Origin of the sequence: Chitinophaga sp. Ak27 (assembly GCF_012726295.1) — a bacterium.
Classification (GTDB): Bacteria; Bacteroidota; Bacteroidia; order Chitinophagales; family Chitinophagaceae; genus Chitinophaga.
This window is the reverse complement of sequence record NZ_JABAOB010000001.1, coordinates 1,384,115-1,441,785: the sequence shown is the minus strand read 5'-3', so window position 1 is coordinate 1,441,785 and position 57,671 is coordinate 1,384,115. Positions and strand designations below refer to the sequence as shown.

Annotated in this window: 58 protein-coding genes (2 of these 58 running past the window's edge); 45 read left to right on the top strand and 13 right to left on the bottom strand. The window is 41.8% G+C overall.

Going from position 1 to position 57,671, the window contains the following annotated elements; all coding sequences use genetic code 11:
- Positions 1-903: the 3' portion of an HlyD family secretion protein gene (locus tag HGH90_RS05645; RefSeq protein WP_168767606.1), read on the top strand. The gene continues 144 nt to the left of window position 1, outside the view; only the last 903 of its 1,047 coding nucleotides appear in the window; its start codon lies beyond the left edge, outside the window; the stop codon is at positions 901-903.
- Between the two features lie 2 nt (positions 904-905).
- Positions 906-2,495, top strand: coding sequence for an MFS transporter (locus HGH90_RS05640; RefSeq protein WP_169190609.1), 1,590 nt, complete (start codon positions 906-908; stop codon positions 2,493-2,495).
- A gap of 438 nt (positions 2,496-2,933) precedes the next feature.
- Here the strand turns inward: HGH90_RS05640 and HGH90_RS05635 are convergent, their stop codons facing one another.
- The 7 genes from HGH90_RS05635 to HGH90_RS05605 form a co-directional block, all read right to left on the bottom strand.
- The gene (locus HGH90_RS05635; protein WP_169190608.1) at positions 2,934-4,421 is read right to left on the bottom strand and encodes a hypothetical protein; all 1,488 of its coding nucleotides are present in this window, start codon (positions 4,419-4,421) and stop codon (positions 2,934-2,936) included.
- Between the two features lie 5 nt (positions 4,422-4,426).
- Positions 4,427-6,094: a RagB/SusD family nutrient uptake outer membrane protein gene (locus tag HGH90_RS05630; RefSeq protein WP_248276984.1), complete on the bottom strand. Its 1,668-nt coding sequence runs from the start codon at positions 6,092-6,094 to the stop codon at positions 4,427-4,429.
- Between the two features lie 290 nt (positions 6,095-6,384).
- Positions 6,385-8,259 (bottom strand): O-antigen ligase family protein, encoded by a 1,875-nt coding sequence (locus HGH90_RS05625; RefSeq protein ID WP_169190606.1) that lies wholly within the window; start codon positions 8,257-8,259, stop codon positions 6,385-6,387.
- Positions 8,259-9,428: a TlpA disulfide reductase family protein gene (locus HGH90_RS05620; RefSeq protein ID WP_169190605.1), complete on the bottom strand. Its 1,170-nt coding sequence runs from the start codon at positions 9,426-9,428 to the stop codon at positions 8,259-8,261. The genes HGH90_RS05625 and HGH90_RS05620 overlap by 1 nt, the downstream gene beginning before the upstream one ends.
- A 59-nt stretch (positions 9,429-9,487) precedes the next feature.
- Positions 9,488-9,949, bottom strand: a complete 462-nt coding sequence (locus tag HGH90_RS05615) for a DUF1573 domain-containing protein (protein WP_169190604.1) — start codon at positions 9,947-9,949, stop codon at positions 9,488-9,490.
- 78 nt (positions 9,950-10,027) lie between these two features.
- The gene (locus HGH90_RS05610) at positions 10,028-10,525 is read right to left on the bottom strand and encodes a hypothetical protein (RefSeq protein WP_169190603.1); all 498 of its coding nucleotides are present in this window, start codon (positions 10,523-10,525) and stop codon (positions 10,028-10,030) included.
- Positions 10,526-10,557: 32 nt separating this feature from the next.
- Positions 10,558-11,052 carry a hypothetical protein gene (locus HGH90_RS05605; protein WP_169190602.1) on the bottom strand — a complete coding sequence of 165 codons (495 nt, stop codon included), beginning with the start codon at positions 11,050-11,052 and terminating at the stop codon, positions 10,558-10,560.
- 794 nt (positions 11,053-11,846) lie between these two features.
- Here HGH90_RS05605 and HGH90_RS05600 point away from each other — a divergent pair.
- Positions 11,847-12,416, top strand: coding sequence for a hypothetical protein (locus HGH90_RS05600; RefSeq protein WP_169190601.1), 570 nt, complete (start codon positions 11,847-11,849; stop codon positions 12,414-12,416).
- Between the two features lie 746 nt (positions 12,417-13,162).
- Here the strand turns inward: HGH90_RS05600 and HGH90_RS05595 are convergent.
- Complete coding sequence (locus HGH90_RS05595; RefSeq protein ID WP_169190600.1) at positions 13,163-14,929, bottom strand: hypothetical protein; 1,767 nt, start codon at positions 14,927-14,929, stop codon at positions 13,163-13,165.
- Positions 14,893-16,917 carry a hypothetical protein gene (locus HGH90_RS05590; RefSeq protein ID WP_169190599.1) on the bottom strand — a complete coding sequence of 675 codons (2,025 nt, stop codon included), beginning with the start codon at positions 16,915-16,917 and terminating at the stop codon, positions 14,893-14,895. Before HGH90_RS05590 ends, HGH90_RS05595 begins: the two co-directional genes overlap by 37 nt.
- A gap of 568 nt (positions 16,918-17,485) precedes the next feature.
- Between HGH90_RS05590 and HGH90_RS05585 the strand changes: the two genes are divergently transcribed.
- The 41 genes from HGH90_RS05585 (at position 17,486) to HGH90_RS05385 (ending at position 52,248) form a co-directional block, all read left to right on the top strand.
- On the top strand, positions 17,486-18,217 hold the full coding sequence (locus tag HGH90_RS05585; RefSeq protein WP_169190598.1) for a phosphoadenosine phosphosulfate reductase family protein: 732 nt from the start codon (positions 17,486-17,488) through the stop codon (positions 18,215-18,217).
- A gap of 200 nt (positions 18,218-18,417) precedes the next feature.
- On the top strand, positions 18,418-19,239 hold the full coding sequence (locus HGH90_RS05580; protein WP_211172580.1) for a DNA cytosine methyltransferase: 822 nt from the start codon (positions 18,418-18,420) through the stop codon (positions 19,237-19,239).
- Positions 19,236-19,799, top strand: a complete 564-nt coding sequence (locus HGH90_RS05575; protein ID WP_169190597.1) for a hypothetical protein — start codon at positions 19,236-19,238, stop codon at positions 19,797-19,799. Before HGH90_RS05580 ends, HGH90_RS05575 begins: the two co-directional genes overlap by 4 nt.
- A 54-nt stretch (positions 19,800-19,853) precedes the next feature.
- Positions 19,854-20,099, top strand: a complete 246-nt coding sequence (locus tag HGH90_RS05570; RefSeq protein ID WP_169190596.1) for a hypothetical protein — start codon at positions 19,854-19,856, stop codon at positions 20,097-20,099.
- A gap of 2 nt (positions 20,100-20,101) precedes the next feature.
- Positions 20,102-20,392: a hypothetical protein gene (locus HGH90_RS05565; protein ID WP_169190595.1), complete on the top strand. Its 291-nt coding sequence runs from the start codon at positions 20,102-20,104 to the stop codon at positions 20,390-20,392.
- Between the two features lie 6 nt (positions 20,393-20,398).
- Positions 20,399-20,842 carry a hypothetical protein gene (locus HGH90_RS05560; protein ID WP_169190594.1) on the top strand — a complete coding sequence of 148 codons (444 nt, stop codon included), beginning with the start codon at positions 20,399-20,401 and terminating at the stop codon, positions 20,840-20,842.
- Between the two features lie 32 nt (positions 20,843-20,874).
- On the top strand, positions 20,875-21,294 hold the full coding sequence (locus HGH90_RS05555; protein ID WP_169190593.1) for a hypothetical protein: 420 nt from the start codon (positions 20,875-20,877) through the stop codon (positions 21,292-21,294).
- Positions 21,295-21,497: 203 nt separating this feature from the next.
- Positions 21,498-21,902, top strand: coding sequence for a plasmid mobilization protein (locus HGH90_RS05550; protein ID WP_169190592.1), 405 nt, complete (start codon positions 21,498-21,500; stop codon positions 21,900-21,902).
- Positions 21,887-23,395 (top strand): relaxase/mobilization nuclease domain-containing protein, encoded by a 1,509-nt coding sequence (locus HGH90_RS05545; protein WP_169190591.1) that lies wholly within the window; start codon positions 21,887-21,889, stop codon positions 23,393-23,395. Before HGH90_RS05550 ends, HGH90_RS05545 begins: the two co-directional genes overlap by 16 nt.
- A gap of 25 nt (positions 23,396-23,420) precedes the next feature.
- Positions 23,421-25,400 (top strand): conjugal transfer protein MobC, encoded by a 1,980-nt coding sequence (gene mobC, locus HGH90_RS05540; RefSeq protein WP_169190590.1) that lies wholly within the window; start codon positions 23,421-23,423, stop codon positions 25,398-25,400.
- Positions 25,401-25,680: 280 nt separating this feature from the next.
- The gene (locus HGH90_RS05535; RefSeq protein ID WP_169190589.1) at positions 25,681-26,256 is read left to right on the top strand and encodes a GNAT family N-acetyltransferase; all 576 of its coding nucleotides are present in this window, start codon (positions 25,681-25,683) and stop codon (positions 26,254-26,256) included.
- Entirely contained in the window at positions 26,250-28,418 is a 2,169-nt protein-coding gene (locus HGH90_RS05530) for an ATP-binding protein (RefSeq protein WP_169190588.1), read from the top strand. The genes HGH90_RS05535 and HGH90_RS05530 overlap by 7 nt, the downstream gene beginning before the upstream one ends.
- A gap of 174 nt (positions 28,419-28,592) precedes the next feature.
- The gene (locus HGH90_RS05525) at positions 28,593-28,850 is read left to right on the top strand and encodes a histidine kinase dimerization/phospho-acceptor domain-containing protein (RefSeq protein ID WP_169190587.1); all 258 of its coding nucleotides are present in this window, start codon (positions 28,593-28,595) and stop codon (positions 28,848-28,850) included.
- A gap of 209 nt (positions 28,851-29,059) precedes the next feature.
- Entirely contained in the window at positions 29,060-29,905 is an 846-nt protein-coding gene (locus HGH90_RS05520) for an RteC domain-containing protein (RefSeq protein ID WP_169190586.1), read from the top strand.
- A 94-nt stretch (positions 29,906-29,999) separates the two neighbouring features.
- Positions 30,000-30,491 carry a hypothetical protein gene (locus HGH90_RS05515; RefSeq protein ID WP_169190585.1) on the top strand — a complete coding sequence of 164 codons (492 nt, stop codon included), beginning with the start codon at positions 30,000-30,002 and terminating at the stop codon, positions 30,489-30,491.
- Between the two features lie 127 nt (positions 30,492-30,618).
- Positions 30,619-30,900 (top strand): DUF4134 domain-containing protein, encoded by a 282-nt coding sequence (locus tag HGH90_RS05510; protein WP_211172589.1) that lies wholly within the window; start codon positions 30,619-30,621, stop codon positions 30,898-30,900.
- An 85-nt stretch (positions 30,901-30,985) separates the two neighbouring features.
- Positions 30,986-31,312, top strand: a complete 327-nt coding sequence (locus HGH90_RS05505; protein WP_169190583.1) for a DUF4133 domain-containing protein — start codon at positions 30,986-30,988, stop codon at positions 31,310-31,312.
- Positions 31,312-33,825 (top strand): TraG family conjugative transposon ATPase, encoded by a 2,514-nt coding sequence (locus HGH90_RS05500; RefSeq protein WP_169190582.1) that lies wholly within the window; start codon positions 31,312-31,314, stop codon positions 33,823-33,825. The genes HGH90_RS05505 and HGH90_RS05500 overlap by 1 nt, the downstream gene beginning before the upstream one ends.
- A gap of 44 nt (positions 33,826-33,869) precedes the next feature.
- Positions 33,870-34,268: a hypothetical protein gene (locus HGH90_RS05495; RefSeq protein WP_169190581.1), complete on the top strand. Its 399-nt coding sequence runs from the start codon at positions 33,870-33,872 to the stop codon at positions 34,266-34,268.
- Between the two features lie 207 nt (positions 34,269-34,475).
- Positions 34,476-35,147, top strand: coding sequence for a conjugal transfer protein TraI (locus HGH90_RS05490; protein WP_169190580.1), 672 nt, complete (start codon positions 34,476-34,478; stop codon positions 35,145-35,147).
- A 6-nt stretch (positions 35,148-35,153) separates the two neighbouring features.
- Entirely contained in the window at positions 35,154-35,801 is a 648-nt protein-coding gene (locus HGH90_RS05485; protein ID WP_169190579.1) for a hypothetical protein, read from the top strand.
- Between the two features lie 27 nt (positions 35,802-35,828).
- The gene (locus HGH90_RS05480; RefSeq protein ID WP_169190578.1) at positions 35,829-36,464 is read left to right on the top strand and encodes a TerB family tellurite resistance protein; all 636 of its coding nucleotides are present in this window, start codon (positions 35,829-35,831) and stop codon (positions 36,462-36,464) included.
- Between the two features lie 14 nt (positions 36,465-36,478).
- A complete protein-coding gene (traJ, locus tag HGH90_RS05475) occupies positions 36,479-37,546 on the top strand; it encodes a conjugative transposon protein TraJ (protein ID WP_169190577.1) in 1,068 nt (355 codons plus the stop codon).
- 39 nt (positions 37,547-37,585) lie between these two features.
- Positions 37,586-38,206, top strand: coding sequence for a conjugative transposon protein TraK (gene traK / locus HGH90_RS05470; protein WP_169190576.1), 621 nt, complete (start codon positions 37,586-37,588; stop codon positions 38,204-38,206).
- A 4-nt stretch (positions 38,207-38,210) separates the two neighbouring features.
- Positions 38,211-38,663, top strand: a complete 453-nt coding sequence (locus HGH90_RS05465) for a hypothetical protein (RefSeq protein WP_169190575.1) — start codon at positions 38,211-38,213, stop codon at positions 38,661-38,663.
- 9 nt (positions 38,664-38,672) lie between these two features.
- On the top strand, positions 38,673-39,923 hold the full coding sequence (gene traM, locus HGH90_RS05460) for a conjugative transposon protein TraM (protein WP_169190574.1): 1,251 nt from the start codon (positions 38,673-38,675) through the stop codon (positions 39,921-39,923).
- Positions 39,924-39,941: 18 nt separating this feature from the next.
- Complete coding sequence (traN, locus tag HGH90_RS05455; RefSeq protein WP_169190573.1) at positions 39,942-40,745, top strand: conjugative transposon protein TraN; 804 nt, start codon at positions 39,942-39,944, stop codon at positions 40,743-40,745.
- A 33-nt stretch (positions 40,746-40,778) separates the two neighbouring features.
- Positions 40,779-41,402 carry a hypothetical protein gene (locus tag HGH90_RS05450; RefSeq protein ID WP_169190572.1) on the top strand — a complete coding sequence of 208 codons (624 nt, stop codon included), beginning with the start codon at positions 40,779-40,781 and terminating at the stop codon, positions 41,400-41,402.
- Positions 41,403-41,414: 12 nt separating this feature from the next.
- Positions 41,415-42,716, top strand: coding sequence for a hypothetical protein (locus tag HGH90_RS05445; RefSeq protein ID WP_169190571.1), 1,302 nt, complete (start codon positions 41,415-41,417; stop codon positions 42,714-42,716).
- Positions 42,685-43,332 (top strand): hypothetical protein, encoded by a 648-nt coding sequence (locus HGH90_RS05440; RefSeq protein WP_169190570.1) that lies wholly within the window; start codon positions 42,685-42,687, stop codon positions 43,330-43,332. The genes HGH90_RS05445 and HGH90_RS05440 overlap by 32 nt, the downstream gene beginning before the upstream one ends.
- Before the next feature lie 11 nt (positions 43,333-43,343).
- Positions 43,344-43,844, top strand: coding sequence for a hypothetical protein (locus HGH90_RS05435; protein ID WP_169190569.1), 501 nt, complete (start codon positions 43,344-43,346; stop codon positions 43,842-43,844).
- 439 nt (positions 43,845-44,283) lie between these two features.
- Positions 44,284-44,496, top strand: a complete 213-nt coding sequence (locus HGH90_RS05430; RefSeq protein ID WP_169190568.1) for a hypothetical protein — start codon at positions 44,284-44,286, stop codon at positions 44,494-44,496.
- Positions 44,497-44,507: 11 nt separating this feature from the next.
- Positions 44,508-44,984, top strand: a complete 477-nt coding sequence (locus HGH90_RS05425) for a J domain-containing protein (protein ID WP_169190567.1) — start codon at positions 44,508-44,510, stop codon at positions 44,982-44,984.
- Positions 44,985-45,023: 39 nt separating this feature from the next.
- On the top strand, positions 45,024-45,455 hold the full coding sequence (locus tag HGH90_RS05420) for a DUF6908 domain-containing protein (protein ID WP_410493671.1): 432 nt from the start codon (positions 45,024-45,026) through the stop codon (positions 45,453-45,455).
- A 56-nt stretch (positions 45,456-45,511) separates the two neighbouring features.
- Complete coding sequence (locus tag HGH90_RS05415; protein WP_169190565.1) at positions 45,512-45,751, top strand: hypothetical protein; 240 nt, start codon at positions 45,512-45,514, stop codon at positions 45,749-45,751.
- Positions 45,752-45,755: 4 nt separating this feature from the next.
- Positions 45,756-46,064 (top strand): J domain-containing protein, encoded by a 309-nt coding sequence (locus HGH90_RS05410; RefSeq protein WP_169190564.1) that lies wholly within the window; start codon positions 45,756-45,758, stop codon positions 46,062-46,064.
- A gap of 242 nt (positions 46,065-46,306) precedes the next feature.
- Entirely contained in the window at positions 46,307-47,089 is a 783-nt protein-coding gene (locus HGH90_RS05405; protein WP_169190563.1) for a DUF3560 domain-containing protein, read from the top strand.
- A gap of 480 nt (positions 47,090-47,569) precedes the next feature.
- Positions 47,570-47,821: a hypothetical protein gene (locus HGH90_RS05400; RefSeq protein ID WP_169190562.1), complete on the top strand. Its 252-nt coding sequence runs from the start codon at positions 47,570-47,572 to the stop codon at positions 47,819-47,821.
- 703 nt (positions 47,822-48,524) lie between these two features.
- The gene (locus HGH90_RS05395) at positions 48,525-49,784 is read left to right on the top strand and encodes a hypothetical protein (protein ID WP_169190561.1); all 1,260 of its coding nucleotides are present in this window, start codon (positions 48,525-48,527) and stop codon (positions 49,782-49,784) included.
- Positions 49,785-49,913: 129 nt separating this feature from the next.
- A complete protein-coding gene (locus HGH90_RS05390; protein ID WP_169190560.1) occupies positions 49,914-50,414 on the top strand; it encodes a hypothetical protein in 501 nt (166 codons plus the stop codon).
- Positions 50,415-50,793: 379 nt separating this feature from the next.
- Positions 50,794-52,248: a patatin-like phospholipase family protein gene (locus HGH90_RS05385; RefSeq protein WP_169190559.1), complete on the top strand. Its 1,455-nt coding sequence runs from the start codon at positions 50,794-50,796 to the stop codon at positions 52,246-52,248.
- A gap of 362 nt (positions 52,249-52,610) precedes the next feature.
- Here HGH90_RS05385 and HGH90_RS05380 read toward each other — a convergent pair whose 3' ends face one another.
- The 3 genes from HGH90_RS05380 to HGH90_RS05370 form a co-directional block, all read right to left on the bottom strand.
- Complete coding sequence (locus HGH90_RS05380) at positions 52,611-52,811, bottom strand: DUF433 domain-containing protein (RefSeq protein WP_169190558.1); 201 nt, start codon at positions 52,809-52,811, stop codon at positions 52,611-52,613.
- 662 nt (positions 52,812-53,473) lie between these two features.
- A complete protein-coding gene (locus HGH90_RS05375) occupies positions 53,474-54,571 on the bottom strand; it encodes a hypothetical protein (protein ID WP_169190557.1) in 1,098 nt (365 codons plus the stop codon).
- Positions 54,519-55,343, bottom strand: coding sequence for an RNA polymerase sigma factor (locus HGH90_RS05370; protein WP_169190556.1), 825 nt, complete (start codon positions 55,341-55,343; stop codon positions 54,519-54,521). Before HGH90_RS05370 ends, HGH90_RS05375 begins: the two co-directional genes overlap by 53 nt.
- A 194-nt stretch (positions 55,344-55,537) precedes the next feature.
- Here HGH90_RS05370 and HGH90_RS05365 point away from each other — a divergent pair, with 194 nt between their 5' ends.
- Positions 55,538-55,960, top strand: a complete 423-nt coding sequence (locus tag HGH90_RS05365; protein WP_169190555.1) for a helix-turn-helix transcriptional regulator — start codon at positions 55,538-55,540, stop codon at positions 55,958-55,960.
- Between the two features lie 966 nt (positions 55,961-56,926).
- Here HGH90_RS05365 and HGH90_RS32080 read toward each other — a convergent pair.
- Positions 56,927-57,671, bottom strand: partial view of a hypothetical protein gene (locus HGH90_RS32080; protein WP_169190554.1) — the 3' portion only. It continues 2,723 nt past the right edge of the window; the window shows 745 of its 3,468 coding nt (coding positions 2,724-3,468); the start codon falls outside the window, past its right edge; the stop codon is at positions 56,927-56,929.

The following is a 57,671-nucleotide window of genomic DNA, read 5'->3' as shown; positions in this document are numbered from 1 at the left end:
GCGTATTTATCACCAGTAAATGCAAAAGTGGGCGGCTATATCAGCAAAATTTATTACAAGGACAATCAGCAAGTTCAAAAAGGCGACACGCTTGTGGTTATTGAGATTGATGAATACAGACTAAAAATAAATGCCGCATCAGCAGAACTAATGAGTTCGCATGCCAAAATGCCTATTTTGGCTGCTAACGAAGAAACACAAATTAAGAGCGTCGAAGTACTAAAAGCACAGCTCTCTGGTGCAAAAGCAAGATTAAACCAGCAGCAAAGGGAATTTGACCGTTATAGCAGTCTACTGGCAGATGAATCTACCACCCAGCAAAAATTCGAGAACGTCGGTACAGCTTTGGCTATTACCCAATCTGATTATGATCAGACAAAGGCTTCCCTGGCGGTTGCGGAATCCAAACTAAACGATCTTAGAGCGCAGCGTAATGTAATAAAGGCCGAAATCGAAATCAAGGAAGCGTTACTCGAGCGGCAGGAACTGGACGTTAAATATACCGTTATCACCGCACCTTTTAATGGGCAGATAGGTAAAAAGAATATTCAGGAAGGACAATTGATACAGCCAGGGCAAACACTGGCATTTTTAGTGAACAAATCTGAAGAAAAATGGGTGATTGCCAACTTCAAGGAAACACAGATTGGTAGTTTCAAGATTGGCCAGGCAGTATCAATAGAAGTAGATGCTTTCCCAAATGAGAAATTCAGCGGAGCCATTGAATCATTATCCCCAACCACAGGCTCCCGTTATTCATTACTTCCGCCGGACAATGCTACCGGTAACTTTGTGAAGATTATACAACGTATTCCTGTTAGAATCAAGCTCACCGACAAGCCGGAAAAATTAGCTAATCTCTCTGCTGGAATGAATGCCAATGTTTACGTTTTAAAAGATTAATCATGCAAGCACATGAAATTACGATTTTCAAATCATGGGTATCCGAATGGATGGCAAGATCCGTGATATTCGCCATTCTCATGACTTGCCTGTTTAGTTTCGCCTTTTACGGCAGTCCCGTTGCGGCAATGGGTTTTTATGGCATACAGCCTACTGATGTTCAATATGCCATGATAGTTGTTTATGGCTCAACCGTAGCTTTTTTGGCCCTGGATTTTCGCATTGTAAAGTATTTTGCTCCAAGGAAGTACCTGATCATGGCACTTGCCATCAATGCAACATGTTCCATTATTTGCTTTCATTTCAAAAATTGGGCACTATTTGTCATTTGCCAGTTTGTGCAAGGGATTACCTGTGCGTTGATGTCAGGCATCGTCTTGCAACTTACTTTTCCAAGATTACAGTCCACACGTGCTAGGGTGATTGCATATAGTCTCCTTTACGGAAGTATCCAAATCTCCGTTCAGTTTTATTCAATTTATGCTAGTATAGTACTTCATTTTTATGACTTTAACTGCCTATTTTATGGTCTCAATATAACGCTCATCATCTTGACATTTATTGTGTTACTGACCATGAATAGCAAATCCCGATTTACAAAGAAGATACCACTTTACCAGGTGGATTGGTTGGGATACCTGTTTTATGTATCTTTTATTTTGATATTAGGATACATTTTGATCTACGGGCGGCAGTTGGGCTGGTTTGACTGTCCGTTAATTGTTCTTCTCAGCTTTACCAGTTTAATCATCTTTATACTATTTGTTATTAGAGAGTTGAAACTTAAACGACCGCTGATCAACTTAGAGATTTTTAAGGTAAAGAATTTCGTCGTCGGTCTACTGCTGCTTTTTACGTTTTACATTTTCAAAGGAAGTACCGGACTTGCTTACGGTTATCTTGAAGTCATTTTAGGCAATGATCCACTCAGTACTATTCCGATATGGATCGCAGTAATTATGGGGACCGTTCTGAGTATGTTTGTTACCTCCCGATTTGTCCTAATGGGATACAACCTGATAAGAATTATCATAGTAGGTTTTGGTTTTATGGCGCTCTACTATGCTTATATGATACTTTTCATCTCTGTACAAGGGGAAACAATTGACTTCATGCTGCCCATGTTTATCTATGGTGCTGCAACAGGAGTATTGTTTGTTCCAATTGTTTTGTTCACCACCTCCGCAGCACCGCCAAAGATTGCGGTAAATGCGTCACTTATCGGAGTTTTTGCGAGATTTACTGGCTTTACAGCCAGCCTGATGCTTAATACAGAACTTCAATTATTTTTCAAATCTGCAGTCAGGGAGAAGGTTCGGGAAACATTGGCAGAAATTAACCCGCAATTGCCTGTTATTTTAAAGGATATCCAAAACAAATATATGAATGCTGGCAGCGATATCTATACCGCAAAAGGAGTCTCAGGAGAGTATTTGAATCGACTGGTGGGGCAACAAATAATGGCGCGTACTACCCGGGATTATTATGATTGGATGTTTGTTGGAGTAGTATGTGTCATAACGCTGTTATTATTGGTCCCGCAGATTCAGCGTGTGGTACTTAGATTAAAGAAAGGAAATATGCCGTATTAGATAGGATTGATCGCCGAAATCTTCGGCCTGCCTAAAAACAAAAATGGACAAACCTAAGTTTGTCCATTTTGTGCCCCCTGGTGGAAGATTATCGAACTAGTTCATGTTGATAATGAAACTTTTATCTAATCTTTTCAATTCATAATTATCATGAAGAATGTAATGGGACTATTACACAGATTTCAGCTGACTGGCTGAGAGTATAATCCAATAAAATCACATTATGGAATAGTTGCGATTTGATCTTTTCAAAACTAATTTCACGAATTTCATTTCTTCCATTCTTGCTACTTTGCTACAAGGTTTTGACTTTTTGTCTTGGTGTGGCTTTCTCCCATTGAACACATCCGCTTTCGCTGGACGCACATAGTTCGGTAAGTTTCAAGGGGTTAATTTTTCTGTCCTTACGACGTGTACCCTTTGATATACAAGATGATTTCACAGCCATACCTGCTGATTATCAATGTATCTAAAAGGGCGTGCCAATCTTTCATTTCTACCTTTTTCTACAAGTCGGTAAATTCCTCCGGATGGCACTTTCTCCACTGGAAGCACAGAATCCCGTACAGAAACGATGTCGGATACCTTTTGCCACTCACCATCATTATCAATAAAATAGAGCGTGTATTCTTTACCTATCTTCACCCATGACTCTGAACCGGTATTGAGTTTAGAAAGTTTCATCTCCAAAAGAACACGTTTATCAGCAGAAAAGTAGATCTGCCGTCCTGCCATATCCAATAAAAAAGGACGTCCGGTTAGTCGAAAACCATCACCATCTGGTAATGCAACATGATACAAAATGTTTTTTCCCATTTGCTTTATACGCACCTCTGTACCTTGCAGAATGTTGCCCCAGTAAACTGGAGTCCATCCGCCAACGTTAAAAGCACATATATAGGCAATTTTCTTCTCGGTTCTTTGGGGAAGGATAAAGTTGATATCGGCAACATCAGTATGAACGGCAGTAACATCCAACCAGTGATCGTGCGCTATGCCGGGTAGCAAAAAGGAATCATTGCCCATATAAGGCCGAATAGAGTCTCTCCAGGTATTTGTAGGAATAAAACTAATCCGAAAAACTTTTGCAGCATGCTTTAACTCATGCCCCGGAATAGCATTTATCCTTCCAGTTGAGTCCAATGCTGCGACCTCCGCATGTCCGCCATTCTTTGATCCCCAAAAAGGAACATAATCCAATGCCGCCGGAATACCGAAGCTACGCAACATGTAAACAGCCGTATAAGCGCCAAAGTAGCAATCACCTTTTCTAAGACATTTCATCATATCGAAAGACATTGATCCGTAATGTTCCAAAGGGATATTGTCAAAGGCGTACCAATTTTCTGCCATGGACAATAACTTCAATGTGACAGTCATCAGGTTTTCGTTATTACTATGTTGCTCTAGTTTATAAGCAGCCAATACCTCTTTCAATAGTCGTTCCTGCTCTCTAAAAAAAAACGTGCGCCAATTCTGGGATTCTTCCTGATAGATTTTATAAGCAAGCAAATAATTATGAAGTATATTTTTGTCCACGTTATGATTCCATGCCCATGTTTTCATATAGAAGTTATAACTATCTATATGAGTTTCTAACAGACTATCAGAGAAGATGCTACTATCTGGCAGAAGTTCTTTACGGATAGACAGACCATTTTTGATCAGAAACGAAGGCAGATCTATGGTATCTAAACTAACTTTAACAGTCTCATTTGCTACTTCATCGTAAAAAACATTTCTCACCGATGTTTGTTGCTTAAGCTGTTCTTTAAAAAACAATGCAGCCTCCAGTCTAAAAGAGTCTTCAGGGCTTTCTGAATACTTTCGAATTAATGTATTGATGTCCGCATGTTGAGTCCTATTACTGCAGGAAGCGGTTGAAATAATGAAAAACAGTAGGAAAATATTGTACTTTACCCGCATGATTTTTATTTTCGTTTTAAAAATGCTGAAGGTAATGGAAGTAGAAGTTGGTTAGTAACAAGACTCCTTTTCCTATTTACCGGATGAGGCACATTGGTAATACCAAATTTCTTCCCGTTTGCTGAAATATTGATTGCATCAACTGGCTTCTTCAGCTCCTGTAGAGAAATCTGGTTATTAAGTTTTGCCCATCGTAACAATGACCAATACCGATCATTCTCAAAGAATAGTTCTACACGTCGCTCGTTTTTATAACCTTCCCATGTAAGCGATAGGGGAAGGTGGTTAGGAATGGGCGGTAGTCCTCCATGCAGCGTATGGGTTATATTTATCACGGCTATTGCCGAATCTCTGTTACCACTAAGTAATAGAGCTTCTGCATAATTCAGCAATACTTCTCCCAGGCGCAAAACAGGAAGAACATGATCAGTCGCATCAGTATACCAAACTTTCTTTGTTTCGTACAACGTTTTCCGTACATAGTAACCTGTGGGAGATAACTGGTTACCGTCTTTCCGCGCATAAGTACTTAGATTTCCACTATCTCTTGTAAAAACCACGCTGTTAAAATAACTGGACGAGTCATATACGATACTTGCATAAAACCTCTTATCACGTTGTGCATACAAAATCGAAGAGACATAATCTTGTCCTGGTCTGTATTGCTTATATAGATTGGTCTCATTCCACTTTTTTGCTCTCCCATCATTATCAATGACCAGGTAAGCATCTGTTAAATTTTGAGTTGGATACCTTTTCGACCATCCGTCAAATGCATCCCTTAATGATGGGCCATAACCCGATTTCATTTTCCCATCAGACTGATTCACAACTAAATCCTGCATCAGCGTATGCTGAAATTTTGTATAGGCCTTTGGCTTATATACTTCTAAGATAACTTCCTTACTGGCCCGGCCTTTGCTAAAATCGTTGAAGAGACTTTTATAGTCGGGATCTATCTTATATTCCTTCTGTCGTAGAATGACTTTAGCTGACTGCATTACCAAAGTTAAGTATCGCTGCCTTTCTTCTGGAACATATGCAGCCGCTTGTAAGGATACTCGCGTTATCATGGCCAGTGCAGCCACTTTAGATGCCCTTTCAGTGCTACAAACATCCGGTAATAGCGTCGCACAACGCTGAAAATTATTAATAATAAAGCGGTAGGTTTCGGACAAAGAAGAATAATTCAGCCCCGAGCTAAAAAAGTCATTCCCAGTTGCCAGGGAATCAACGTTCAAAGCACCGAATCGCTGTACCCAATAGTAATAAACCATGTTTTTCAGGAACGATAGCTCCGCCTCCCAACGAACACGGTTGCTGTCATTTATCTTAGTATTTTCTTTTATGATCGTCACCAGGTGATTACATAGTTCTATTTTACCCGATTGATTCCATTCATCAGCATAGGCGTTATCACTCCCTACGACAGCTATTGGATTATACAGATTGTCTGTCCGTTCATCTGTTGTACAGGCATCATAATAGAGTGGGAACATTATTTTATCATAAGTATCCTCAATCAGGCTCTCTATCAATGCACTATCGCTTACCAGCAATGCGAGATGGTTCTTTCCAAAAACATTCGCAGACGAAGTATCCGGTGCGTTGCAGGCGGTAAACTTAATATAGCATAAACCCAAAATTAACGTGATAAAGTATCGTAACGTCATTGCCAAAATTCAAGGGGTGATAAAAGATGTGTACCTTACCAAATCAAGGCCTTACTAGCCATTACCAGAGAAATACAATGGTTCTTTTGCGTGCCATAAGGTGTTAATTTTCATAATTGAACGGTTTAATAAATCCACACTAAGTAATCCATTTGCGTTCCTTAATTTTCCACTCTCAACTTTTCAAACAAGTTCTAAGTACCAAGTGTAAACCAGTATATCCACACAACCTACTTTCAGTTTTTGTTGTATCCTGATAAACCGGAACAGTGATTTTTGAAACCCGTTTCCTATTCTCTAAAAGTCATTTTTTCTTTCAACTGTCTTTGAATAATTATCACTTCCTGCAACAACGCAGTTGTTTTCAGATTAGCTATTTTTAGTTTGCTCCTTAAAATAGCGGAACAATATTTATCGGCTTCAGACAATCTATTAGTAGCTAATAACAATTTCAATAAGTTCACTTTTGCCTGTAGCCTACTCGGCACCATATTTATCGCATATCTGAATGATTTTTCAGCTTCCTGATATTCCCCTGTATCTTGATAACAAACACCGAGATAGTTAAACAGACTCACATCTGAATATGACTCTGAAGACAATATAAACAGCTGCTTTGCCCTTTCGTACTCACCTGCCTGCATTAGCACACAAGCAAAGTTATAAAGAAACATTGCATCTTTATGCAACACAGAGTTATCCAGTTTTTCATATTCAGGTATAAGCAACCGCGTATCGTCACGCAAAGACAATTTGTAGTTTTTCTCCCACACAGTCAATATATAAATGTAAAAAGACATATATAAAATCAAACAGCCATTCAGAATGACCGCTATCACTCTACCACTATTGTTACAGAATTTACCAGGACTCAGTCGTATGGATGTTGTCGGGGAAAGTTCAGCACAACAGGCAATCGCATAACAGATTAATATCAGAAAGGGAGTATAAAAAAAGGGATAGGAAAATAAAGCACTAAAGAGGATAATAAACAAGGTAAGCCTTACTATATGTCCCAATAGACAATGCTGTTGTAGAACGCGGAATCTGAAACACAGGATAATAAGAACAACAAAAAGCGTCAAGCCGGCAAGGCCTTGCTCTATCGCAATAAGCATATATTCATTTAAGGGATGATGGAGCACGCCTGCATTACTGATTTCGGCCAATGAAGAGGGATGGCTCTCAAAATGACTAGCCTGTGCTGCCATGTAAACAAGGCTAAATTGATTATTACCATACCCTGTTACTATATGCTCCGGAATCAGCGATAAACTTATCTTCCAGATAAACATCCGTCCGTTGGTGGAAGCAGATTTCAGCAGCAACAGTAAAGGACAACAAGCAATACAAATTACTAGCATTTTCCATTTCCATTTTACAATTACCCTATCTCCCGCCTGCGGACTTGCCGTTCCCATATTTGCAGGAATCAAAATAAAAGCAGCGGAAAAAAAAGCAGCAGCCCATGCAGTTCTGGAAAATAGGATCAGCAGCAAAATCAGAGAAGCTGCAGAAAGTACTACCAGGGTGTACGTCACCGTTTTAGACAAACCCAAACCGGCCAATTGTTTCCTATTAACCACTAGGTAAAGCGATAACACCTGAATGATGGCAACTAAACAAGCATAAGGTGAAGGATTATCAAATGTACCTATCACCTTAAAGAATTCACGGGAAGAAGTTAATACATTAAAATATTGTAGATAGCCATGCAGAACAGTAATCCCAGCAAAAAAAATAAGCATCAGGCTTATACACTTGTAATCACTTAATGAATATTTAACCCTACTTGTGAAACGAAAGAAATAATAAAATAAAGTCAGTAGAATGGGTTTATCAATAGACGCAAAGTCCAGGGCGCTACAATTCCGTAGCAGGATATTCAACCACATGTAAACGAGATAGGCTGTAACCGCTATATCTATCAAGGAAACCCGGCCACCAATAGGGCCGTCATCCCAGAAAAAGATAAAATTTAATATAACTCCAACCAATAACAGGCTAATCAGGCAAGCATCTGTTAATTGCCGGTCAATCACTGACGTACCACCATTAAAAAAAAGTGCGACACAAAAAAAAACAAGAAAGGAATAGGGCCCTGTAATATACCTTCTCCCTTTGTACAATGGATAGTAAAAATAACGAATCAGAGTAATGAGCATTATTTGATTTGACTGATAATGGCTTTAATTTTTTTATCGGAATCCTTCGAATAGCCCGCATCGGCATAAGCAATTCGTCCGTTTCTATCAATAATGTAAATGGTAGGATACCCTGAAGCATGATACATATTGGCCACAGGTAAAGCGTCCATTAAAATAGGATAGTTTATCCTTCCATTCGCAAAAGCTTGTACTTTACTGTGGTTACTGTCATATACATTCAAACCGAGCACTGCTATATCTCTGCTTTTGTACAAGCTATCTATTTCATTTAGTACCGGCGTCATTTTCAAACAAGGGAAACACGACATATACCAAAAATCTAGGACGACAATTTTCCCCTTTAAACTAGCTAAGTCAACTGTCTTTCCCTGAAGATCTGCCAACTGCCAGGAAGGAGCCAATTCACCTACATTGAGTAATGATACGTCTGCTGCTTTTGTTTTAACAATAACTTTATATTGTTGTTGTTGCTGCTCGCTGATAAAAAAATAGGTACTATCACACTCAGATAACGTAACGTTATCAAATGTGTATTCCATATACTGCTTAAACTTATCCATTTCTGCATAGCTGATAGTACGTCTGGGCAATAGAGTATTCCTATCCAGCGAAATGGCATATGTCGATTTTTTTATAATGTCCATAGGCTTAAAGGAAGTATTGATATCAATAGCATACCTGCTTTCCACAATTTCAGCGCGAAGCACATTTGAATTCATATCGGCATTCCTGAAAGGTTGTAACAGATGTCTGTCTTTAATAAGATCCGGAATAATAAAAACAATAGAGTTCCCAGTAAAATTCGTATATCCATCTTTCTTTACATCATAAGCATTGATCGTTTTCTTTTCCTCATCCATCCACATGATTTGCTTCCCGTTATAGATCACATTCTGACCATTATTCTGATGAATATTAACCCAATAACCTAACGAATCTCCTTCTTTTTTGATCAGACTACACTGGCCTTCCAATGTAACAGTGTCATTATCCATAAAATACAATTTCTTCGCCCTAAAAGTAAAGCTAATACCTTTAATGGATTGGTAAAAACTATCAATTCTAGTGGCCCATTTTAGCTCAAATTGTCGCTGTCCCTTCCCAACGGAAACGATTACTAAGCAAAAGAAGACAACAGATAAGGTACCTTTGCTTTTACAGTTCATTTAAAAAAATTTAAATGGTCCTGCAAAAATATCTACTTTTACAGGACCTTAATTTACTATTAGTTAACAAGGTTATTTGTTTCAAATTTTAAATACAGGTCACTTCTTTGCGGATTCGTATTTGAGATTACCCTGAGTATTTTCGTGGCGGTCTTTTCAGACTTATCCACTTTTACATGCGCAGTAATAATCCCGCTATCTCCAGGCTGAATAGGTATCCTAGGAAAGTCAACGACAGTGCAACCACACGAAGGTTTTACGTCTTTGATCAACAGCGGTTTGCTCCCTGCATTTTTAAACCTGAAAGCATGAATGATCTCCTTCTTCGCTCCAATGTTTCCCATGTCAAAAAGTGTCTGATTGAAACTAAAAACCGGATAATTAAGACTATCCTGCTTTACATTATTAGTAGTTCGTTCTTCGGGTATTTCTATTACCTTGAGAGTGGAATCACTGTTGAACTTACAAGAGCCCATTAAAAAGCAAACAAGAATAGAGAGATATATAAGATAGTGTTTCATAAAATATTTACGGATTATTGTTAATCGTCTGTACCCCTTCCATTTCTCGGCTGCCAGAGAGATGAATCCATTTACAATTTACTCAACCACCAGAACACACCCCGCTCCGCTTGTACTACCACAGTAGCAATGCCAGATACCATCTGATCCCTTCTCCAAAACGCAGCCTGAACAGCTACTGTCCGCCGCTGTGCATTTGAATGATTCTTGTGGCGAGACAAGATATAACGCATTATTCTTCAGCTCCAGCTTTGTCATAGATACCTCATGCCCACCCTTGACAAGCACTTTCAGTCGCAAATAATAGTCGTTACCACTATGAACAATAGAACGATCTCTTAATTCAAAATCGCCTGTTCTTGTTGTCGTAACGATACGAAACTTTCTGCTGACCATCTCTTGTTTCATTTGACTTTTGGAAATTACTCCTTCTACACTACCACCACTCAATCTTCCAATGAGAAGGCCATTGGTATGCTCAGGCTCAATATTATTACCTTTACTACAACTCATCATCCCCATTGATAGTAAGATAAACAGTGTCAAAATAGTTGCTGTACATTTAATGATTTTCATAAAATACCTTATTTGATAAATAAAAAATAAAATCATTCAGAACTCAACACGCAGGAACTATCACCTTTGTCATTCCTGCATTCGCAACTAAGCTCAAGAGTTGTAAATATAACTGCACAGGAAGTACACTTTCCTGCACAGGAATAAGTTTCATTGGAAGACAGCAAATTTTTACCAGCATCCACTTTTAATTTGTTGTAAATTAGAAACTCATCCCCTTTGGTTGTTTTAATAGACAGAGCCAGATAGTAGGACGTATTATACTTTAGAATTTCTCTTCTCTCTATCGTATAATCCTGATGCTTTGCCCTATTCGCGATAAAAGTAAGGCAGGACTTATCTAACTGTGCACTAATGTGGCTAATATCAGCAACATTTAGTACCTGCTTATCAGAGACCCTGCCAATAGCATTGCTATTGCTGAGTAAACTATCCGGAGCATTGCCCTGTTTGGTGCAAGCAACGGCAGCCATACAGAAAAACAAAATAAAAAGCCGGAATACAGACTTCGTGGACATAATTTTCATTGAGTGTTTATTATTGATTGATGAATAAATTCATGGTAAATTGCCAGATAACTTAATAGACTATACGAAAATAGGGGCAAACCACAGGCGTACCGATATTGTTCGCCACTCCGATACGCATGTAATAAACAAACGGGTATGACGCCATTCTATACATTCATTTCAGAATGCAGAGAATTATTTCTTTTGAGAACCGGGTTATTTTGCTCCAACCAATGCCTTACCGGCAACTCCCTATTCGTATATTATTCACTGGATTTGAACAAGAAATAGGTTCATGTGCTAAAGGGTTTCAATTCAACGGCAAAAGCTAAAGAAATCTTAAGTTCAAAAGCCTTATAGCGGTTAATCCTTAAAGAGATAAATTGTGACTGCTTATAACGCAGGACATAGAATATCATAGTTCATCTGCATACATCTTCAGTTATTTATTTGGAATTTGGGTGTATATCTAATCTCTCAGTTAACAATCATTATAAAACGAAAGTCTATAATTAAAACAACTAAGACTAATGCTTTCTTGACTTTATTCACATTTATATTTGCCTGTTGCTTACAAGATAATTTAGTACTAGATAATCTTTAAATTGAATATCGTTAATAGGTCGATGGATCAGACCGAAAGATATCCAGACTTTCTTTTCAATTAAATTAAAGAGCAATGCGCATGCTTTTTGTTCTGTTGGAAAGGTCAATTTACAATTCCTATTTCTTAACTTCAAGTAGAAATTTTATCTTAACCCTTTACTATTTTAATTTGATCGATCACACAGGTTTCGGGAAAATTAGTACCTATGAATAAAGATATACTTCTTAATGCTTTCCCTCGAATTCTGAAAAGCGATGTTGCAACCATTCTGCAAATATTGCCCAAACACACTCAATACTTTGGTAGTTCCAAACAGCTTCCGATACAGACATTTAAATTGGATGAAGATGAATTGTTCATTCCGTCCCGGATCTATTATGATGAGCCGGATTCGATAATTGTTGGCAGGCTGACGGATGTTCAAAGGGCAATATTGAATTGCATTTACATCAGACACCATGATGGCTTTATAAGGCAAAAGAGTTTAGAAGCACTAGGTGAAAGAACTGAATACTGGACAATACCCTACTCTTTACAACTCCTCGGTGAATATGTTTATGAAATTTTAGAAGTACTGGATAAGCTTATCACAGAGAGGAATATTGAAAATTTTAGTCGATTAACGAAAGAAAATCCCAAATTTTGGCAGCAAACAGAAAGTAGAATAATTAGCTATTGGCATGCATACTATAGATGGCCAAAGTTCCCTAGATTGCAGGACTACCTTGGGACGCAAATTGCGGACAGAATCAGGAATGCTGGTTTTCTCGAATAGAAATAAACCGCTTTTTATATCTACCTATCCGGATGAATTTTTCTTTTCACGAGCATCTACTTTAACAATTGGCAGACTGGTTTATGCATGCTGCTGCTGAAAAAAGAAAAATCGGCGCCAATTTTCTCTGCCCCTCAATTAAGTATGTAAATCTGGTCGTAAAAAATAGTCACAGATAGCTATAAAAGCTGATTGAAGTATAGCTCTAATCGTGGGTTGCCAGCTATGTTTTAGTAAAACCAAAACGAACGCTTCCTCATGCTATCGCATTCAAAGAATAATAGATTGCCTTTATTAACCCCTTAATTGTGTAGACAGTGTCGACACAATTAAGAGGCATACGCCCCACTTACTTTAAGGATTCGATTGTAAATGCGATCACCAATTTGTCAGAAGAGTAAGGTTCTATGGGATGGAGCATTATTGGTTCGATTTTTCCTGAAAAACTCACTTTTGACGGAAGCCATTATCGAACCGCCCGCCTCAACGAAGCTGTGATGCTAATATACGCGCTGGACGCGGGTTTAGGTAAAAATAAAAATGGACAAACCAAGAGTAATCTCGATTTGTCCATTTTGTGCCCAGAACTGGAATCTCAACCAGTTGGGTTTCAATATGTTGTAGTCAAAGTGTGTCAACCGTGTGTCAACGCAAAACGACCGTTTAAATACTACATATTCGAAGAACTATCTCCCTGTCGAGATTAAAAGTACGAAATAATTCAATTGTTTTCAAATTCGGTACACTCACGTTACTGTTAGGTGTTCGTTACTTATCACTGATTTATCAACACCAAAATAATGTGGAGGTGCCGCAATGAATTTTCGCCATTCATCCGGCGGGATATCATTGTGAAAATATATATATGAGAGTGACCGCAAAAACGCTAACCCAGCCCCATCTGTTTTATAGGAGATTGGATTATTGGGTTTGGCTTCCAGCATCTTTTTAAAATCAAAGAACTGTTCTGGTAACGCAATGCTTGAGTCGACCGCCGTCAATTCACTGATATTTCCTTCAAAAAGTCCTATCTCCACCTCATCCGGCATTGTCCAGTTTGGATAAGCCGTTTGCAGGTCGATGCCTTGCATGTCGCTGCGGCAAGTGTTATAACTTGGCTCATCATTAAAAATAACTAAGAACTCCAACAAAACCTGTAACAACATAGAGCCTTTATCATTATAATCGCTTGGCCTCTCGCCAGTTCCCACGTATTCAAGAAGGGCAGTAATATTATCAGAAAACTCCGGGCGTCGACCTCTAAATGAGTGTATTAAACCAATCCGATTATATATATCAATGATGTACCCCCGTAACCAATTGGCTTCATGCGCTGTTAGCTCCTTGCTGTTCATAAAAAACAGGGTTACCAATACTATCGGTCGCGAATGTCTATCCAAAAGGGGCGTTTTGCATCCAATATTATTATCGATAACTGCCCTGATAACTCCTTTCTGAAAATGCTGCAGGCCGTACATCTGCTGAGCCTCCAACTCATAGTTGAAATCCGGACCAGCTTGCTGAAGCTGATAGTAATAAATTAACCAACCTAAATAATCCATGCTTCTCAACGGATACCCTACTTCTTCAAAAGGTCCCCCTCTCTCTGCAAATAGCCCATCCTTCTGACGGGCCACCGGAAGTGTTTTCGTGATGTATGTCTCTAAGAGGTCCCGCTGAATTATTAGCAAGGATTTAAAAATTCCAATAACTGGCTTTTTTCTCACCAACTGTTGGCGTAATATCCAGCCCCAAGCTTTAAGGACAGTATAGGCAACCCCGTCGAGAGCATGCAATAAGTTATTAACCTGCCTGGCATTATCCCAAAGAATAACACAGACCAGATTTAATGTGGAAAAAAGTTTGTAAAACTGACGTTGGCCAGGCTTCAAATCACCAGTAAGAAGTTTATCGATCAGCATTTTATAGTCACGAAGATCATATTCGGGCTGATCTATAAGCGCAAGTGTCTTTTTAAAAAGTTGGAGATGCTGGTCATCTGTTAATAGGTATTCACCGAAAAGATAGGCACTGAACAGGTCCGTTAGCTCATGGATACTCCACCTTTCGAACTGTTTTTTTCCATCACCGAAAAGTTTAGTTATGATGCCATTGTATTCATGCTCTGCCGATGGCTTCAACGCACCGTTATGCACAAAAATTACCTTAATTGGCAAATTCTCTAACGCAGGGATACCATAATCTTTAAAATCTACCACAGTAGCCGACAACAACGATTGATATAAACCATCTGGTTTTATCAGTGATTGCTCGGTAATGTCTTTATCGGAATGCCCCTTTACTTCAATATAGAATGCTTTTTTAACTCCATCCAGATCTACTCCATAGGCAACAATATCTTTACCAAATTGCTTTTGACCCTTTGCTTCGCGCGGGGTTCTCACAATTTTCCACCCTCGACTGATGAGAAGTAGAGGAAGCAAGCGATCCAGCTCCCCATCTTCCTTTAAGGTTTCTAAATATTCCCTGACGATGATATTATTTCTTTCCATGCCTTAAAATCTTCTGACCAATTTTTTTTATAAAACAAAAACATTTCCGCCTGATCACCAATAGGATCGATAAAGATATAAGACGGCAATGAAAATGAAGCCCCTACCATACTCAAAGGCATAATTTTCATATCGTGAGTAATAACGCCCCCGCCGCGACCGATGGTAGTTTGCTTTATGAACGAGGAAATACCTCCGTGCTTCCTTTGGGCCTCACTCATTGACCTCGAGCTTTTCTTTGCATAAAATTCTGCAAAGGGGCGAATTAAGTTCGCATAACCGACGTGAGGATTGAATTCAAAAATTCGCTGTTTTTGATCGATCCGCTTAGCATCCTCAGTGAATACACTATTAAGTCTTTCAACAATTTCAGTTGATAAAGGGTGATTAGATATCATTGGCTGCAGCTTATTGATTGCCTCCGGACCATAGCTGATAGCGATATGGTCCAGCTTACAGAGGGCTAGCTCAACGACAATGGGGGATTTTGAAAATAAAAATGGTACTAAAACTTTCAAATTCTCGTCCATAAACATTGGATATACAGTGGCGCTTACAATGAACTTATACTGTTGCAACGGGTTCAGTTCTTCAAGGGGCACAGGGAAAATGTGTTCTGATTGTTCATGGAGCATATGAGATAACATGCGTCCACCCGCCTTTCTATATCTACCCTCGTCATCTATGAGTAATTCCACCATGCCACGCCAGAACCTCACTGGATACTTTACGGTAAAAAGCTCGCATATTCCCTTAAACTGGGTTAATTTAAAGAAGTGGTTTTCATCCCCTAAGTAGGTGCGGATGAAAGCGAAAAAGCCATCAAGATCATCTATGTGAAAATAATAGTCACTTATTAGAGAGTTAAACTCGATAGGATAAGGGTCTACTGCAATTAACCTTTTAATCAGAGCTTCACCTATTCCTTTTTGCTTCAAATTTTTCCTAAGGGCATAAAATACAGCCCTTGTCTGCTCGAAATCTCCTTCGACACCTTCTAATAGTAGATATTCGTATAATTCGGCTTTAAGTTGTTCCGACAAACTTTCGGTGTTTTCCAGGAGGTTAACACCGAGTTGATAGGATAACGCCCTCTGGGGCTTTTTCAGCTCCACATTCTTCATTGTTTCCCAGATCTGGGTAGTAAAACTCAGGGTATAAGATAAATGGCTGTTCAAAATTATTATGCCTACATTGACAGTCCGTTGATCCTGTAAGTATCCAATTAGATCATCATTGTTGATCTCTCCCTTTCTACTTAGATAAAAAAGTCCAGCCTCGGCAATTTTGCCTATTGGGGAATCGCCAAGGTTAATCTCAAAAATTTTTCTGGCAAGTGCAAAGTCAATCTGGCTATCCAAAACTTTCTCTAACGCAGAGAAAATCGCTAACCAGCGGCTATCAAATGAGGAGTGATGGGGATGGCCGATATTTCCAGCGAACTTTGTAACAGTCTCCCAAAACTTTACAAACGAATAATCCCACAAGTCTACGTTTTCAAGAAAACATACGTTTAAAAGGCTATATGATGGATCATCTGTTTTAAGGTCGTTCAGTTGCTCTACTGGATCGAAATTTCCTTGCTTATATACTGCAAGGAAAAGAAATTGTCTAAATCTCTCCAGCGTAGCCCCGTTCCTAATCGCTCCATCGACCTCGAATAACAGTCTGATTTTTTGAACATACTCCATCAGATCGGACAGCGTGCCATCTAAGGCATATGTAACAGGTGTCTGTTGCCATAATGCATAGAAGTTTATTGGAGCATCACTTAACCCACAGTCAAAACCGCTTTGGATAAACCCATCGTTAGCTATTCGTCCCTCAGCAATGGATATAGGATATTTAGATTTAATGCGCTCACTTTTGAAACGCCAGGTTTTTTCGGCCAATACATCAGTAATTACTGTCTTCAGCTCCTGCATTGCCGGAGAGTTTTCTTCGTATTCCTCTTTCAGTGCTGAAAGATCAAAAGGTGCAAACCTCATCGAGACTACTCTTTTATTTGCAATTTAATAAAAAAAAACTTATATAGCTATTCTCTTCTCTCCATTCGCCAATACCGGCATCGTTGGGTTATCCACTTTGACCTCACCTCCGTCCAGGGTCAGGTTGCTACCTCTTGTAATCAATAAATCTTACACCTGTATTTTCTGGTGTAAGAAATCGCATGATTGTTACACCACCTTTGCTTTCATAAAACAATGGAGCATGTCAAAACAACGCAGTTTACCATCTCGCCCCAATCTTACCGCAGTTACCGTGTACTTCGTAATGATGGGGCTTACTCCCCTACATGCGGAGTGTTTCTTTCTGTACTATCAGAAAAGAAACTGGATGCTGCGCGGGCGGGAGCCTGTACGTAATTGGAAAGTGCTAGCCTTCAACTGGGTAAAATCTTTTGAGAAAGCCCGGCCGCTCCTAAAAAAATCCATCCGCTGTTATCGGTGAGGTCGCCCCCAAGCCAATGTCAGAAAGATCTTATTCCTGTGGGAATGGCTAAGAAAACTCCATTGGCGGTAGCCAATGATAGTGCAAAACGTAAACAAAGTGTGTATGAAAAAGAAGATGCTGATTAGTTTTTCTGGTGGTCGGACGAGTGCTTTTATGACGCGATGGTTACTTACCAACAAACAAGACGAATATGATATGATAGTGGTTTTTGCCAACACCGGTAAGGAGCGGGAAGAAACACTTTCTTTTGTACAGGAATGTGACAGCCGTTTCCAATTTCATCTGGTTTGGATAGAGAGCCAGCCAATATATGAGCCGGGTAAAGGGGTTTCAGCGCGTGTAGTTGATTTTGCGACGGCCTCCAGGAATGGGGAACCCTTCGAGGCATTCATAAAAAAGCATGGTATCCCGAATATGGGAGCACCTAAATGTTCCCGTGAGCTGAAAGCATATGCCATCCGTGCGTATGCGCGGTCGATTGGCTGGAAAAAATATTCGACCGCCATCGGCATCCGTACCGACGAACGCAGACGTATCAACTGGAAGGAAGCAGAGCGCCAGCGAATAGTTTATCCATTGGTAAACATGATTCCGACCACGAGCCAGGATATTAATATTTTCTGGTCTAAGCAAGAATTTGATCTCCGGCTTTCCAGCTACGAAGGTACTTGTGATTTATGCTGGAAGAAAAGCAAACGGAAGCTGCTCACCATCTTACAGGACAATCCGCATCTAGCGGCGTGGTGGGCAGCGAAGGAGAAAAAGTATGAAAATCTTGTACCACAAGGTAGCCTGTGTAATCCCGTATCAAACCACCGCTGCGTTTTACCGTGACGAATTAATTGAACAATCACAACAGCCCTTCCGGTGTGCCCCTTATGAAAGCCGGGAAGAAATTTCCTGCTCGCAGATACAGCTATTTCAAAACGAACTTGATAAAGAAGATGCTGGCTGCGTCAACGCCTGCGAAGGTTGGTCATGATAGTGATCCTATAAATAAGTACGCATTAGTGAAATGAAAAGTGAAGTTGTTTATGCGACATGGAAGTTTATTCAGCGGCATCGGTGGCTTTGACCTTGCTGCCAGATGGGTAAGTTGGGAAAATGTTTTTCAGGTCGAAATTGACCCTTTTTGTCGGCAGGTACTTGCTGTTCAGTTTCCTGAAACCAACCGATTTAAAGACGTTACACAATTTAATACAACACAGTATGACGGAACAATTGATGTTATTTCTGCCGGCTTTCCCTGTCAGCCTTTCAGCCTTGCCGGAAAAAGAAAAGGCGATTCAGATGACCGTTACCTCTGGCCTCATATGCTCCGAATTATTAACCAGATCCGACCCACTTGGGTTGTTGGTGAAAATGTTGCTGGTATCACCAGCCTGGTACACGCAGAAAGCCCTACTGGAATGGCGCACCAAAGAGCTCTTTGGGTGGAAGATCAAATCCACTACAGCCGACAACGATATATCATCGATACCATCTGCCAGGATTTTGAACACGTGGGATATTCCGTCATCCCGATTATCATTCCAGCTTGCGCCGTGGGTGCCTGGCACCGACGAGATCGCGTTTGGTTTTTGGCCTACACCAATGGCGGGCGACGTTCGGGGGACCAGCACCCGTTGGGCCATAAGGAAGCGGACTTATTTGCGCAACTACATACATGGTTCCCGGTTGGCCATATATCCGAAGTCGAGGGATTATTCTTATCCCAACCCGGATTTATACGGGTATTTGATGGGGTATCCCTCCCTCTGGTTAGAAAACAAATAAAAGCATTTGGCAATGCCATTGTTCCCCAGGTCGCCTACCAAATTTTTAAGTGTATCCAACAAATAAATCTTGAATTATGAAAGTAGAGCTTAAAAATATTAAGATGCGTGTTCCTCAATATGAGGACAGCATTCAATTTCACGCCGACCTATTTATCAATAGCAAACGTGCAGGCGCCGCCAGTAATGATGGAAATGGAGGCTCCTGTTCCTATGAAGGTTATTCCCCCGAAGGTAAAAAATTGATTCAGGATGCCGAAGCATACTTTAAAAGCCTTCCACCTATTAATCTTGCTGATCCGGGCGAAGATCTATTATTGATTGAACAAAGCCTGGAACATCGTATATCCGAGCTATCATACGATTTATACAACAAAAAGGAACTCAGTCGTATGCTGTTGCGAGGCTTTGTGTTTGGTCAAAATGGTGTTCGCCAGTGGCTGGAGTTTAAAAAGCCGATCTCCCATTTTATGAAAAGTCAAGGGGGTGAGGACTTTCTCAAAAGAACCCTCGAAGCAGAAGTTATTCCGCTTATGAAAGAAGGAGATGCGTTATTCAATACCAACCTCCCGGCAACTGTTACGGAGAAACTTTCTCACAAGCAGTTAACTAAGAATGCCCCCCCGAATAGTCAAGCCTGATAACCCCGGACGTAGAAAAGGACTGTAACATTCATCACCATAAATTTATTCAGTATGTATTTACGCTATCGGTTAGAATCAAAAAAGTTTAGCGAGCCATTCACAATTGACTATCCGGTTGCTGATGCGCAGCAATCAAAAGATTATATGAGAATGCTGTTAAGTAAGCAGGGTGAGGGTAAACGGTACAGCCATTTTGCACTACTCGACATGGCAAAAAATGTAATCGAGCGTTACCCATTAATTCGTAAAAAAAGGCAACAGCAAAAATCCATCACTTCCATGCGCAAAAAATTATAGCTATGGCAATCGTAAAAAAAGACACCATCGTTTTCTCAAACGGCAGGGAAATTACAGCACCCGGCGGTATTATTTCCATTACGAGGACACTTGAACTTTCAGACTATTATTCCCGGAATGTTTTCTTCGTGGATTCGGCCGGAAAGGTTATAAACATCTACCAGCTTTCAAAAGATGAACTGATAGAAATTGCCGATTTGATGATCCGGCTTTGGATGGAATTAAAAGACAACGTTCGTCAGGCCGATATTGCCAGCCCTGCAATTTTCAAAGCAAAGGGTGTAAGAAAATGATGAACCATGAGCGAATATTATCATATTCTGGATACCCACTTGGCTTTGCTGTGGGATAAAGGATGCCGGGAAAAAGATTTATGCAATCCCAACATTGAGGGTCTACTTTTCCGGGAATTTCAAACTAAATTATCAACCGCTGTCAACGAAGCGTTGCGCTTTGGTTACCCTACTGATTTCACTGTGGATGCGATGGGATGGTATGAAACTAAACTTGAAAATCCGGTTAACATTAAGTTATCCTATCGCATTGATCTTGAAAATGGGAATTTATCTATAGATCAACTTACCCTCGAATTCAATGGAAAAGTAACGTCAATACCCATTACGTCCAATAAAGAACTTCCACATTCCGGGCAAATACCTATAATGGTGAAGCGTGAAAATTTGCAGAAAACAAGAGTAGTTAGTTCGCCGCCAACACCGATTTCCAGCAGGCGGAAGTTGTAAAAAAAACATGTGTAACAATAAACTCTCCGGTTATGTTTGATAACAGTTTATATGTAACAGACCTTAATGGGTTAAAACGGCTGGCCGAAGTCATTTCCAATATTTCACACACCAACTTATTCCCGGTAGTGTTATCGGATGATAACTATAAGCGCATCAACGATTCTACTTTTCAAAAGGGAGCGGAACTAATTGAGATCGCAAATATAAGAGGTGAATGGCGTTACCGTAATAAAAACTGTGAATGGGATACGGGAAATATTGTTCAATTTATTGCCAACAGATACCAGGAAGGCTTAAGAAAATGCGGCGATCTTTCTGTACTTCATGTATCCGCTTTCATTGCCAAGCAGTATTACGAAGATCTGAAAAAGGCGTACCGAAAGGAGCATAAGAAGAAAGATAAGATGTGCGTAAAATCAACGGAAAACCAATCCAGAAATAAAATATAAGCCAATATTTTCTGAAAAATTAAGTAATAACAGCGTTCGCAATTCCGCGTTATTTCCAATTCCGGCTGCCTTTATTCGCATCCAGCAAGTTGTATCGTTGTTACACAACGAACTTGTTGGTAGCCTCCAAAGTCGGCTACCAATGGCGGGAAATAACGCTCGGAACTCGCGTTTTTTAGTCACCCAAAAATGGTTTAGTGTGTATGGAAAAGAGTATTGAAAGTAAACCAAACCAGCGTAAGTATTGGTGTAATATCCGCCTTACTGAACAAGAATTTGCCTTGTTACATGGTAAGCTGCAAACCACTACTTGCCAGAAAATAAGCGAATATGTTCGCAATGTATTGTTTGATAAACCGGTTACCGTCAGGCAACGAAATCAGTCTTTGGACGATCTGATGACCATTCTTATTCTTTACCGGAACGATCTTAATTCGCTAGGAAATAATTTTAACCAAGTGGTAAAGAGGATCAACAGTGTTCCACCCGGACCGGAAGTTTTTACCTGGCTTCCGGTAGCGGAGAACCTGCAAAAAGAACTATTGAGCAAGATTGGCAGCTTCCAGGAAAAGATCGATCAACTCGGTGAACAGTGGTTGGGAAAATAGAAAGCGGCCCTAATATCCGCGGCGCGTTGAATTATAACGAAAACAAAGTAAAGGAAGGAAAGGCCGCGCTTATCGGCGCCGGATTGTACCACAAGGATGCCGACAAGCTAACGTTTGCCGAAAAATTAGGCAGGCTTCAACATCGCGCAGATTTAAACGGAACCGTTGAACATAAGTGCATTCATATTTCTATCAATCTCGATCCATCGGAAAACATTTCAAATGAGCTGTTCCTGAAATTGGCAGCCGAATACATGAAATTGATCGGCCTGGAAGAACAACCATACCTGGTCTATCGGCATTCCGATGTGGCGCACCCGCACATTCATATTGTTACTACGGCTATCCTGCCTAACGGTAAACAAAAGAACCTGCATAATCTTGGCCGCAAAGAATCGTTTGCAGCCTGTCGGGAAATTGAACGTCGGCATAATTTGGTCGCTGCCGACAAAGTGCAGCCGAAAATGTTACACGCCATTAAGCCAATTGACCTTACGAAAGTGGAGTATGGTTTAAAAGAAACCAAAGCAGCTATTGGCAAGGTGCTGTATTCTGTTCTTTCCAACTATGATTTCGGATCGTTGGCTGAGTTAAATGCCGTGCTGAAACAATTTAATATCTTTGCTGATGCTGGTTCGCCGGGTAGTAGAATGAAGAATCACAAGGGGCTAGTTTACGCAATGCGAGATGCCAGCGGCCAGAAAGTCGGCATCCCTATAAAAGCCAGTAAGTTTTATTTCAAAGCGCAGCTTTCTCACATAGAAGCCCTCGCAGAGAAAGGAGAACAAGGGCGGAAGAAGTATCGATCCGGTTTGAAGGAGGATATTGAAGAAGCGTTAAGGAGATCGGACAACCGTTCAGAGTTTATTCGCCTGCTCTCGGAAAAGCACATCAACGCTGTATTTCGGAGTAATGCCGAAGGCAGATTTTATGCGCTAACCTTTATCGATAATAAGCGCGGTTGTGTATTCAAGGGGAGCGATGTTGACCGGGAATATTCCTGCAAAAGGATACTAGACCGGCTCGACCGGCCGTATCTGCATGAAGCAAAAGAGCAACATTTCAACGCCCAGTTCAGTGAATCGATCATAGCTGGAACTGATTTTAACAAAGGATTTAAAAACGTACTGGCAGAATGGGCTGCCAAAGGTTTGTTGATCCAACCCACCAGTGGTATTAATGCTCGTGGTTTTCAATCGGGCCATTTTCAACTACCGGCTTCGGGTTACCATTCGGTCCCTGCAAAAATATCCCACTATCTGCGAGCAAATAATTATTCGGTAAAAAGTGCCTCCGAGATTGAAAAATTTCTCCGCCATCACACGGACAAATTTTCTGTGGATATTTCCAAACCTCCGATAACTCCCCTGGTATTGTTGCCATCAATCTATCAATTCTTTACCAATCTTTTCCAGCCGGTCGATCCAGATCCGGTTGATGCTCACTGGCTGCGGGAAAGTAAGAGAAAAAGGAAGCGGCGCCGTCCCTCCTAATTATTGAGCCTTTAAAATGTGTGTTATGAGTAGTGGAGAAAATGAACAAGGGCTTCGGGCCATCACCGATTTTATGCGCAAAGGAAGTATCGTAATGTTGATACTTCACTTCTATGTGTTTTGTTACACAGCATTTGAGCTGTGGGGATTAACGGCGGCACCGGTTAAAAACGTCCTTCTTAATTTGGGGAAGACGGGTTTGTTTTCCGATCTCCACATCACGAAAGGTTTTGCTTTATTACTGTTGCTGTTATCTGTTTTTGGAAGCAAAGGAAAAAAAGATGAAACAATCCGACCAGGGCAAGTGGTCGCCTATATTTTTTTTGGTGTAGCCATTTTCTTTGCAAGTTATTTTTTGCTAACGATAGGTTTTACAGTTGACATAACTGCTGTTGCCTACATATCGGTTACAACCATTGGGTTTGTATTGTTTCTTACGGGTGCTGCCAGGTTATCCAGGCTGATAAAAGTTAAACTTGGTGGCGATATTTTCAATGAGGAAAATGAAACCTTTCCACAGGAAGAACGCTTGCTTGAAAACCCGTTCAGTGTAAATCTTCCTGGCAAATATCAATACAGAGGCCAGGTGCGCAAGATGTGGCTGAACATCATTAACGGCGCACGCATGGTGCTCATTATCGGCGGCCCAGGTGCCGGAAAGACCTATTTCCTGATTCGCAATATTATCAAGCAGAAAATTGAACGGAAGAATTTTCCCGGCATGCTGCTATATGACTTCAAGTACGATGACCTTGCAGTTATTGCCTATAACTCATGGTTGAAAGCTGGGCATCTGTACAGAAAAAAGCCGCGTTTTTTAATTGTCAATTTTGATAACCCCATTGACAGGTGTAACCCTCTTGAACCTTCTACTATGCGAGATATTACCGATGCCAGCGAAAGTGCCCGTACCATTCTTCTCGGTTTAAATATGCAATGGTTACAGAAAACTGGGGATTTTTTCGTAGAGAGCCCAATAAATTTTCTCACCGCGATTATTTGGTTCCTGAAAAAATTCAAGGGCGGAAAATTTTGCACCCTTCCGCATGCTATTGAGCTAATGCAGGCTGATTACGACGATCTTTTCCCTATTCTTTCCACCGAGCCTGAAATAGAGGTACTTATAAATCCGTTCATTTCTGCTTACATGAACCGAGCAATGGAACAACTGGAAGGACAGATCGCATCTGCAAAAATTGCACTTGCCCGATTAGCTTCACCTTTGTTGTATTACGTACTTGGCGCCAGTGACTTCACACTTGATATAAATAATCCTGATGATCCTAAGATTGTAGTACTAGCAAACAACCCTGAAAAAACACAAATTTATGGTGCTGTAATTTCTCTCTATCTTAACCGTGTATTTCGCATTCTGCCTAAAAAAGGCATGGAGAAGTGTTGTATTATTGCAGATGAATTTTCAAGCCTGTATGCGAATGGCATTGAGAATTTTCTGGCTATTTCGAGAGGATATAGGATTTTTTGTTACCTGGCAATTCAGAATATTGCACAATTGCGTAAATCATATGGGCGTGAGCAAGCGGATGTAATCTTTAATCTGGCAGGCAACATAATTTGCGGCCAAGCCATTGGAGATACTGCAAAAGCCGTGAGTGAAGCAATTGGGAAGATCGTTCAGACGCGAGAAAGTATTTCGATCAACCGGCAGGACACAAGCATAAGCCGTAATACCCAACTAGATTTTGCTGTTCCTGCATCCAAAATTTCAACTCTCTCTGCAGGAGAGTTTGTCGGTATTCTAGCAGACAATCCAGATCAAGTTATAAAGTATAAAGCATTCCATACGGCAATACAAAACGATCACGAAGCAATTAAATCCGAAGAATCGAAATATAAACAATTACCTTGTAGTAAGGTGACAGATATGGATTTGCAGAATAATTACATTCTGATTAAGAATGATATAATTGATTTGGTGGGAACCGAAATTGAAAGAATTAAAAACGATCCTGATTTAGCCCATCTGATATTTATTAAAGCGTAGACAAGAAAGTAACCTTTTAAAAATGGCTACAGATGTAAAAGATAATAAATGAATACATAATTATATATAATAATAAACTATAAAGTAACAACAGGTAAATCTGCTGTGAAAGGAATATGAATTACTATCACACTAGAACAAAAAAGTTTCGTCTGACGAAGAATCGATTTTCCCCATTCCATTTTTTATATGTAATTTAATTTTCGCACAGTAGGATCTTACCCAGCCTAATTATTGTAAAAATTAATTATATAACCCAAGGAACCCGGACCATGTTTTTATGAAGAAAGCGACGTATTCAGACCAATCTATTGTAGTTGATATTCTTACTCAGGCTTTTTGCAACAATAAAAGCGTGAATTACGCTGTAGGAAGGAAGAAAAAGCGAATCAGAAGATTAATGGAGTATTCATTCAACCTTTGTTATCACTCTGGCGAAATATACTTGTCAGATGATGACGTTGGCTGTATTCTTTTTTTAGATACTGAAAGGAAAAAAACAACCCTTAAAACACTGTTTTGGGATTTAAAGTTAGCTATTTGTGCCATCGGGTTACCTAATTTGAGAAAGGTTTTATATCGTGAAAATCTTGTGAAAAAGCACCATCCTAAGCATCGGATGCGCTACCTCTGGTATTTGGGTGTTCAACCCTCCCACCAGGGACTCGGTATCGGTTCTTCATTATTACGGCAGACCCTCAGCCTGAATAGCTTGCCTGTTTATTTAGAAACTTCGACATTAAAAAATCTTCCATTGTATGAGCGTTTTGATTTCAATGTCTACAAGAAAATTGATCTTCCATCATACCAGCTCTATTTTTTGAAGAAAGATCCAACCCATCACGCTATATGTTGATTCCCGGGACAGAAATGCACGTGGTTACTTTTATTTTTACAGCTGTTGAATGCATCCTGCTTTTATTCCAGCTGACATTTTTTCTTTTACGCCCGAGCGACCAGAGCCGAAAGAGATATCTTATATTATTATTGTCTTTGATATTTTATAATATAGCAGGAGGGCTGTTTCCAGATCCGAACATAAGGATTCCTGTAACAGTCCAGAATATTATTGCCTATGGTTGTGGTTTTTTAATGGCTTCGTATTTCCCTTTTTATTTATATAAAGCATTGGGATTAAAGAAATTGAGGTTCCATGCAATTTATGGAATATTTCTTTTTTTACTACTTCCTTATTTTACATTCTTCGTAATAGCCTACTCTATTACACAGAACCTTCAGTGGGCAAAGGATTATGGGTTAATAATTCCTTTCATCTATACCATATCTCTCGTTTGGGCAATCACCAAATCTGTATGGATCAAGTATAAGGAAACACCAGCTGGTAGTGAACTTTCGGAAATATTAGGAGTATATGCAGCTGTAATTCCCTGGGCGTCGCTTCCTGTGGTAATTTACTTTGATTTAGGACAGGCCACGGAAGCTACAGTAACTAATGTAGGCTTTTTAGTTGTTACCGTACTGTATATCCGAAAAATGATAATGGAGCAAAGAGAGGAATATTTTCAACTGCAGCTGTTAAATAAAAGCCTTGCTGACAAGGTGAAGGAAAGAACTCAACAGCTTGAAATGGCCAATGAACAACGAACTAATACATTCGTGAACCTTGTGCATGAAACCAAAACGCCCCTAACCATTATCAACAATATTGTTGAGGAACGTTTCAGTCAATACAGCAATAGGGAAGATTTGGTAATAGTCAAAAACAATATTGGGAAACTAATTCAGAATGTTAATAATCTGTTTGATCTGGAACGTTTTCAAAAAGGCTTCGATTACTACAATCATGACAAGATTACAAATTTTAGTCAGCTGGTACTAGATCATCTGAGTTTTTTTTCAGATTGGTGCGGTAGTAGAGGTATTACAGTGGAGGCGCAATTGCAACCCAATATATTCATGAAAGCTGATCCGGTTGCCTTACAGGGTATAATTAATAATCTCATCCAAAATGCGGTAAAATTTACCGAAACAGGCGGGACTATAAAAGTTATATTAAGGACTGAAAATAGTAAAGTGTTGTTTGAAGTATCCGATACAGGTATTGGAATTGCAGCTGGGCAACAGGACAAAATTTTTGAACCCTATTACCAGATCGGCCGTAAAAGTAATAACGAAGGAATCGGACTAGGGTTACCAATTGTAAAAAAAACTATACTAGGGCTGAATGGTAGCATCAATGTTGAAAGCCCGGTACCTGGTCAAAGTTCCGGCTCCAGGTTTACAGTATGTTTGCACGCTTACATTCCGGAAGCTAATGAACATGTAGAAAAACATGTTTTAAATCCGGTATATAATTTTGATACAGTGAAGCTTCCGGATACTCTGCCATATAACAATTCTAAGCAAACCGTATTGCTTATAGAGGATAATATTACTATGACCGACTACTTACGGAAGAAATTAACAGGTAAATACAATGTTCTTTGGGCGGTCAACGGTGCAGAGGCATTCGAAAAGCTGAGAACTTATACTGTCCTACCGGATCTGATTATATCTGATGTGATGATGGAACAACTTGACGGCCTAAAGTTTACCGAGATTATAGGAAAATCATCTGAATATGCGCACATCCCCGTTTTACTTATATCAGCTAAAAATTCTAATAACGACAAAACGCGAGCGCTGAGAGCAGGGGCGGTTGAATTTATATCTAAACCCTTTAGGAGTGAGGAGTTAGTGTTAAAAGTGGACGCGATTATTAAAAAATCGGTCAGTTTAAAGCGCGTGCTCGTAGATAACGCTTTGAAGGGGCTGGGACGGCCATCTGATAATCTCACAGAAGATTTATTGAGTAGAATTGAGAAAAATTTCAAATCCTACAACCTTACCTCCAGAGAAATCGAAGTAGCAAAGGCAATCTGTGAAGGACGAGCCTACAAGGAAATAGCTGAATTACTGTACATCTCTACTCTAACAGTAAAAAAACATGCCCAAAATATTTATGACAAACTCTCCGTCAACAATAAGTTACAGTTGATTAAAAAATTGCAGGGGTAAAGTATTATTTCTTCTCCTATTCTTCCCAATAGATAGCCCCCCTTTCATTTCATACTGTGCTGTAAACCGCTATGGTACGGCACAATACTCCATTCGACGTAAGAAAATAGTACAATAGCCTTATTGTTTTTGCGATGTTTAGCAAAAACCTTTGCTAAAATTTCAATTCTTGTTATGACACTTGAAAACAATATCCGATCAACTGATGAAATGCTGAAAGACATATTTCATGGAGCATTACATGAAATTCGCACCCCGATTAATGCAATTACAACAGCCGTCCGACTGCTAAATGATAGTCCGGAAGAAAATCAGGAGTTCCGTAAGGAGCTGATCCAAATGATTACTACTCCTGCGGAAAACTTAAGTGCAAATGCAGACAGTGTTCTAGGTGAGGGCAGGGTCTTTAGTATTCAGCTGCCAATCCGCTAAAAGTCTATGTGGTATAAAATATAATTATATATGTTATCATTCAATGAAATGCCATACTAAAGAAAGAATTTAATCCATTTGGTATTTACTATTTGTTGTTATGCCTATAAATGAACGGAATGTTCCATGATAATGCTTGAATTATCCAATGTAGAAAAATGGCTCACGATGATTACTCTACTGCAATGATAACCACAAAAAGAAAAACTATGGAAATCGTCAATCTTATTTGGAAAGCTCTTCGGGAAAAACTGGACCTCGAACAATCAACAGACCAGGGAACCATTGCCTGTATTAACCGATCTATTTCCCTAACACAAACAGCTCTCTCAGAATTAAAGGACCTCATCCTCAAAAATGGCTTTAAAGACCCTTTTGAAGAAATTAATTTCTTTAAAAATGAGCTCCCGAGGTTTTATGCGCTTTATCTTCATTTCACACGGATTCATAAGATTGAAACACGTATGCCGCCGGGAAAAGAAAACCAGTTAAAAATTCTGGAAAAAGAAGTTAAGCGCCTGGCTTTTTACTTTGAACAAAATGCTGACTGGATACTATACTACCGCAGTGGTGCCAGCCATTTGGATGAGCATTATTTCCTAAGGCAAACCAGCAATGGATTGCCAACTATTTTCTGCCCCGTTGTATTGGATCTACGCTTTACCAGCTATGGCACGTATCCATTTTCCAAAATTCAATCTCTTGAACTTACCCAATCTTATATTGACCAGAAAATTGCAGTGCTGCGAAATCACCCAATGCGAACCGACACTAATAAGCCCAAAACGATACTCCGTTGGACCGGCTCAAAGTCTGACCTGATCGAGCTTCTATATGCCTTGCATTCCTCACGGTTGTTCAACAACGATGAATACCTAGATGTGCGACAGATCGCTACATGGTTGGAAACAACGCTCAACATTGACCTCGGAAACTACTACAGGGTATTCCAGGGCATTCGCATTAGAAAAAAAAATCGTACTCAATTTATGGATAAGCTAAAAGAAAATCTTATCCGACGAATGGATGACACAGACGAAAATCCGAGGAACTAAATCTTACAGCTAACAGCCTTGGTGTAAGGAAACCACTCTCCTGCAACCGCATATTTGTGATGTAAATGAACCAATAAAATTTTTTACATCAAATATGATCGTTATGCTGGAAAATATTTCATGGTCCCAATTTATACTCATTACAGGTGCTGCCCTGGCCGTTTATTATGTATTGCTCGTTGTGGTGTTCGGCAAAAAAGCGGGGAAGGGCAATTCATCGGCCGGGCAGCTTCCTGTTTTGTCTACCCGTAAACGGGTATGGCAACCACAGGACACCGAAGAACCGGCGGCGGTACCCCTGCCTGTTGATGAATCTGTACAAACATCAAAACAGGTCATTTCCGCGGAAGAAGAATTATTTGATCTGCTGGAAACACTGGCGGACGAAATTCAGGAAATGGTCAGTCAATCCGACCGCAACGACTGGCACACGCTGCGCCCGCAGCTGCAACAACTGGTTGCCAGTTATCCCGCTTTGCATAATGAACCCTACCGCAAAGCCATCATTACCCATACCGAAAAATGTGTAAAAGACTATCTCGATATGGAGTTGCCTGCCGATACGTTAACCGGCGTATGGCGCTAGTAGTGCGCGGTATTGCCCCTTTGTGTAATTCAGAAATATAAAATAGTGTAGAATGAAAAGTGATGTTGTAAAATTTTTGAGAAGCCGGCGCTTCTCCAGGGAAAATATTGTCCTAACTGTTTTGGTAATGGCGCTGCTGATGAATTGCGCCGATGTGTTTGCCCAGGCCGGCGGCAATGGTAATGCCGGTATCACTGCCGCAGAGACGCAAGTTAAAGGCTATTTCAGCACCGCCGTCAATTTGGTCTACGCCATCGGCGCTATCGTTGGTTTGGTGGGCGCTGTGAAGGTCTTCAACAAGTGGAACTCCGGCGATCAGGATACCGGCAAAGTGGCAAGTGCGTGGTTTGGCTCCTGTATTTTCCTGGTTGTTGTGGCAACTGTACTGAAAGGATTTTTTGGTGTGTAACAATCTATCGTTTGTATTGAGATTAAAGCAGTATTAACGTCGGACCACCTACAAAGAATACTGGCAACGTGAAAATGAAAACGTGATGACGGGGGTGTTTACCATCAACAAAGGCATCAACAAAGCAATTGAATTAAAGGGCATCAAGGCACAGTACCTGGCCTATCTCGCGGCTGGATTAGTCGGCTTGTTGATCGTCTTTGCGGTATGCTATGTAGCAGGAGTGCCTACTTATGTGTTGATTCTGGGAGTGTTGCTGTTGGGTATAGTGCTCTTCTCATGGGTATCCCGGTTCTCACATAAGTACGGCCAGCACGGCTTGATGAAGCTCGCCGGCTACCGGCAGGTTACTCCTGCTATTACATGCCGAACTAGAAAAATGTTCTTTGACATATTGAAAAATAAGAAGTGATGATTGTAGTTGTAGCGTGTGCATTGGTGGCCCTGGCCGCCCTCTTATTGCATTTAAAAGAAGAAACGTCCAAAACGCTGTCACTTGAAAAAGTGCTGCCCATCTATAAAGTGGAAAGTGATTTGATCCTTTCCAAACATGGGGATGTGACTTGTGCCTTTAAACTTGACCTGCCGGAGATCTTCACGCTCTCGAGTACCGAGTACGATACCCTCCATCAGATTTGGTTAAAAGCGTTGAAGGTGCTTCCGGCAGGCACTATTATCCATAAACAAGATTGGTTCTGCAAGCAAGCATACCAGCCACCGCAGGACCAACCGGCACAAACGTTCCTGGCTCAAAAAAGCAATGTTTATTTTACGGGAAGGCAGTTCCTGGCACATTCCTGCTATTTGATGCTTACGCGAAAAGCCCCTAACCGAAAGCCTGCCAGCTCGATGTTTTCCAACCTGCTGCGCCCGTTGCTGCATGCACATCCGGCTAATCTCAAAGCACTCGGCGATTTTGTGGACAAAGCCAGTCAATTTCAAAAGCTGCTGTCAGAAGGCGGTTTTATCAAAGTGGAACGCATAAAAGATGATGCACTGGCCGGTACCGCGGAATATCCTGGCTTACTGGAACGCTACTGCTTTTTGATTTCCGAAGCAGAAGAACCTATGATCCGCGACGTGACCTTTAAACCAGAATGGAAAATAGGTGACCGGTATTGCAATATGTATGCACTAAGTGATGTAGAGGATTTGCCAGGTGTATGCGGCAGCAAAATGGTATATGACAAGTATTCCACCGACAAAACGCGCTTTCCCATCGGCTTCGCCGCACCTGTCGGCCAGTTGCTTTCCTGCGATCATATCTACAACCAGGTAATTACTATTGAGGATACGCAAAAGACCTTAAAGCAATTGGAAAGCAAACGCCGGCGCCTCCAATCACTGGCTGCTTACAGCCGTGAAAATGCCTACAGCATGGAAGCGACCAACGCTTTCTTGAATGAAGCCGTCAGCGAACAACGCCAGCCGGTAAAAGCGCATTTTAATTTGATTGTGTGGACGGAGAACAGGGAACAGTTGGGCGAGCTGCGTAACCAGGTATCTGCTGCTATTGCACAGATGGATGGTACACCCAGGCAGGAGGTTCATGGAGCCCCACAGGTTTTTTGGGCCTGCCTGCCGGGCAACGCAGCCGATTGCCCGATAAATGACATGCTGGACACGTTTGCCGAGCAAGCTATCTGTTTTCTCAACATGGAAACAGCGTATCGTTCCGCCTCTCCGCAAGACGGCATCCGCTTCTCCGACCGGCTATCCGGCCGCCCGGTATATGTGGACCTCTACAACGGGCCTCGTAAAGCAGGAGTAACCAGTAACATGGGAACACTCGTTTGCGGCACCAGCGGCGGCGGCAAAAGCATGACCGTCAACCATATTTTACGCACCTTGTTCGATCAGGGCGCCCACTGCGTTACGGTCGATATTGGGGGTAGCTACAAAGGGTTGTGCGAACTGGTAAAAGGATACTACTTCACTTATGAAGAAAGTAACCCCATCAAGTTCAATCCATTTTATCTTACCGAAAGCGCCACGCTGGATACTGAAAAAAAAGAAAGCCTGAAAAGCCTGCTGGTAGCCCTTTGGAAGCAGGACAATGAAAATTTTAACCGCAGCGAATATGTGGCCTTATCCAATGCGCTGCAAGGGTATTACCTCCATCTGGAAAAGTACCCCGACATCTTTGCGTGCTTCAACAGCTTTTACGAATACCTGGAAACCATTTACACCCAGGAACTGAAAGCCTTCAATGTAAAAGACCGCGATTTTGACGTAAATAATTTCCTGTACGTACTGAGGCCATTTTATAAAGGAGGCGAGTTCGATTATCTACTCAATGCCACAGAAAAACTGGACGCTTTTAATCAGCCGTTCGTGGTTTTTGAACTGGATAACGTCAAGGATCATCCTATACTTTTTCCGGTTATTGCATTGATAATAATTGAATTATTTATTAGTAAAATGCGTAATCTAAAAGGCGTGCGCAAAGTGCTAACCATTGATGAAGCCTGGAAAGCCATCGCCAAGTCCGGTATGGCGGAATTTTTGAAATACGCCTTTAAAACCATCCGTAAATTCAACGGCGTACCCATTGTTATCACCCAGGAACTCGACGACCTGATTTCATCGCCCATCATCAAAGATGCGATTATCAACAATGCGGATATAAAGATCCTCATGGACATGCGCAAGTTTGTTAACAAGTTCGACAAGCTGCAAGACGTGTTGGGCATGAGCGAGAAGGGAAAAAATATACTGCTTTCCGTGAACAAAGATAACCGCGAAATATTTATCGACATTGGCGGTCAAATCATGAAAGTGTATAAAAACGAATTGTGTCCGGAAGAATATTTTTCCTACACAACCGAAGGCACGGAACGGGTGATGGTGCTGGATTATGCAGAGCGGCACGGCAGTATGGAGGCCGGTATTGAAGCACTCATAAAAGACAGGAAAACAGCGTAAAAACCGGGTGCTTTTTAGTAAATTCAGGGATAAACAATTTCACCATGAGAAAAATGCTTTTAACTATTGTTTCTGTTACCACCGTGTTAGGAAGCTTTTATGGGTGCGCCAGCAAAGGCAATCTGAAAGCGATTGAAGGCGAATACGTGCGGTATGATAAAACAGACCACGCCATTGTAAAGGATCAGTACTTCATTACCCTGTTTAATGAAAAGACCGGGCAGGTATCCATCAACAGAATTGCGAACATTACCCGTATCGTTGACGGTCAAACGCAGTCGCCTTCCGTTAAAACAGATAACTATACCGGCTTCTATTTCCCTGATGATGACAAATTAACCATCAACGAACGGGGATTGGACTTTAAGGTGAATTTAAAAGACAGCACTCTATCCGTTCCCAATGAAGTGTTTAAAAAAGTGAGTTCCAACACCGCTCCCTGAATTACGCCCGCTTTATCATACTCCATGCACGTATGCAGCCGCTCCCTATAGGTTATTTGCATACGTGCATGGATCAAGTGAACACCTTGTTTATTTAACCAACTCCCTACCAAGCTCACACCACACTATTTCCCGCTTCTTATTTTTCGATATGTGACCGCCCTACGGTCATCAGGTACTTATTGTGTCAAATGAAAATGTGTACGAATGAAAAAGTGTATCTGGTTATCCATAATTGTATGCCTGTTTACCATTATGCCCAGCAAACGCAGCCACGCGATTGTGTGGGTGGTGGTCAAAGCGGCAGCTAAAAAAATTATTAAAGCCATCGACCTTAAGGTGCAGCGGCTGCAAAACAAAACCATCGGCCTGCAAAACGCGCAACGCGCCGTAGAGAATACGCTCTCCAAACTGAAACTCAATGAAATCGGCAATTGGGTAGACAAACAACGCGAGCAATACGCCAAGTATTATGAAGAACTGCAAAAGGTCCGCAACACAATTGTCTACTACCGGCGCGTAAAAGCCATCATACAACGGCAAATTGACCTGGTGGATGAGTACAAACGAGCATATACGCTGTTCAAGCGGGACAAGAATTTTATGCCGCAGGAAATCGAGCAAATGGGCATCATCTACCAGGGCATCTTCGATGAAAGCCTGAAAAACATTGATGAACTCCTGCTGGTGGTCAATGCCCTGGCCACCAAAATGTCGGATGCCAAACGTTTGGAATTGATTGCCGCCGCGGGTGAGCGCATCGACCGCAATTTCAGTCACCTGCTGGAATTCAACCGCAACAATGCTATGCTGAGCATGCAGCGGACAAAAGATGCAACAGAGGTGATGGGATTAAAAGCCCTGTACGGGATAAAATAGTGTTGTATGAAAGTGTGTGCGTCAGTACTGGTACTCCTGTGCGCTATAACGGCTTCGCATGGACAGGGTGTTAATGAATGGTTGCGGCAAAATGCTACGCAACGAAAATACCAGATTCAGCAAATCGTGGCCTTGCAGGCGCAAATTGCTCAAATCAAAAAAGGATACGAGATCGCCAAAAGCAGCTACAATACCATCCATGCCATCAAGAACGGCGAATTTTCTTTGCATGCTGCTTTCTTCACGGGCCTGAAAACCGTTAACCCGAAGGTGAAGAAGTATGCGCGGGTGGCCGATATTATCGCCAACCAGGTAACTATCATCCAGGTGGCGAATCAAAGCATCCGACAGGCCAGAAGCAGCCCCCGCTTCGCCGCTGGTGAACTGGCCGCCGTTTCTGAAATCTCCACGGCCTTGCTTACCGAAGTCGCCAAAACCATCGATCAGTTATCCGCAGTTATTCTCAACGGCAAGTATGAAATGACCGATGATGAACGCCTGCGGCGCATTGACCAGTTATATGTCACCAGCAGCCAGCAGGCGAAAACGGCTTTCACGCTATCCCAGCATGTCGGTTTTATTGACCGCAGCCGGTTGCAAGAGCTTTCAGAGATCAGCGCCATGCGCGAACTGTACAACATACCCGCACAGTAATCATTTTTCAACACCTAAAATCGATCCATGAAGTGCATATATAGCATCGTGTTCCTGCTACTGCTGGCGTCTGTTCCAATGGGAAGCAAGGCGCAAGCGGCTGAACTGGCGCAACTCGCGCTGAACATCGAGAAGCTCACCCAGTTCAAGCAAATCCTTGAACAGATGTACAAGGGCTACAAAGTACTTACCGAAGGTTACAATAAGGTGAAAGACGTTACCAGCGGCAATTATAAATTACACCAGGCATTTCTGGATGGTCTTTACCTCGTATCTCCCGAGGTACGCAAATACCAGCGCATTCCAGATATTATCAGTTACCAGATTGATATTCTGGACGAATACAAAGCAGCCTTCCGGCATTTTAAAAATTCAGGTGCTTTTTCTGAAAGTAACCTCACCTATCTCGATGCCGTGTACAGCAACCTGTTTCAGCGCAGCCTCAACAATCTGGAAGAATTAACAATGGTTATTACTTCCAATCAACTCCGCATGTCTGATGAAGAACGCCTGAGCGCCATCGACCGCATTTACGTGGAAATGAAACAAAAAAGAACTTTTCTGCGGCAGTTCAACGAGGAAGCCAAACTGCTGTACCTGCAAAAGAAAAAGGAGAAGGTGGAAATCGATAACCTCAACGGGCTATACAATTTTAAAAATTAAAACAAACAGTGGGTATGAAATATTGTGTGGGCGCCGGCGTGCTCTTGCTGGCAGTGTACTTTCCCTTTTTTTCCCAGGCACAGGGAATAGCAGGCGATATAAAGAGCTTTCAATCCGTCCTGGAAACACTCTACAAGGACATGCTGCCCAAAGTAGGCAGCCTGATTAACGTAGGCCGCGCAGTAGCCGGATTTGCGGCCATCTGGTACATCGCTTACCGCGTTTGGGGACACATCGCCCGCGCGGAAAGCATCGACTTCTATCCGCTTTTCCGGCCGTTCGCGCTCGGCCTGGCGATAACGCTGTTTCCACAAGTCTTAGCCGTAATGAACGGTGCGCTGAATCCTATCGTTACCGGCACTGCGCAACTGGTAGATAATTCCGATAAAGCCATTGCAGAACTGTTCAAAAAGAAAGAAGTGGAAATGCGCAAGAGCGACCAGTGGAAAGCACTGGTGGGCGAAAGCGGTGCCGGTGACCGATCCCTGTGGATGGAGTACACGCACCCGGACGTTAAGCAGGAAGGCTGGGTAGAAAAGATCGGCAACTCGATGGAATTTGTGATGGCGAAGATAGCTTACAATTTCACCAATGACATAAAGCGCATCATCAGTATAATCCTTCAAATTGTCTACGCCGCGGCAGCGCTTTGTATCAACACACTGCGAACGTTCAATTTAATCATCCTGGCAATGCTGGGGCCACTGGTGCTTGGTATCAGTGTCTTTGACGGGTTTCAACACACACTCAATATGTACCTGGCCCGCTACATCAACATTTACTTATGGTTACCCGTCGCCAATATCCTGGGTGCGGTACTCGGTACCATACAGGAAAATATTTTAAAAATGGATTTAAAAAACCTGGCGGAAACAGGCACCACCTTTTTTAGCACTTACGACCTCGGCTACATCATCTTTATGTTGATAGGAATCATTGCCTATACGACCGTGCCTAGTATTGCCGACCAGATCGTACACGTAGGCGGCGGTGGTGCCCTGCAACAGAAAGCGACCCAATCATTCGGCAGCATGGCCTTTGGCGGGCCCGCGGCAGTTGCTACCGGCAAAGTGTCCTTATAACATGAACAGTATTGTGTGACCGATAAAGTGAAGTAAGATATGTTCCATCAGTTAAAGAATCTGGACACCGCGTTTAAACATGTCCGTTTATTCAGCCTGGTGTTAATTCTCGCAAATGTTATTATCAGTTGTTATGCCCTTTTTTATGCCTTGAATTTTGCGGATGCGGCGCAGCAGCGCGTTTACATTATATCTGATGGCAAAGCCATTGAAGCATTTGCCAGCAGTAAAAAGGACAACATTGCCGTGGAAGCCCGCGACCACATCAAGGTATTTCATAACCTGTTTTTTACCTTATCACCAGATGACAAAGCCATCACTGAAAACCTTAAACGTGCATTATACCTGGCGGATAACAGTGCCAAATCCCAATATGACAACCTGCTTGAAAAGGGCTATTACATGCAGGTGGTGAGCGCCAATATAAGCCAGGATATTACGCCTGATAGTATTGTGGTCAACACCACCAACTACCCGTATTACTTCCGCTATTACGGTAAACAGCGCATTGTCCGTTCTACCTCCATTGCCACGCGCAGCCTTATCACCGAAGGCTATATCCGGGATTTGCAGGAACGCAGTGATAACAACCCGCACGGATTTTTGATCGAACGCTGGACGACACTGGAAAACCGGGATTTGGAAATCACTAAACGATAAGACTATGTGGAGAAAGAAAATAAACAGACCGCCATCACTGCTTGCCGTCCGCGTTGCACAGGGTTTTACCTGGTTGCAAATGAAATGGGTGATCTGGATGCAGCAGCGCGAAGCCCGCCTTACCAACCACCAAAAGAAGTGGAGCCTTGCCATCTTCATGATTTGTTCCTGTAGTGTGTGCGTGTTGATCTTTCTATCAGGCATATCACCAGGCAGTTCGGGGTTGTCTATTCCTGTAGCTGCTGAGCCGGTACGCATGCCTGCTATTCAGCCTAACAACAGCGAATATACGCCCATCACACAGAACGATACCCTTGCCGTCCGCCTTTACCTGCATACCATTGACAGTATGCAGGATACCGAACAAGGACGGGTAGAACTCCAGGACTACTTCCGCGGGCGCCCCGGCCTGGCCGACAGCATCGAAGTACTTAGAAAGCTATTTAATCATCAATAAAAAGTGAACATGGAACAGTGGGAAAGAAAAAAAAGATTTTTAATGGTGGTACCGGTACTCGTACTTCCTTTTGTGGCCTTTCTGTTTTGGTCGCTCGGTGGCGGAAAAGGGAAGGCCGCACCCGTAACAAACGCGCAGGGCATCAATGCCAGCCTGCCTTCAGCGCAACTGCTCAAAGACGCACCGGCTGATAAAATGAGCTTATACCAACAAGCAGATAAAGATTCCCAGGTGTTGGCAGAGCAAATGCGTAATGATCCTTTCCGCCAGGATAGCAAACATCACCCAGCGGAGATCAGTCCCTTTTTCGATCAACCCGCCGCTTCAACCGCCTCTTCCGGTTCGGACGATGCGAATGAACGCAAGGTGCGCCAAAAACTCGCAGAGCTGGAACAGCAGCTACGCGCCGAACCACCCAAAGCAACAGAAGCCCAACGGTCGCCCACAGAAACGATGTACCAGCAGAAAGACGAGGATATAGCTAAACTGGAAGCCATGATGCAAAGTCTTAGCGGTAATGCCGCCGCTACCGGCGGAGATCCTGAACTTAGTCAACTCAATGGTATGCTGGAAAAAGTTTTGGACATACAGCATCCCGACCGCGTACGCGAGAAACTAAAGGCCAATTCTGCAAAGGATAAAGACAAGGTTTTCCCGGTGCTTAACCAGGATAACCGCCAGCTGGATGACCTGCTGGCAGAAGATACCACCCGCAAGAAATTACTATCGCGGATCAGTGCTACCCGTACCACTGTATCTGACTTTTATGGCCTGGAAGAAACAGCTCCGGACTTTTCTAACAACGGGATTACAGCGGTCATCCACAAGAATCAAACGCTGGTAAGCGGTGCCAATGTAAAACTGCGTACGACGCAAGACCTGTTTTTGCAAGGCAAACTGATACCTACCGGCACATTCGTTTCGGGCATTGCCAGCCTGAACGGCGAACGGCTGCAAATCCACATTGAACACATCCGCTACCAGGATGCGGTTTTCCCGGTGGACTTGACCGTTTTTTCGCTTGATGGCATCGAGGGTATCCACATACCCGGCGCCATTTCCAGGGACGCCGCTAAACAGGGGGCCGATGAAGCGTTGCAAACGCTGCAAATGTCTTCGCTTGATCCGTCCATCACCGCACAGGCAGCATCGGCCGGCATTGAAACGGTGAAATCGTTCTTATCGAAAAAAACAAAGCTCGTGCGGGTAACGGTGAAAGCCGATCATCCCGTACTGCTCATGAATTCCAATAACAATTAATCATTAAACGTGAAAAAGATGAAAGTGCTGCTTGTAGTAATGATCCTGTTTGCCGGTTTTTATAACGCCGAGGCGCAAGTGCCGCCTTATCCGCAAGCTATCCAGGTGGGTAGCAATACCACTACCATGCTGGTTTTTCCCGCTGCCATCAAAGATGCTGATCGCGGCAGCGCCGATATTATCATTCAACCGGTTAAAAACGCCCGCAACGTCCTCAAAGTGAAAGCCGTTAAAGAAAACTTCCAGCAAACTAATTTAACTGTGTTTACCGAAGACGATAAAGTATACTCGGTAAGTGTTTCCTATCATCCTTCCCCCTTTGAACTGGCCTACAACTTTACGCAAGTGCCTTTGAATCTGCCGCCTGCCACCGAGCGCCCGCTCAATGATCCGGAAGTACAGGCACAATCGGAACTGATCGCAGGACTGGCGCCCATTACCCGGCATCCGACCCAAAGAGCATATGCGATGGAAATGCGACTGAACGGTATTTATTCCAAGGGCGGGGTTTTGTTTTTCCAGTTTTCTTTATCCAACCACTCCAACATTCCTTTTTCACTAGCCTTCCTGCGTGCCTATCACCGCGATAAGACCAAAGCCAAACGGTCCTCCCGGATGGAAAAGGAAGTACTGCCGCGCTATTTTGCCCAGCATCCTACGGTAGCCGCGCATACCACGGCCAATTTCGTGGTGGCGATGGATCAATTCACCATTGCCGACAACAAACTGTTTGTCATGGAGTGCTTTGAGAAAAACGGTGACCGCCACCTGGCGTTGAAGATTAAAGGCAAGCATATTCTTCGCGCCCACCCTCTACGGTAAAACTTAATTTTTACATCATTAAATCTGTGGCCTATGAATCGTATTGATGCTGCTATGGCAGATTGGCAAGGCCGTGAGAAGCGGTACAAGCAACGCTATGGGCCTAAACTGGTAAATGACAGGGCCTTTGCTAAAGTGAAGCTGAAAGCCTGGAAACGTACCCTGCGCGAAACCAGGGTCATGAAGTTGACCAACGAAGAAAAGGACGACCGCAATATCTTAAAATCCCAGGTCCGTGACCTGGAAACGCAATTAACCCCCAACCCGGTACTACGCTTCATCAAAAGGGTAGCAGAACGTACCCAGGAAGTGGCTGTCGCTGCCTGGGGCCTCGCTGTGCGCACGGTGGAAAACAGGCGAAATAAAAGCGCTTTCGGGGAAGATGTACTTAACACCACGCAGGTGGATTATGCGCAAAACCAGGGAAACGCCAACACAAGGACACAGGCCAACACCGCCACGCAAACCCAGGAGCAAACGCCTATGCAGCTTCCTGCACCGGCGCCGGCGCAGCATCAACGGTCTACCCCAATTCCCGGACCGGACAACCCACAGGTATCATTCAGCAATAACCATCAAAACCGCCTGGCATTAAAAAAAATACACCGGCAGCGCACCGTCCAGGCGGTAAGCGCCAGTAAAAAACAATCACTTTAAAAAAATAGCTTTATGGAACAGAACATGGAAGAAAAGGTGGAAAAGCTCTTACAGGAATTTGATCGTATAGGCATTCCCCGTGAACGTCATGAAACAGATGTTCGGGCGGCCATCAATGATGGACTTTCCCAATTCGCCGTTTATGATACTTTTCAGCGCGGCGATAAGTACATGGATATGGAAATCCGTGTAGATTACAACGAGAAGCTGGAACGCCACAGCCTTACCGCGGTGGAAGCGGCCGTTCTCAATGTAAAGGTACCAGCGAAAATCGCCGCTACCGATCATTTCAAGGAAATGGAGTTTTTGTTGCAATATCCCCCATCGGCAGATATGAGCCAACCCAACGCCCAGGAGCTCTACCAGGAACGCGTCACCGAACACGGACGCCAGATCACAGACAAAATGCAACTGCTGCACAATGAGGCGCCGGAAATTTATGATGTGATTGCCGCGAAATACAACCCGATCACGCAGTTTGAGCCAAGCCCCGAACGCGCCGCCGGTGTAGAAAAGGTATTGCAGGACAATACAGTTTCAGCTACGTTCAGCTCTTACTACCGGCTGCAACCTGCTGAAATGTTTAACCTGTTGACGGTAGACAATTCTTATGTACAAAAACGTCTGTATAAAAAAGCGCCCGAAGGCCAGCCCAATAACTTTGTTGGCTGGGTGCAACCTAAACTGAACAAGGTGCATGAAAGCGGGGTAACGCAAATGAAGCTGGTAAACGATTTTCCGCTTACCGAAAAGCTGTTGAGCCTGAACCTCGTGGAAGTAGTAGACGCCGCGAAATTCAAGTTCCTGGAAACCGAACTTCGCCAGGGTGGCACCATGATCGTGAATAACCTCAATAAAACCGGTGATGCCCGGATTTCCATCAAAGCCGATCCTGATGGTGGCAGTGTACAGCTTACGTCCTTAAAAACCGGCAGAATTTTACCACATAACGAATTCCGCAAAGATCCTATGGTCATCATTCAAACAGCCGAAGGAGGTGTCGTAGTAGGGAAGAAAGAAGCGCCGGAACATTTTGAACCGAAAACGTCTGTTTCGGTAGACCGTGAAAATACCTTACAAAAAAAAAGAGAGCAGCAGCATGGCTCCGCCCAGGCCACTGAACCCGTTGTTGCGGATAATCCAACCGTGAAGGAAACAGCGGGCGTAGGGGCCGAAAATTCGGTTAAAGCAACGGCCGCTGAGCAAACCCGCCAGGAAGGACAAAAAGGTGCCAAAGAACTCAACGGCAGGTCAGGCAAGAAGCAACGTGAACTAAAGGCGGATGCTGGTAAAAGCCAAAGAAGGCACGCCTGATTTTTTGGGAGGTCAGCACCGGTTTTCTTTTCAGCCCCCGTTGCGACGCTCTGTTCATCGTTTGCCCGCTGTTGTAGCGGCGGGCAGACGTTTTTTTACCTATTTTGTTTGTTGTATGTACACTCTTGCGATTCAGTTTTATTCACATGACCCGGAGCCGCCAGCGGCAACTGAAACCATACCGCCAAAGGAAACCTTCACCCCGCATCGTTCCTTGCATAAAGCAATGGCAGCGGTGCAGGCCATTGATATGCGGGAATTTGTTCCCAAATTGGCGCGTGAACTGCCACTTTCGCGGCAGATGAAAACCGCTGCTGTGCTTGATGGCAGCAGGAACGTGGTTTTTACGGTTCGCTATTTTGACCAGTACGAGAACATCGGCATGCCTGCCGGTATTTACCTTAACATACAACCCTCGACGTTTTCCCTGGATAGTTTTGAGAAACTGGCGCGTTTTCCGCTTTCCTCGTACCAGGCGCTGGGGCCGCAGGAAGCACACTTCCTGCTGCATACCAAAGCGGAGCTGCTCAACCAGCAGCAGTCCATCATCAATAAACATTACCACAATACAACGCGGAGTGTAAAGGCGGATCGTAATTCCCAATTAAAGCCATAATCCGTTCAGCGATGAAATACGATGTAGTGTGTTCGGAGCGCAACCTGGAAAAGATGTGGAACAATGAAAAAGGAATGCCTTCAAAATCCATTATTGTAGATAGTTTTCACAGCTTAAAACACGCCGTGGCCTGGATGGAAAGAATTGATATGCGCATGCTGGTGCCGCACCTGGCACTCAATTATAAACTGCCCGCGTTTATCCAGGAACTGGCCGTTGCCAAGCGCCGCAAAGAACTACTGGCAACGAAACTTTATATGCCGGAAGACAAACGGCAACGGCTATCCGAAGGAATTTATCTGAACATCAATACAGCCGTCATCAGTGTAAAAGATTTTGAAAAGAAAAGCGGCCTGTATCTTCCTATGGAAACGAACCTGCATAAAGATGAAAGAACGTTTTTGTCCGCTACTACCCGGGAACTGATCCGGCAGGAATTAGAGACATTGAAAAAACATTTGTTTGTCCGGTTGATTCGACCGGACGGCAGCAATGGTATTACGTTGAATTAAGCTATTAGGTTGGAAGAGGACACCGGCTCTGCAGGAGTGCAACCGGTTAGCAAGACAACCTAATCAGGGATAAGTAAGGGGCGCATCCGCGAAAACGGATAGCGCCCTTTTTTTTATGCTTACCGGTATGCAATAAATGTGCTGTAATCAATTCGTGCTAAATATGGCCTTTCACTCACCCTTTTCGCGAAGTTAATGCACGGGAGATGCCTCCGAACAAGGAGTCTTAAAAAAAATCTCCACCCCTTCACATTCATTCGCTCCCCATATGCTTCACCGCGGTTCTTCCACCGCACACTGCCCCGGCGCCATCGCCGGGGTAGTATTTTTTTAAAAGTCCTCGTTCTCCTGCATCCCCCGTGAATTGGCTGGTCGCTACGGGTATGTGGAAGGCGGCAGGCGTTCACTACGGCTTTAAAAAACTTTAAAAAATAGCATTATGACCAGACAAACTTTTTCACTCGTCGCGCTCATGCGCACCAGCTGGCAGATCCAGCGCACGCGGCAAATTTCCCGCGCAAAGGCCATTACCAGCGCATGGGCCATTTTTCAGAATGCGGATATAATGGTTTACCACCTGGCGCGTAAACATTCGCGCAAAGGCATTGACCCCACCCGCACCGCTCAACACCTCACCTTATTCATTGCATAAAAAACCGCGTCATGAACTACTTTAAACATTGCACCACCATCGACGAAGTAAAGGTACTTTACCGCGAACTGGCGAAAACCCACCACCCCGACAGGGGCGGCGATACAGCCACCATGCAGGCCATTAATACAGCATACGCGGCAGCCTGCGCGGCCATCTACCGCGGCGCTGATCTTTCCGAGGTCGAGAAAGAAGAAGCGATCACCGAAACGGAACGGTACCGCGAAACACTCGAAAAAATCATTCACCTTGAAGGCGTCATCATTGAACTGATGGGCCTCTGGATTTGGGTATCCGGCAACACCTACGCGGTGCGCAAAGAGCTAAAAGCCGCCGGCCTTTTCTACGCTTCCAAAAAGCAATGCTGGTACTACCGCCCCGAAGAGTACAAGTGTTTGCACGGCGGTAACCTCACGTTAGAGCAGATTAAAAACCGCTACGGGAGCCAAACTATCGCCCGCAACACGCGGCCCCTGCTCGCCCACTAAAAACGCACTTCCATTTTTTCACTTCAAAATAAATACACGATGAAAAATTTAAATCGTACAGCTACTAAAGTGTTTTGCACACTACTGGAACGGACAAACGCCATTTCTCATAAATTTTTAAGTGAGGGGTTTATGCCCCTCACACTCTCCAAAATGTCACCGCTACACGGTGAGGGTGGCAAGCATACCGCGGACCTGTACCAGCTTGCGCACACCTTCCTACAATACGGCGATACCATGCACGATCCTGCTATGGATTTTATCGTCATGGGCTACACCAAAGGTTGCGACCCAACAACGGTAATTATCTGCCCGGCCTCTTTCCGCCAGGATACAACCGGCCATTACAGCGAAAGCGTACGCTTTAACGGTTCCACCTTTGGCGGTTACTACCCGCGCGAGCAAGCCGACCAAACCTATTTCGCCAATATCTGGCTCCGCAACATCAAAGAACAAGGCTTTTTACAATAACGTAACCGGGGCACCGGGGCGCCCCTCATTTTCCCACAGTTAAAAAATTTTCAATCATGATTACCATTTATGTAAATGCAACCCTGCAATTACCGGACAACGACCAATGGCAAAACCGGTTCAACATCAAGAGCGCCAGCTCTAACCGCCTCTATGTAATCGCCCAAAACATCAAAAAAAGACATTGGGCTTGCAGTTGTCCCGGCTGGAAGGCGCACCGCCATTGCAAGCACCTGGACGCGCTCAACTTACCAGGTAAAGAACAACCCTTTGAAGTCAACATCATAAATCAATAATAAGATGGCAAAATCATTTTTGGAAGGTTACCAAACCTACGACACCGGCGACGGTTACGGCAATGCCCACGAGTGGAAAGGCGCATTCAAAGGCCGCATGAGCAAGGAAGATGCCACCGCCTTTTTTAACGGCCAGCCACAAACGCCGCACGAAATACTGAACGTACCGCTAGGCGCCACCGCTGCCGGGATAAAAAAAGCCTTCCGGCGGCTCATGATGGAATGGCACCCGGACCGCAACCAGCACCGCGCTGCGGAAGCGGAAGAAATGAGTAAAAAAATCATTGCGGCCTACACCGTCTTAACCAGGTAATAGGCGCACCTTGCACATGGAAACATACCACTATCAAATAATCGTGCTGGGCTACCGTACGCCCTGGGCTTTTATCCCCGCATATTCCAGGCGCTTTAAAAGCCGCAAAAAAGCCGAAGCGCCCGCCCTTCGCGCTGCCTGCTTTTACAAAGCAGAAGTAAGACAACCACGGGCAAACAGCCCAGCACCGGCACTTCCCACTATTTCCGCCATCCCAATTTTTAAACTAAAAAAACAAGTATATGAAACACAATTATCACGAAAGAAAGCAACGGCGCATTGACTATGCCAAACAGCAAGCCGCCAAATGTGAGCAGGAATCTACCCGCCGTTACGATGCCGCCAGGGAGATCAGTAGTTTCATTCCTCCTGGGCAGCCTATACTGGTCGGCCACTACTCCGAAAAGCGCCACCGCCGCGACCTTGCTAAGATCGATAACTATATGCGTAAGAGCATAGAAGCGACCGATAAGGCCACTTATTATAGGGATAAAGCTGAAATCGTCGAAAACAATAATGCCATTTCTTCCGATAACCCGGATGCATTGGCTTTGCTCAAAGAAAAGCTGGAACGCCTAACGGCGATGCAAGAATTTATGAAACAAACCAACAAATTTATCAAGAAGAACGACAAAGATGCTTTTTTAAAGCTCCCCAGCGCGACGGAAGCGCTATGGACCGAGCTAACCAGTGCCGCCAGTCGCTGGGATATAGGCTATCCGCATTACCGGTTAAGTAATAATAATGCCGTTATCCGCAATACCAAACAGCGTATTGCCAAATTGGAAAAACTGACAGCCCTCACCACACAGGAATTTACTTTTAAGGGAGTCCGCGTAGTACAGAATGTAGAAGCAAACCGCATACAACTAATATTTCCTGGCAAACCTGTCGAAAAAGTACGCGAGGCACTGCGCCATAACGGCTTTACATTTTGTCGAGAGGAAATGGCCTGGCAGCGCCAGCTGAATAATGCAGGATTTTCTGCCGCCAAATTTTTCTTACGGGTATATACCCCCGAATAACCAACAGCGGGCGCCGGGAAGGGTGCCCGCCTTTATTCACTTTTAAAGAAACTTGTTATTTCTATCATCTCTCTAAGTTTACTTTTTTGGGATGAAGCCATTTTGAAAAAAATAGTGGCTGGCTCTAAAATATTTTGGTCGTACCGGTTTGAATGATCCATTCGCATACGACTTCACCCGGCCGTTGAGTTTTTTTAAGTTTCTCTATACCGATCCGTTGCGCTTCCGGGCATCGGTCATGTGGACCTTTGAAGGCTACGAGAGTGATTCCCGCGAAGTCTGCGATAACATCTATCGAGCTGCGGGTATTACTTTACCTGAAAGACGGCAAAATCGTGGCTAGCCCGGTGCAGGCTTTGGAGGCTGATTAAAAACGATCATCTGCTTCCTTTTCCGAAAACGTCCGTTTTTTCTTACATCTGTATGATTTGGTGTAAGAGAAACTACCACTGGAGTACCATTTTGCAGGTAAAAATGGTCATGATAAACAAAGATGAACTGGTGGTAATGCGGGCAATAGCTCTTTGTTTTAAGCCCTTTTTGAAGCCGGAAGAAGCGCAGGTATACACCAACCTTGGAAAGTCGCAACTGGCAAAAAAGGCACAGGAAATGGGCGTTTACAGAAATGTAAGTGGTTATTATAAACGGGAGGAACTGGACACCCTTATGAATGGTTCGCCTTCGCCTTTTGAATCAGCGGCTACCCATCTTTCCATTAAGAAAATCAGATGACTTGGCCGTGCAATGGTTACACTGGAAAAAAACTTAATGATTGGTTCAAACGTAAATTCAGACAGGATGTTTTGCAACGCGTCATAGAAGTTTTACGAGATTCAAGTAATAGTTGCACTAAGCGAACACTAATACCACAAAGTCCCTCAAACTACGAGGGGCCGTTATTTGTGAAATACCCGTTACTACCAAGAGCCGGGAAATATGTTATTCGATTTCTGGCAAAAGCATAAGCGAACAAAATACCGGTGATACTGGCTGATCTATAGGATAAACAATTTCGGTCGATAGTGGGAGAAAGCGGAGGAAATGCAGGGAAAACGGAATCGACTAAAAATAAAACAGATTGTAAATCAATTACTTACAACCTATTGATATACCCTGAACTGGATTCCCAATGGCCTGGTTATTAGTATCTTGTCAAATTTGTGTCTTAAAATGAAAGAACACCGTTTTTTTAAACATCTATTCGCTCTTTCTCACTATCATAGCGAAAATAAATTGTCTATCCATAGAACTAAACCTGCGAGTTGGTTACTTGATAAATTGATTGAGTAAAATGTAGAATACTTATCAATGGAGCCAAAGGATCTGTAACTTTTAATATTACAATCGAAAAATTTTTTCTTGAGCTGATACTTGCTTTTATTGTTGGCTCTAATTGATGAAAATATTAATATATTGTACGTTTTAAATATCTAGAATGCAACTACCTTTAGAACACTTTTTATTGGAATTGAATCTCGAAATTGATTCCCAAGAATTATTTAGTGAATCCTTTTTGTGCTATAAGGCAGGCGCATATAAAGCAGCTTACGCCTTTTCATATTTGGGCTTTATGTCAATTTTAAAATTCAGGATACTTAATTCCGTTACTCCCCCCAACGGCATAAATGCTCAGCAATGGTCGATTATACAAGGAGAACTCAGGAATATTGACAAATGGGAAGAAGGATTGTTGACTCAGACTCAAAGGCAGAAAGATCCAGTTTTTTTTATTAATGATGACCTTCGCAACCAAGTTATCTATTGGAAGAATAGAAGGAATGATTGTGTGCACCATAAAAATAATGCAATAACGCGTATTACAGTTGAAGCATTTTGGGATTTTCTTCTGCACATGTTGCAGCGTTTTCAAGTTAATGGCAGTATGGGATCACTTGTATCCTTGATCGTAGATCATTTTGATGTAAATAAAAACCCTTTAGGACAAGATGTAACCCCATTAGTGCAACAGATACCCCGAGTAATGGAACTGAGGAATTACCCTGTTTTCTTTGCTGATTTAAAAAACAATATCAAGCCAGAAGAATTTTTTCAGATCATGGATAAGATTTTCCTCTTTTCTCCAGGGGATTTAAAAAGAGCAGGTGCTGATTTTGCTTTTCACCAGATAAAACTTTCTACTATAACATATTTTTTTCGTCGGTATCCACAACATTGCCATTTTCTATCCAATTATCCGCAAATTGTCCGTTCTATCTGGAAGGGGCATCTGTTTACAACAAAGTACAACGATTATACTGTTTTTTGTACATTTATACGGCTGCGCTTGATTCCAAATGATCAACTGGAAGAAGCTATTGAAACGGCTGTCGCTAAACTTGATAAGGCGTTTCCTATAGATGAAGATATAAATACGCTGAAAAATACAATCTTCTACACACAGCTCAAGGATAAATACATTGTGCAGAAAGCGCATTTAGATTTCTATAACAGCAATAAGAATAAAATCCGGCATTATTTGGAAAATATTGAACCAGACGAAGACATTCTGAAGTTCTTAAATTACGTAGTCACTAGGGATTTTGCTCCGTGGGGTTTAAATAATTCAATAGACGCTATGCTTAGGAGCAATCAACAATTAGCAGATAACTTTAAAGCTAAATTCCAAGAGTATAACATCACGCCCGCCAAATTTTACAGAGATATCTTTAGACAAGAAGATACTCCTGCGGAATAATCATGTAAGCATTAAGATGATCCATTCATTATTAAAGAGTTTTGATAGCGCTAAATACTATGAAGAAAGAGTATTGCATTTTAGAATCATCTTTTAGTAGATAGTTTTCCTCATTTAAAAATATATTTAATGATTACAAAAAAAATTTTACCGAAATTTTTAGATGTAAAGGATTGGCAAATCCTTAGAGTTATTGCGGTTTATGGCAATAAGTACTATCCATTTATAGGGCTGCTTCCATATACAAGAACTCTGAATAAAAATTATGATTGGGAGACTGGCGATACTACTGACGCTGCTATTCTTCAAGAAATTCAACGACTATACCCTGATTCGGTCCTAATTGAGCATAGCCTAATTGCTTTGGAAAATGAGCTTGAAGAAAAATTACAGCGCTATGCCCGTCCTTTTCATCTTAATTTTGAGTTGACGTTATTTCCTTCTTTCCCATATGAAGGTGAAAACCTTGGAAAATATGATGGAATGGAACTAACTTCATATACATATCCACTATCGATGAGGCTTGATAGAGAACCAAAGATGGAAATGGATTATATATTTTCCTCTTCAACAGTGCGTATACTATATAACCACATTGATGAAATTGCTAGTAGCATAGGAATAGTTTAGAGTTACTCTGAAAGTTCAACTGTTCCTGGAAGGTAGAGTAAAAGATTAAGTAGTTTCCCCTGATAGTTGGGTTGCTAGTGTTGTTTCTATTTCAAGAAATGACGCCAGGAATCCGGGGAGATATGCATAGGAAAGTGTACGGAGAAACAAGAAACGGGAGGTGCCAAAATAAAAGTTTAATAGGTTGTTATTTATTGTATTGATAATCCGAATCCCCAAAAATCAAATAATAATTCGTTATATTTATTAGGATACTAATTTATATAAAAATTTAAAGACGTATATGTGTTTTGCATCCCTCCCATGGTAATCAACAATTCTACAATTCCCTTTCGCTGACTAACATTAAGTAATTTAACCTCAATAGATTATCGTTAATATGAAGAAAAAAAAACGAGCGCTGGTCTTAGCTGGCGGCGGAGCAAAAGGAGCATATGCTTTCGGTTGTATGCAAGCATTCAAAGAAGCCGGAATCGAGTTTGATGTAGTAGCCGGAACATCCGTCGGTGCGTTAAACGCCTTTTTATGGTCAGCCGATGCTATGGAAAAGGGAGAAGATCTGTGGAATAATCTTAGTTTTTCTACTATCTATCCTGTTAAAATATTGAATTCTAAGTTTTATCCTGGATTTGTAATTAAAATAGTATCATTATTATATGTGGTATTCCGATTGCACTGGGCAACTGTACTGAGGCAGGAAGTACCATTTAGGAAGGTGTGGATAATGGTTTTATCCAGTCTATGTGCGTTGCTTCCTTTTCTGATTATGTATGCACATTTTAATGATACATTTTCGCATATCCTCATGGCCATAGGAATAGGTTTTGTCATACCTTTTTTGTGCGTGCTTGATACTTTTCTTTTAGATGATGATGGCAAAAGAGGCCGAGGAATGGGTTTGTATATGAGTAGTATATTAGTAGTTATTTGCTGTTGCTATCAGCAGCAGATACTTAATATTTGGCCTAATCACCGACTATTTACATGTATGCTTTATTTGGCAGCTAGCATGATCGGTATGGCAATATTTTATGGCCTGACTGTGCTACTAAAACGTGTCATCAACGCTTTTTGGGTTGAAGGGTCTAGTATTTTGGAATCTGGTCCGTTAAAAGCAAAATTACAGGAGATTATTGCTGAGAGCAAATTACAAGTACCTATATGGGCGACGGTAGCTAGAAATGTAAGTGTATATGATCCTGATAAACCGTCATGGTCTGTAACTGTTATGGCTCAAAACCCACCAAAGCGGGATTATGGAATTTGGAATCCCATTGTATCGCAAAAATGGTGTCCAAAATACATTAAATTAAATGAACTAGATAGTGAAAAAGCTGTAAGCTATTGTGCTGCCAGTGCTGCTATTCCTTTTGGGATAGTTCCATCAATTACAATTGATAAAGTCGAATATGTTGATGGCGGAATCGTTGACAACTGTCCGGTTGTACCAATCTTAAGATATGAAGAGGTAGATGAAATATTTGTTGTGATGCTAACTGTCTTTGAATGTGATACTAAAGCTGTTACAGGTTGCAAGATTACAACAGATGATAGTGCCTATTTATCTAGGCTTTTTGACCTATCAGAGTACCCAGTCCCTAAAGGAAATAAACGAGCACATGAGTTACCAGACATGCGGGCAAATTACCCTCCGACAGTTTTGCCACTTCAATCTCTTCACACAGATGCCAGGTTTGTGTTATTCTACCCCAAAAAACATTTGGGTGGCTGGTTCTCAGGGACGCTTAAATTCTCCAAAAAGTATTCAAAAGAGACTATGAAACAAGGCAAAAAAGACGCACAAGAAAAGTTAGCTGATTTAGGGGGACTGTAAGACAAACTGTGTCAAGTAATATTTTATAACCGTAATTTTAGTCGATCACCAAATATAATTGATAACTGGGACACAGTCAGGCTCCAGTTTTGAAGTGGCTGTGTCCATTTCTTTTGGATGTTTTGTGCAGCCAGGTAAATTTATTTTAAAAGGGCTATATCGGAGGTAAATGCGCCCTTTGTTTTGGTTACTTTACGGACCTGATGATGGAAGCCTTCGATGGTATTAGTGGTATATGTAGGCTCTGTAAATAAATGAGCTATTGTAGCTTATATAAATAAGCGTAATTTAATATATAAACGCAATCAAGCCAAATATGGTTTTATCCACCTGATGCTAAATGTCCGGCATTGAAGGCCTTCTTACAGCTTTGAAGCAGCATATGCTAAGACTGCATAAATGGCCTCTTCGGTAATTTGTGGATAAGCTATAAGAATATCTGCTATTGTTTCTTTCTCAGATAGCTTTTCCAGTATGATCACCACAGTAATTCTCGTTCCTCTGATGACAGGCTTACCCATCATTACTTTAGGATTTATTTCTATGTATTTTTGTATGTCCATTTAAAAAGAAGTTAGTATCAATTAAAAAATGGCTCCCAGCATAAACAGGCCGCGAGGTTAAGGCATCTCGAATTTGAATCCTCACCCAAATCTTTTTCTCAAATTTCCCGAGATAGACATCCCTGGACTTGTTTAAAGTGTACTTAGATAGCTCATGTGTAAATACTCGACCAGTCTTCATAACATATGGATACAATTGATATCACCATTTCAAGACTAGCGTCAACTTTCTTTATGGAAATGGTAACGAAAGTTTCAAAACGCAAGTTGTATAAACAAATGTATTCAGCTGAATATATCTTTAAATAGCATGTGCAAGTTTCGAAAGTACAGTTAGGTGCACCATTGTAGTTATCATTGATTTCTGATATAAGTAACTGCCCGATTAATGTCTGCGATCCAGTTGCAAGTGTCTTTTTATTGATATTACAAATGTCACAGCTTGCGTGTCCTGCAATAATTTATTGCTGTTTGAAAGTGATTAGCAAATTGTATACGCGCTAGCTCTTTCAAGGCCAAAAATGTCGAATAGACTGCATAATTCGATACGCTGTAGTTATCTTAAACCAATACTAAAAAGATATTTGGTGAGTGCTTTAATGACCTCACCCTACGGGTGTACAATCACCCTCTAATAAGTTAAGAACTAGTTTATTTCTCTGCTATTCCACTATAACAGTTATTCCAGCTAAACTCGCTTTGTATTCTATCTTTTGTTTGAGATTATAATAACTCCAATTTCTTAATAAAAACTGGTCCTCCTTTGCTGTACCTTCTTTAACGGTCTGATTTACTAGAACCAGAGTTGCTGCGCCATGTTTTATGCATAGATTTATCGCAGCCCTTGAGTAACTGTGGAATTTTGTGTTAATATAGTTTTTCTCTTTGTCGCTGTAGTTTATAGTTGCGCTTAGTTTCCTTTTTCTGCCGTGTTGCGACTTATTGAACTTTGAGCCCATCTGGCACCTTCTCCGAGCTTGCTGAATTGCTAAGCGTCTATGCAAAAATTCCTCCTTGTTTCCTATTTCATATCTTGCCTTACCAATCGTTACTATCATTGGAATTTCCACAGATAGTGATATTTCTGCCACTATCTCTTTTTTAAGATAAGCTGGATCTGTACTAAATTGGTATACAGCTAGTAAAAAGATCTTTCCCTTATCAAAAACCACACTGCTGGTACATAGCTTATATTCGCCTTCCAATGCTTTCTCCCAAGTTATTCGGTTGTCACCAAAATCCTTTCCGAAGAATGTTCTGAAATTTAGGCCATGCAGAGAGAAGGTGTAGTACTTTCTGTTATCCGATCGGTTGATGTTCGCAAACGACGTGGCAGGAAAAGGAATCGGTATCGTTCGCTTATAATTTCGTAGTGATTTTTCGCCTTTTAAGACTGCTATTCGCTCATGGCCTAATCGAGCCCTAATATCGGTGTTTAAAGCTGAGAGTATCGCCATGGGTATTTCCCCTTTAAAGTTCCTGCTTAGTACCTGGTATGTCGTATTTAAAGAAGACGTATTTAATATACCAGCTTCATCTTGGACCATATTCGCTAGTTTCACCTTTATACCGTCAACCAAATAAAGCATATCCTTTAACTGCTCTTGTAAATGAAATTGCGATACAATGAGATTAGCTGCTTTAAAACAAATAAATCGCCATAGTCGTAGTGTCTCCCATACCGCATTTTTTATTTCTTTATTATCACTATCTATTAATAGCTGTATTTTTCTGGTAATAACGTGTTTTTCTTGGCTCATTTGCTTTTATTTTTTTTAATATCAAAACAGTGTCGGAGTAGGTTGTTATAACATCTTCAATGGTGAAGTTTAGCTCAATGGCTATTTTGTCAAATGCATAGCCTGATTTCCGTAGTTTATATACCGCTATCTGTTTAAGATTTAGAACATCGGCTAAATGTTCATTGCATGAGCTTTGCTTCATTGTTTCCAGTTGCCTGCCATTTACAACAGACTTAATATATATTGCAGATTCCTCAACTTCCTTATATATTTTTTGATACGCCCTACCATATCTTTCTGCTATTTTTTGAGGGGATAATCGACCCTGCAAATAGTGTCTTACAATTGTCCTTTTATTTTCCGGCAAGTATGAAATTGCTTGATAAATCAGGTTTAATTTTTCTGTTTCAGCTTGTAATCTTCTTTTTTCTTCTTCTTCCGCTTCGATCGTAAAGGAAGCATATGGGGTATTTTCGCCACCGTCAATAAATATTATTCTGCTATAGAATTTATTGGATCGGAAATGTGAATATGCACCCCAGCGAATAGAGATCCTGAGAAACCTTAGAACATGCAACATACTTGTCATTCTGTGCCTAAACATCCATACTTTTAAAAATGCCTCTTGCAGTAAGGTATTTGTGGTGAAGTCATCGTTTGTCAACTTCATACCAAAATAGTATAGTGATTTATAGAAATGACCGTAGATGTAGTTAAGCCCACATTCCTCGCCCCGTTTGTATTGCTCAAAACGCTCGTAGCTTTTTATAGTATTAGTGGTAATTAACATTAGCAAAGGTTTACTAATAGTTGCTTTGTAGTTCCCATATTCAAATTGATAAAGCAAAGAAAATGTACCGTATGAGCGTATCCTACCAGATTTACTTGTATTTTACGGGTAAGTGCTGGTATTTTACCAGTTTTGGAAGAAAATCGTATATTTATTACATTTGAATCAATTATTTGACTTTTTTATACCTCATTATGGACAAAGTAGAATTTATCACAGGGGAATATGAAGGCTTAGCAGTAAGGCGGTTTCGGCAGTACCGCAATATGAAACAGGATGTGGTAGCAGACGCTTTAAACGTGTCTCAACAGACTGTTTCAGATATAGAAGCAGGAAAACGTAAACTATTGAAAGAGGATAAAGAAATACTCGCAAAACTTTTTGATGTGCCAGTAGAAGCAATTGAAAATTACAGTGAAAAGGGGTTTAATATTTATGCCACCTCCTTTACGAATACGAACAATGATCAATCTGCATTCGTTCAAAATAATCACAATCCAACCTTTAACCCATTGGATAAGGTAGTAGAATTGTACGAAAGAATGATTAAGGAAAAGGACGAGAAGATTGCAGAGTTGTCTGCTGCCCTCGAAAAGGCCAAGGCGCTGAAAAAATAAAATATTTGATAGTAGTTATGTTATAGTTATATATTATTTGTAATTTGTATTTAATTAATGATAAATGAGATAGCTTTGGCATCGCCAAAGCTATCTCATTTATAGCCTTATCAACTACCCTGAATTTTGACTCTATCCTCGGTTTGTCCACCACGAACTGATAACCGGCTCCTTGCTAATAGGCCGAATCTTCACTAGCTCTCGATAACAAATACGGCATATCTCCATTGCTTCTTCAGTATACAACCTACCATCCAGTGCCATTAAGGGTATTGAGCCAGGTTGGCTGGGAATTGAACTGATATGGTATATCTTCACTTCATCGGGAAGCAGATCGGAAAGCAATATAGATTGTGCATCTTTGACAAGTGAATACGTGGTAAGCGCCTCGCTACGCTGAATAGAAAACAGTAGGTAGTATCTGTTGCCGTTTAGTATTGGTTCAATTGCAGTGTGTTCCATGTTGTGCTTTTTACGGGAAAAGCACTGGGTAGTATGTTACCGCAATTTATAGTTTTTACTTCAATCGAGGGCGGACTATTGCGCATCTAAAATCGTATTTAAGTTCATTGATATACATATGAAGAATAAGCTTAACACTACAATGAAGTTCCTCATATACGTATATCACCTTAATCAATCCTCAACCTCATTTAGAAATTTGTGGACTCAAAGGCCGTCGAATTCTGAATATGGCCTTGCATATGCTTCTTCCTGGATATAAAATTCTTTAGACAATTTTCAGAAAAAAGAGTGGCATTAACATTTAATATACATTCGTCAGTTAGCATTAACCGACATTCATACCTGCTACAGTCAGAATATTCAATAAATGGCAACCGCTCTAATCTTGGAGTAGTATAAATTTCCTAAACATTGACTTCTTTATATTCAATAGCAAACTGCTTTAAAAATACTAATCCAATAAGTTGAAAAATAGCTTTAACGAGCATTTAATAGACGAATTTACTGCGCAATAGATTGTTGATATTGATAATCATACTGTTTAATAATTTTTCCATTTTGATCCTTAATTGATTTTAATCTCGCAAAGTTGTCATACTCATAATATGTAACTCGACCACTCGGATCTGTTTCACTTGAGATACCTATACCTGGGCTATAGGTATAGGTTTTTACCATGGCATCAGGCAAATTAGTCCGTAATTTATTCAACTCATCACGAATTTGTTGATCTGTATAACTCGCTGCATTATCAAGTAGCACGGTATTGATAAGCTTGATTACTGTGTTATAATCTGCACCTATTACTTTCGCCACAGGATACAGATTCTTATACCCCCATACATAAGCTTCCGTTTGGCCATTTAACAAAAGGGCTTCTGTAACCTGCCCATTTTTGTTATATTGTTTAAAAGTCACCTCGGTAAATGGTTGCAAAGATGAAATCGAACGCTGAACATCTATAGGGAGGACATCTCCCTTATCTCCCCAAAAAGCGTATCTGGTTGTAAGCTTTTTTAATTCTGTTGTTCCATTCAATGTTGATTGCTCAATTAAATAGCCGGTCATATTTCTTGCAATCATGGAATCATATACAATGTTACCCTTCAGATCTACCGGGTATTTACATGTATCCTTAACCCGTTCTCCTCTGCTATTTACAAAAGCTGTTGATTTAATGTGATTTTCGTTATCGTATGTGTAGTTTATTGTATTTACTATGCTGCCTTTATCAGTATAGTTAATT

Excerpts from the sequence above, each read along its gene's own strand:
- HGH90_RS05530 (WP_169190588.1), top strand. The coding sequence starts at position 26,250 with ATGTTGATTCCCGGGACAGAAATGCACGTGGTTACTTTTATTTTTACA.
- HGH90_RS05380 (WP_169190558.1), bottom strand. The coding sequence starts at position 52,811 with ATGGACATACAAAAATACATAGAAATAAATCCTAAAGTAATGATGGGT.
- HGH90_RS05620 (WP_169190605.1), bottom strand. The coding sequence starts at position 9,428 with ATGAACTGTAAAAGCAAAGGTACCTTATCTGTTGTCTTCTTTTGCTTA.
- HGH90_RS05575 (WP_169190597.1), top strand. The coding sequence starts at position 19,236 with ATGAAAGTAGAGCTTAAAAATATTAAGATGCGTGTTCCTCAATATGAG.
- HGH90_RS05485 (WP_169190579.1), top strand. The coding sequence starts at position 35,154 with ATGAAAGTGTGTGCGTCAGTACTGGTACTCCTGTGCGCTATAACGGCT.
- HGH90_RS05370 (WP_169190556.1), bottom strand. The coding sequence starts at position 55,343 with ATGTTAATTACCACTAATACTATAAAAAGCTACGAGCGTTTTGAGCAA.
- HGH90_RS05420 (WP_410493671.1), top strand. The coding sequence starts at position 45,024 with ATGAAAAATTTAAATCGTACAGCTACTAAAGTGTTTTGCACACTACTG.
- HGH90_RS05570 (WP_169190596.1), top strand. The coding sequence starts at position 19,854 with ATGTATTTACGCTATCGGTTAGAATCAAAAAAGTTTAGCGAGCCATTC.
- HGH90_RS05480 (WP_169190578.1), top strand. The coding sequence starts at position 35,829 with ATGAAGTGCATATATAGCATCGTGTTCCTGCTACTGCTGGCGTCTGTT.
- HGH90_RS05430 (WP_169190568.1), top strand. The coding sequence starts at position 44,284 with ATGACCAGACAAACTTTTTCACTCGTCGCGCTCATGCGCACCAGCTGG.
- HGH90_RS05415 (WP_169190565.1), top strand. The coding sequence starts at position 45,512 with ATGATTACCATTTATGTAAATGCAACCCTGCAATTACCGGACAACGAC.
- HGH90_RS05445 (WP_169190571.1), top strand. The coding sequence starts at position 41,415 with ATGGAACAGAACATGGAAGAAAAGGTGGAAAAGCTCTTACAGGAATTT.
- HGH90_RS05560 (WP_169190594.1), top strand. The coding sequence starts at position 20,399 with ATGAGCGAATATTATCATATTCTGGATACCCACTTGGCTTTGCTGTGG.
- HGH90_RS05400 (WP_169190562.1), top strand. The coding sequence starts at position 47,570 with ATGATAAACAAAGATGAACTGGTGGTAATGCGGGCAATAGCTCTTTGT.
- HGH90_RS05390 (WP_169190560.1), top strand. The coding sequence starts at position 49,914 with ATGATTACAAAAAAAATTTTACCGAAATTTTTAGATGTAAAGGATTGG.
- HGH90_RS05525 (WP_169190587.1), top strand. The coding sequence starts at position 28,593 with ATGACACTTGAAAACAATATCCGATCAACTGATGAAATGCTGAAAGAC.
- HGH90_RS05510 (WP_211172589.1), top strand. The coding sequence starts at position 30,619 with ATGGCGCTGCTGATGAATTGCGCCGATGTGTTTGCCCAGGCCGGCGGC.
- HGH90_RS05580 (WP_211172580.1), top strand. The coding sequence starts at position 18,418 with ATGCGACATGGAAGTTTATTCAGCGGCATCGGTGGCTTTGACCTTGCT.
- HGH90_RS05585 (WP_169190598.1), top strand. The coding sequence starts at position 17,486 with ATGAAAAAGAAGATGCTGATTAGTTTTTCTGGTGGTCGGACGAGTGCT.
- traK (WP_169190576.1), top strand. The coding sequence starts at position 37,586 with ATGTTCCATCAGTTAAAGAATCTGGACACCGCGTTTAAACATGTCCGT.
- HGH90_RS05405 (WP_169190563.1), top strand. The coding sequence starts at position 46,307 with ATGAAACACAATTATCACGAAAGAAAGCAACGGCGCATTGACTATGCC.
- HGH90_RS05515 (WP_169190585.1), top strand. The coding sequence starts at position 30,000 with ATGATCGTTATGCTGGAAAATATTTCATGGTCCCAATTTATACTCATT.
- HGH90_RS05615 (WP_169190604.1), bottom strand. The coding sequence starts at position 9,949 with ATGAAACACTATCTTATATATCTCTCTATTCTTGTTTGCTTTTTAATG.
- HGH90_RS05435 (WP_169190569.1), top strand. The coding sequence starts at position 43,344 with ATGAAATACGATGTAGTGTGTTCGGAGCGCAACCTGGAAAAGATGTGG.
- HGH90_RS05495 (WP_169190581.1), top strand. The coding sequence starts at position 33,870 with ATGAGAAAAATGCTTTTAACTATTGTTTCTGTTACCACCGTGTTAGGA.
- HGH90_RS05375 (WP_169190557.1), bottom strand. The coding sequence starts at position 54,571 with ATGAGCCAAGAAAAACACGTTATTACCAGAAAAATACAGCTATTAATA.
- HGH90_RS05520 (WP_169190586.1), top strand. The coding sequence starts at position 29,060 with ATGGAAATCGTCAATCTTATTTGGAAAGCTCTTCGGGAAAAACTGGAC.
- HGH90_RS05500 (WP_169190582.1), top strand. The coding sequence starts at position 31,312 with ATGATTGTAGTTGTAGCGTGTGCATTGGTGGCCCTGGCCGCCCTCTTA.
- HGH90_RS05505 (WP_169190583.1), top strand. The coding sequence starts at position 30,986 with ATGACGGGGGTGTTTACCATCAACAAAGGCATCAACAAAGCAATTGAA.
- HGH90_RS05555 (WP_169190593.1), top strand. The coding sequence starts at position 20,875 with ATGTTTGATAACAGTTTATATGTAACAGACCTTAATGGGTTAAAACGG.
- HGH90_RS05410 (WP_169190564.1), top strand. The coding sequence starts at position 45,756 with ATGGCAAAATCATTTTTGGAAGGTTACCAAACCTACGACACCGGCGAC.
- HGH90_RS05610 (WP_169190603.1), bottom strand. The coding sequence starts at position 10,525 with ATGAAAATCATTAAATGTACAGCAACTATTTTGACACTGTTTATCTTA.
- HGH90_RS05605 (WP_169190602.1), bottom strand. The coding sequence starts at position 11,052 with ATGAAAATTATGTCCACGAAGTCTGTATTCCGGCTTTTTATTTTGTTT.
- HGH90_RS05490 (WP_169190580.1), top strand. The coding sequence starts at position 34,476 with ATGAAAAAGTGTATCTGGTTATCCATAATTGTATGCCTGTTTACCATT.
- HGH90_RS05425 (WP_169190567.1), top strand. The coding sequence starts at position 44,508 with ATGAACTACTTTAAACATTGCACCACCATCGACGAAGTAAAGGTACTT.
- HGH90_RS05365 (WP_169190555.1), top strand. The coding sequence starts at position 55,538 with ATGGACAAAGTAGAATTTATCACAGGGGAATATGAAGGCTTAGCAGTA.
- mobC (WP_169190590.1), top strand. The coding sequence starts at position 23,421 with ATGAGTAGTGGAGAAAATGAACAAGGGCTTCGGGCCATCACCGATTTT.
- HGH90_RS05395 (WP_169190561.1), top strand. The coding sequence starts at position 48,525 with ATGCAACTACCTTTAGAACACTTTTTATTGGAATTGAATCTCGAAATT.
- HGH90_RS05450 (WP_169190572.1), top strand. The coding sequence starts at position 40,779 with ATGAATCGTATTGATGCTGCTATGGCAGATTGGCAAGGCCGTGAGAAG.
- HGH90_RS05440 (WP_169190570.1), top strand. The coding sequence starts at position 42,685 with ATGCTGGTAAAAGCCAAAGAAGGCACGCCTGATTTTTTGGGAGGTCAG.
- HGH90_RS05565 (WP_169190595.1), top strand. The coding sequence starts at position 20,102 with ATGGCAATCGTAAAAAAAGACACCATCGTTTTCTCAAACGGCAGGGAA.
- HGH90_RS05590 (WP_169190599.1), bottom strand. The coding sequence starts at position 16,917 with ATGAGGTTTGCACCTTTTGATCTTTCAGCACTGAAAGAGGAATACGAA.
- HGH90_RS05465 (WP_169190575.1), top strand. The coding sequence starts at position 38,211 with ATGTGGAGAAAGAAAATAAACAGACCGCCATCACTGCTTGCCGTCCGC.
- HGH90_RS05535 (WP_169190589.1), top strand. The coding sequence starts at position 25,681 with ATGAAGAAAGCGACGTATTCAGACCAATCTATTGTAGTTGATATTCTT.
- traM (WP_169190574.1), top strand. The coding sequence starts at position 38,673 with ATGGAACAGTGGGAAAGAAAAAAAAGATTTTTAATGGTGGTACCGGTA.
- HGH90_RS05635 (WP_169190608.1), bottom strand. The coding sequence starts at position 4,421 with ATGCGGGTAAAGTACAATATTTTCCTACTGTTTTTCATTATTTCAACC.
- HGH90_RS05630 (WP_248276984.1), bottom strand. The coding sequence starts at position 6,094 with ATGACGTTACGATACTTTATCACGTTAATTTTGGGTTTATGCTATATT.
- HGH90_RS05640 (WP_169190609.1), top strand. The coding sequence starts at position 906 with ATGCAAGCACATGAAATTACGATTTTCAAATCATGGGTATCCGAATGG.
- HGH90_RS05385 (WP_169190559.1), top strand. The coding sequence starts at position 50,794 with ATGAAGAAAAAAAAACGAGCGCTGGTCTTAGCTGGCGGCGGAGCAAAA.
- HGH90_RS05550 (WP_169190592.1), top strand. The coding sequence starts at position 21,498 with ATGGAAAAGAGTATTGAAAGTAAACCAAACCAGCGTAAGTATTGGTGT.
- traJ (WP_169190577.1), top strand. The coding sequence starts at position 36,479 with ATGAAATATTGTGTGGGCGCCGGCGTGCTCTTGCTGGCAGTGTACTTT.
- traN (WP_169190573.1), top strand. The coding sequence starts at position 39,942 with ATGAAAGTGCTGCTTGTAGTAATGATCCTGTTTGCCGGTTTTTATAAC.
- HGH90_RS05625 (WP_169190606.1), bottom strand. The coding sequence starts at position 8,259 with ATGCTCATTACTCTGATTCGTTATTTTTACTATCCATTGTACAAAGGG.
- HGH90_RS05595 (WP_169190600.1), bottom strand. The coding sequence starts at position 14,929 with ATGGAAAGAAATAATATCATCGTCAGGGAATATTTAGAAACCTTAAAG.
- HGH90_RS05600 (WP_169190601.1), top strand. The coding sequence starts at position 11,847 with ATGAATAAAGATATACTTCTTAATGCTTTCCCTCGAATTCTGAAAAGC.